General features: G+C 68.5%; 58 protein-coding genes and 2 tRNA genes (1 of these 60 only partly in view). 36 read left to right on the top strand and 24 right to left on the bottom strand.

Annotation, left to right across the window (positions count from 1 at the left end; all coding sequences use genetic code 11):
• The 3 genes from ACI8U3_RS12240 to ACI8U3_RS12230 all read right to left on the bottom strand — a co-directional run.
• Positions 1-1,634, bottom strand: partial view of a caspase family protein gene (locus tag ACI8U3_RS12240; protein WP_415015155.1) — the 5' portion only. It extends 631 nt beyond the left edge of the window; only the first 1,634 of its 2,265 coding nucleotides appear in the window; its start codon is at positions 1,632-1,634; its stop codon lies off the left edge, out of view.
• Between the two features lie 79 nt (positions 1,635-1,713).
• Positions 1,714-2,346: an NrsF family protein gene (locus ACI8U3_RS12235; protein ID WP_415015154.1), complete on the bottom strand. Its 633-nt coding sequence runs from the start codon at positions 2,344-2,346 to the stop codon at positions 1,714-1,716.
• Positions 2,336-2,881 (bottom strand): sigma-70 family RNA polymerase sigma factor, encoded by a 546-nt coding sequence (locus tag ACI8U3_RS12230; protein WP_415015153.1) that lies wholly within the window; start codon positions 2,879-2,881, stop codon positions 2,336-2,338. Before ACI8U3_RS12230 ends, ACI8U3_RS12235 begins: the two co-directional genes overlap by 11 nt.
• 158 nt (positions 2,882-3,039) lie before the next feature.
• On the opposite strand from ACI8U3_RS12230, the gene ACI8U3_RS12225 reads away from it, so the two are divergent.
• From ACI8U3_RS12225 to ACI8U3_RS12190, 8 genes are read left to right on the top strand one after another with little or no spacing between them, the layout of a single operon-like run.
• Positions 3,040-3,336 carry a DUF2282 domain-containing protein gene (locus ACI8U3_RS12225; RefSeq protein ID WP_415015152.1) on the top strand — a complete coding sequence of 99 codons (297 nt, stop codon included), beginning with the start codon at positions 3,040-3,042 and terminating at the stop codon, positions 3,334-3,336.
• Between the two features lie 16 nt (positions 3,337-3,352).
• Positions 3,353-4,195 carry a DUF692 domain-containing protein gene (locus ACI8U3_RS12220; protein WP_415015151.1) on the top strand — a complete coding sequence of 281 codons (843 nt, stop codon included), beginning with the start codon at positions 3,353-3,355 and terminating at the stop codon, positions 4,193-4,195.
• Positions 4,188-4,898: a putative DNA-binding domain-containing protein gene (locus ACI8U3_RS12215; RefSeq protein WP_415015150.1), complete on the top strand. Its 711-nt coding sequence runs from the start codon at positions 4,188-4,190 to the stop codon at positions 4,896-4,898. The genes ACI8U3_RS12220 and ACI8U3_RS12215 overlap by 8 nt, the downstream gene beginning before the upstream one ends.
• On the top strand, positions 4,895-5,362 hold the full coding sequence (locus ACI8U3_RS12210; protein WP_415015149.1) for a DoxX family protein: 468 nt from the start codon (positions 4,895-4,897) through the stop codon (positions 5,360-5,362). The genes ACI8U3_RS12215 and ACI8U3_RS12210 overlap by 4 nt, the downstream gene beginning before the upstream one ends.
• A 60-nt stretch (positions 5,363-5,422) precedes the next feature.
• A complete protein-coding gene (locus tag ACI8U3_RS12205) occupies positions 5,423-6,697 on the top strand; it encodes a NupC/NupG family nucleoside CNT transporter (RefSeq protein WP_415015148.1) in 1,275 nt (424 codons plus the stop codon).
• Between the two features lie 32 nt (positions 6,698-6,729).
• Positions 6,730-7,347: a glutathione S-transferase family protein gene (locus ACI8U3_RS12200; protein ID WP_415015147.1), complete on the top strand. Its 618-nt coding sequence runs from the start codon at positions 6,730-6,732 to the stop codon at positions 7,345-7,347.
• Between the two features lie 53 nt (positions 7,348-7,400).
• On the top strand, positions 7,401-7,691 hold the full coding sequence (locus ACI8U3_RS12195; RefSeq protein ID WP_415015146.1) for a type II toxin-antitoxin system Phd/YefM family antitoxin: 291 nt from the start codon (positions 7,401-7,403) through the stop codon (positions 7,689-7,691).
• Positions 7,688-8,065: a type II toxin-antitoxin system VapC family toxin gene (locus ACI8U3_RS12190; RefSeq protein ID WP_415015145.1), complete on the top strand. Its 378-nt coding sequence runs from the start codon at positions 7,688-7,690 to the stop codon at positions 8,063-8,065. The genes ACI8U3_RS12195 and ACI8U3_RS12190 overlap by 4 nt, the downstream gene beginning before the upstream one ends.
• Before the next feature lie 2 nt (positions 8,066-8,067).
• Here the strand turns inward: ACI8U3_RS12190 and ACI8U3_RS12185 are convergent, their stop codons facing one another.
• A complete protein-coding gene (locus tag ACI8U3_RS12185) occupies positions 8,068-8,502 on the bottom strand; it encodes a PaaI family thioesterase (RefSeq protein WP_415015144.1) in 435 nt (144 codons plus the stop codon).
• Positions 8,503-8,551: 49 nt separating this feature from the next.
• Between ACI8U3_RS12185 and ACI8U3_RS12180 the strand changes: the two genes are divergently transcribed.
• The 4 genes from ACI8U3_RS12180 to ACI8U3_RS12165 all read left to right on the top strand — a co-directional run bounded on the left by ACI8U3_RS12180 (position 8,552) and on the right by ACI8U3_RS12165 (position 11,730).
• Entirely contained in the window at positions 8,552-8,818 is a 267-nt protein-coding gene (locus ACI8U3_RS12180; protein ID WP_021696922.1) for a DUF3253 domain-containing protein, read from the top strand.
• Complete coding sequence (locus ACI8U3_RS12175) at positions 8,802-9,395, top strand: uracil-DNA glycosylase family protein (RefSeq protein WP_415015143.1); 594 nt, start codon at positions 8,802-8,804, stop codon at positions 9,393-9,395. The genes ACI8U3_RS12180 and ACI8U3_RS12175 overlap by 17 nt, the downstream gene beginning before the upstream one ends.
• 194 nt (positions 9,396-9,589) lie before the next feature.
• The gene (locus ACI8U3_RS12170) at positions 9,590-10,546 is read left to right on the top strand and encodes an alpha/beta fold hydrolase (protein WP_415015142.1); all 957 of its coding nucleotides are present in this window, start codon (positions 9,590-9,592) and stop codon (positions 10,544-10,546) included.
• A gap of 92 nt (positions 10,547-10,638) precedes the next feature.
• Positions 10,639-11,730: a Glu/Leu/Phe/Val family dehydrogenase gene (locus tag ACI8U3_RS12165; RefSeq protein ID WP_415015141.1), complete on the top strand. Its 1,092-nt coding sequence runs from the start codon at positions 10,639-10,641 to the stop codon at positions 11,728-11,730.
• Positions 11,731-11,862: 132 nt separating this feature from the next.
• Here the strand turns inward: ACI8U3_RS12165 and ACI8U3_RS12160 are convergent, their stop codons facing one another.
• Positions 11,863-12,621, bottom strand: coding sequence for a tRNA1(Val) (adenine(37)-N6)-methyltransferase (locus tag ACI8U3_RS12160; protein ID WP_415015140.1), 759 nt, complete (start codon positions 12,619-12,621; stop codon positions 11,863-11,865).
• Between the two features lie 172 nt (positions 12,622-12,793).
• Here ACI8U3_RS12160 and ACI8U3_RS12155 point away from each other — a divergent pair, with 172 nt between their 5' ends.
• Positions 12,794-13,762: a polyprenyl synthetase family protein gene (locus tag ACI8U3_RS12155; RefSeq protein WP_415015189.1), complete on the top strand. Its 969-nt coding sequence runs from the start codon at positions 12,794-12,796 to the stop codon at positions 13,760-13,762.
• A gap of 67 nt (positions 13,763-13,829) precedes the next feature.
• Here ACI8U3_RS12155 and gltX read toward each other — a convergent pair whose 3' ends face one another.
• The 4 genes from gltX to ACI8U3_RS12135 all read right to left on the bottom strand — a co-directional run bounded on the left by gltX (position 13,830) and on the right by ACI8U3_RS12135 (position 17,089).
• A complete protein-coding gene (gene gltX, locus ACI8U3_RS12150) occupies positions 13,830-15,164 on the bottom strand; it encodes a glutamate--tRNA ligase (protein ID WP_415015139.1) in 1,335 nt (444 codons plus the stop codon).
• A 53-nt stretch (positions 15,165-15,217) separates the two neighbouring features.
• Positions 15,218-16,069 carry an alpha/beta hydrolase gene (locus ACI8U3_RS12145; protein WP_415015138.1) on the bottom strand — a complete coding sequence of 284 codons (852 nt, stop codon included), beginning with the start codon at positions 16,067-16,069 and terminating at the stop codon, positions 15,218-15,220.
• A 1-nt stretch (position 16,070) separates the two neighbouring features.
• The gene (gene dksA / locus ACI8U3_RS12140; protein ID WP_415015137.1) at positions 16,071-16,505 is read right to left on the bottom strand and encodes an RNA polymerase-binding protein DksA; all 435 of its coding nucleotides are present in this window, start codon (positions 16,503-16,505) and stop codon (positions 16,071-16,073) included.
• A 161-nt stretch (positions 16,506-16,666) separates the two neighbouring features.
• The gene (locus ACI8U3_RS12135; RefSeq protein ID WP_415015136.1) at positions 16,667-17,089 is read right to left on the bottom strand and encodes a flagellar assembly protein FliX; all 423 of its coding nucleotides are present in this window, start codon (positions 17,087-17,089) and stop codon (positions 16,667-16,669) included.
• Between the two features lie 192 nt (positions 17,090-17,281).
• Between ACI8U3_RS12135 and ACI8U3_RS12130 the strand changes: the two genes are divergently transcribed.
• The 4 genes from ACI8U3_RS12130 to ACI8U3_RS12115 all read left to right on the top strand — a co-directional run bounded on the left by ACI8U3_RS12130 (position 17,282) and on the right by ACI8U3_RS12115 (position 20,811).
• Positions 17,282-18,391: a flagellar basal body P-ring protein FlgI gene (locus ACI8U3_RS12130; RefSeq protein ID WP_415015135.1), complete on the top strand. Its 1,110-nt coding sequence runs from the start codon at positions 17,282-17,284 to the stop codon at positions 18,389-18,391.
• On the top strand, positions 18,391-18,726 hold the full coding sequence (locus tag ACI8U3_RS12125) for a rod-binding protein (protein WP_415015134.1): 336 nt from the start codon (positions 18,391-18,393) through the stop codon (positions 18,724-18,726). Before ACI8U3_RS12130 ends, ACI8U3_RS12125 begins: the two co-directional genes overlap by 1 nt.
• Positions 18,723-19,148 (top strand): flagellar basal-body protein FlbY, encoded by a 426-nt coding sequence (locus ACI8U3_RS12120; protein ID WP_415015133.1) that lies wholly within the window; start codon positions 18,723-18,725, stop codon positions 19,146-19,148. Before ACI8U3_RS12125 ends, ACI8U3_RS12120 begins: the two co-directional genes overlap by 4 nt.
• 64 nt (positions 19,149-19,212) lie before the next feature.
• On the top strand, positions 19,213-20,811 hold the full coding sequence (locus ACI8U3_RS12115) for an EAL domain-containing protein (protein ID WP_415015132.1): 1,599 nt from the start codon (positions 19,213-19,215) through the stop codon (positions 20,809-20,811).
• On the opposite strand, the gene ACI8U3_RS12110 is transcribed toward ACI8U3_RS12115, so the two are convergent.
• Genes ACI8U3_RS12110 through ACI8U3_RS12100 form a run of 3 tightly spaced genes read right to left on the bottom strand, consistent with a single transcriptional unit; the run spans position 20,808 to position 22,958 of the window.
• A complete protein-coding gene (locus ACI8U3_RS12110; RefSeq protein ID WP_415015131.1) occupies positions 20,808-21,218 on the bottom strand; it encodes a hypothetical protein in 411 nt (136 codons plus the stop codon). The two genes, ACI8U3_RS12115 and ACI8U3_RS12110, sit on opposite strands and share 4 nt — an antisense overlap.
• A 38-nt stretch (positions 21,219-21,256) precedes the next feature.
• Complete coding sequence (locus ACI8U3_RS12105) at positions 21,257-22,861, bottom strand: ABC-F family ATP-binding cassette domain-containing protein (protein WP_415015130.1); 1,605 nt, start codon at positions 22,859-22,861, stop codon at positions 21,257-21,259.
• Complete coding sequence (locus ACI8U3_RS12100) at positions 22,827-22,958, bottom strand: hypothetical protein (RefSeq protein WP_415015129.1); 132 nt, start codon at positions 22,956-22,958, stop codon at positions 22,827-22,829. The genes ACI8U3_RS12105 and ACI8U3_RS12100 overlap by 35 nt, the downstream gene beginning before the upstream one ends.
• Before the next feature lie 46 nt (positions 22,959-23,004).
• Between ACI8U3_RS12100 and chrA the strand changes: the two genes are divergently transcribed.
• From chrA to ACI8U3_RS12065, 7 genes are all read left to right on the top strand, one after another.
• On the top strand, positions 23,005-24,312 hold the full coding sequence (chrA, locus tag ACI8U3_RS12095) for a chromate efflux transporter (RefSeq protein WP_415015128.1): 1,308 nt from the start codon (positions 23,005-23,007) through the stop codon (positions 24,310-24,312).
• 27 nt (positions 24,313-24,339) lie between these two features.
• Positions 24,340-24,828, top strand: a complete 489-nt coding sequence (locus tag ACI8U3_RS12090) for a group III truncated hemoglobin (RefSeq protein WP_415015127.1) — start codon at positions 24,340-24,342, stop codon at positions 24,826-24,828.
• 139 nt (positions 24,829-24,967) lie between these two features.
• Positions 24,968-25,999, top strand: coding sequence for a peptidoglycan DD-metalloendopeptidase family protein (locus tag ACI8U3_RS12085; RefSeq protein ID WP_415015126.1), 1,032 nt, complete (start codon positions 24,968-24,970; stop codon positions 25,997-25,999).
• A 298-nt stretch (positions 26,000-26,297) separates the two neighbouring features.
• Positions 26,298-26,645 carry a preprotein translocase subunit YajC gene (gene yajC / locus ACI8U3_RS12080; protein ID WP_415015125.1) on the top strand — a complete coding sequence of 116 codons (348 nt, stop codon included), beginning with the start codon at positions 26,298-26,300 and terminating at the stop codon, positions 26,643-26,645.
• A gap of 27 nt (positions 26,646-26,672) precedes the next feature.
• Positions 26,673-28,259, top strand: a complete 1,587-nt coding sequence (secD, locus tag ACI8U3_RS12075) for a protein translocase subunit SecD (RefSeq protein WP_415015124.1) — start codon at positions 26,673-26,675, stop codon at positions 28,257-28,259.
• Between the two features lie 8 nt (positions 28,260-28,267).
• Positions 28,268-29,245 (top strand): protein translocase subunit SecF, encoded by a 978-nt coding sequence (gene secF, locus ACI8U3_RS12070; protein ID WP_415015123.1) that lies wholly within the window; start codon positions 28,268-28,270, stop codon positions 29,243-29,245.
• Between the two features lie 7 nt (positions 29,246-29,252).
• Positions 29,253-29,888 (top strand): squalene/phytoene synthase family protein, encoded by a 636-nt coding sequence (locus tag ACI8U3_RS12065; RefSeq protein WP_415015122.1) that lies wholly within the window; start codon positions 29,253-29,255, stop codon positions 29,886-29,888.
• Here the strand turns inward: ACI8U3_RS12065 and ACI8U3_RS12060 are convergent.
• From ACI8U3_RS12060 to trmFO, 4 genes are all read right to left on the bottom strand, one after another.
• Positions 29,885-30,736, bottom strand: a complete 852-nt coding sequence (locus ACI8U3_RS12060; protein WP_415015121.1) for a hypothetical protein — start codon at positions 30,734-30,736, stop codon at positions 29,885-29,887. The genes ACI8U3_RS12065 and ACI8U3_RS12060 overlap by 4 nt on opposite strands.
• Before the next feature lie 76 nt (positions 30,737-30,812).
• Complete coding sequence (locus ACI8U3_RS12055) at positions 30,813-31,703, bottom strand: oxygenase MpaB family protein (protein WP_415015120.1); 891 nt, start codon at positions 31,701-31,703, stop codon at positions 30,813-30,815.
• A 16-nt stretch (positions 31,704-31,719) separates the two neighbouring features.
• A complete protein-coding gene (locus ACI8U3_RS12050) occupies positions 31,720-31,929 on the bottom strand; it encodes a hypothetical protein (protein WP_415015119.1) in 210 nt (69 codons plus the stop codon).
• On the bottom strand, positions 31,929-33,317 hold the full coding sequence (trmFO, locus tag ACI8U3_RS12045; RefSeq protein ID WP_415015118.1) for a methylenetetrahydrofolate--tRNA-(uracil(54)-C(5))-methyltransferase (FADH(2)-oxidizing) TrmFO: 1,389 nt from the start codon (positions 33,315-33,317) through the stop codon (positions 31,929-31,931). The genes ACI8U3_RS12050 and trmFO overlap by 1 nt, the downstream gene beginning before the upstream one ends.
• A 64-nt stretch (positions 33,318-33,381) precedes the next feature.
• Here trmFO and ACI8U3_RS12040 point away from each other — a divergent pair, with 64 nt between their 5' ends.
• From ACI8U3_RS12040 to ACI8U3_RS12030, 3 genes are all read left to right on the top strand, one after another.
• A complete protein-coding gene (locus ACI8U3_RS12040) occupies positions 33,382-34,284 on the top strand; it encodes a hypothetical protein (protein ID WP_415015117.1) in 903 nt (300 codons plus the stop codon).
• A 123-nt stretch (positions 34,285-34,407) separates the two neighbouring features.
• The gene (locus ACI8U3_RS12035) at positions 34,408-35,262 is read left to right on the top strand and encodes a hypothetical protein (RefSeq protein ID WP_415015116.1); all 855 of its coding nucleotides are present in this window, start codon (positions 34,408-34,410) and stop codon (positions 35,260-35,262) included.
• 164 nt (positions 35,263-35,426) lie between these two features.
• Complete coding sequence (locus ACI8U3_RS12030) at positions 35,427-36,155, top strand: hypothetical protein (RefSeq protein ID WP_415015115.1); 729 nt, start codon at positions 35,427-35,429, stop codon at positions 36,153-36,155.
• 26 nt (positions 36,156-36,181) lie between these two features.
• On the opposite strand, the gene uvrA is transcribed toward ACI8U3_RS12030, so the two are convergent.
• A complete protein-coding gene (gene uvrA, locus ACI8U3_RS12025) occupies positions 36,182-39,124 on the bottom strand; it encodes an excinuclease ABC subunit UvrA (RefSeq protein ID WP_415015114.1) in 2,943 nt (980 codons plus the stop codon).
• Positions 39,125-39,265: 141 nt separating this feature from the next.
• Between uvrA and ACI8U3_RS12020 the strand changes: the two genes are divergently transcribed.
• Both ACI8U3_RS12020 and ACI8U3_RS12015 read left to right on the top strand, forming a co-directional pair.
• Positions 39,266-39,508 (top strand): hypothetical protein, encoded by a 243-nt coding sequence (locus ACI8U3_RS12020; RefSeq protein WP_415015113.1) that lies wholly within the window; start codon positions 39,266-39,268, stop codon positions 39,506-39,508.
• On the top strand, positions 39,505-39,783 hold the full coding sequence (locus tag ACI8U3_RS12015; protein WP_415015112.1) for a type II toxin-antitoxin system RelE/ParE family toxin: 279 nt from the start codon (positions 39,505-39,507) through the stop codon (positions 39,781-39,783). The genes ACI8U3_RS12020 and ACI8U3_RS12015 overlap by 4 nt, the downstream gene beginning before the upstream one ends.
• Positions 39,784-39,791: 8 nt before the next feature.
• On the opposite strand, the gene ACI8U3_RS12010 is transcribed toward ACI8U3_RS12015, so the two are convergent.
• The 5 genes from ACI8U3_RS12010 to ACI8U3_RS11990 all read right to left on the bottom strand — a co-directional run bounded on the left by ACI8U3_RS12010 (position 39,792) and on the right by ACI8U3_RS11990 (position 44,127).
• Positions 39,792-40,430 (bottom strand): protein-L-isoaspartate(D-aspartate) O-methyltransferase, encoded by a 639-nt coding sequence (locus tag ACI8U3_RS12010; RefSeq protein WP_415015111.1) that lies wholly within the window; start codon positions 40,428-40,430, stop codon positions 39,792-39,794.
• Entirely contained in the window at positions 40,427-41,227 is an 801-nt protein-coding gene (surE, locus tag ACI8U3_RS12005) for a 5'/3'-nucleotidase SurE (RefSeq protein WP_415015110.1), read from the bottom strand. Before surE ends, ACI8U3_RS12010 begins: the two co-directional genes overlap by 4 nt.
• A gap of 213 nt (positions 41,228-41,440) precedes the next feature.
• Positions 41,441-42,934, bottom strand: a complete 1,494-nt coding sequence (serS, locus tag ACI8U3_RS12000; RefSeq protein WP_415015109.1) for a serine--tRNA ligase — start codon at positions 42,932-42,934, stop codon at positions 41,441-41,443.
• A gap of 155 nt (positions 42,935-43,089) precedes the next feature.
• Complete coding sequence (locus ACI8U3_RS11995) at positions 43,090-43,392, bottom strand: CC_3452 family protein (protein ID WP_415015108.1); 303 nt, start codon at positions 43,390-43,392, stop codon at positions 43,090-43,092.
• Between the two features lie 129 nt (positions 43,393-43,521).
• Positions 43,522-44,127 carry a TIGR00730 family Rossman fold protein gene (locus ACI8U3_RS11990; protein WP_415015107.1) on the bottom strand — a complete coding sequence of 202 codons (606 nt, stop codon included), beginning with the start codon at positions 44,125-44,127 and terminating at the stop codon, positions 43,522-43,524.
• Positions 44,128-44,211: 84 nt separating this feature from the next.
• Between ACI8U3_RS11990 and ACI8U3_RS11985 the strand changes: the two genes are divergently transcribed.
• The 3 genes from ACI8U3_RS11985 to ACI8U3_RS11975 all read left to right on the top strand — a co-directional run bounded on the left by ACI8U3_RS11985 (position 44,212) and on the right by ACI8U3_RS11975 (position 46,330).
• Positions 44,212-44,985, top strand: coding sequence for a hypothetical protein (locus tag ACI8U3_RS11985; protein WP_415015106.1), 774 nt, complete (start codon positions 44,212-44,214; stop codon positions 44,983-44,985).
• 72 nt (positions 44,986-45,057) lie between these two features.
• Positions 45,058-45,132, top strand: a tRNA-Asn gene (locus tag ACI8U3_RS11980).
• Positions 45,133-45,535: 403 nt separating this feature from the next.
• Positions 45,536-46,330 carry a TrmH family RNA methyltransferase gene (locus ACI8U3_RS11975; RefSeq protein WP_415015105.1) on the top strand — a complete coding sequence of 265 codons (795 nt, stop codon included), beginning with the start codon at positions 45,536-45,538 and terminating at the stop codon, positions 46,328-46,330.
• Positions 46,331-46,364: 34 nt separating this feature from the next.
• Here ACI8U3_RS11975 and ACI8U3_RS11970 read toward each other — a convergent pair whose 3' ends face one another.
• Both ACI8U3_RS11970 and ACI8U3_RS11965 read right to left on the bottom strand, forming a co-directional pair.
• Entirely contained in the window at positions 46,365-47,621 is a 1,257-nt protein-coding gene (locus ACI8U3_RS11970) for a hypothetical protein (protein WP_415015104.1), read from the bottom strand.
• A gap of 118 nt (positions 47,622-47,739) precedes the next feature.
• A tRNA-Cys gene (locus tag ACI8U3_RS11965) sits at positions 47,740-47,813 on the bottom strand.
• Between the two features lie 188 nt (positions 47,814-48,001).
• Between ACI8U3_RS11965 and ACI8U3_RS11960 the strand changes: the two genes are divergently transcribed.
• The 4 genes from ACI8U3_RS11960 (at position 48,002) to ACI8U3_RS11945 (ending at position 53,910) form a co-directional block, all read left to right on the top strand.
• Complete coding sequence (locus ACI8U3_RS11960) at positions 48,002-48,631, top strand: protein-L-isoaspartate O-methyltransferase family protein (protein ID WP_415015103.1); 630 nt, start codon at positions 48,002-48,004, stop codon at positions 48,629-48,631.
• Positions 48,632-48,756: 125 nt separating this feature from the next.
• Positions 48,757-50,334, top strand: coding sequence for a TolC family outer membrane protein (locus tag ACI8U3_RS11955; protein WP_415015102.1), 1,578 nt, complete (start codon positions 48,757-48,759; stop codon positions 50,332-50,334).
• 145 nt (positions 50,335-50,479) lie between these two features.
• Positions 50,480-51,106 carry a DUF2497 domain-containing protein gene (locus ACI8U3_RS11950; protein ID WP_415015101.1) on the top strand — a complete coding sequence of 209 codons (627 nt, stop codon included), beginning with the start codon at positions 50,480-50,482 and terminating at the stop codon, positions 51,104-51,106.
• A gap of 80 nt (positions 51,107-51,186) precedes the next feature.
• Entirely contained in the window at positions 51,187-53,910 is a 2,724-nt protein-coding gene (locus ACI8U3_RS11945) for a valine--tRNA ligase (RefSeq protein ID WP_415015100.1), read from the top strand.
• The last annotated feature ends 36 nt before the right edge of the window (positions 53,911-53,946 follow it).

Raw genomic sequence — 53,946 nt, 5'->3', positions numbered from 1 at the left:
AGCTCCTCCTCCAGCTTGACCGCGTCCTCGTCGGTGAAGGGCAGGTCGTTGTGGTCGCCCGGATAGTCGGACACGCCCACCATGACGGCGAACACCCGCTGGCCGGACTCCACCACGCGCTGGCGCTCGGACTCCTGACCCTGGGCCACCGACAGGGTGTAGCGGCCCGTCTCGCCGGGCGCGAAGCTGGTGACCTGAACGGTGTATTCGCCGTCCTCGGCCAGCACCTCGTTCAGGCGGGCGTTGGTGCCGTCTGGCCCGTCGTCGTTGTCCATCTGGTCGCCGGTGGGCGGGCTGAGCATCAGATAGGTGTCGAACTCGTCCGACACGGCGTCGATGGCCACCCGCTGTCCGCGTTCGCCGATGAAGCTGTAGCTGTCGGTGTACTCGCCGGAGTTCAGCTGGGAGTCGCCCGGGGCCAGGGCGGCGGTGATGGTGTCGCCGATGGACAGGCGGCCGCCGGACGGGGCGGCCTGTTCGCTGCGGACGTCCGTGTCCGCCACGTCCGCGCCCGCCGGCGCCACGCTGAGGCGATAGTCGCCGGATTCGCCCGGCGCATAGCTGGTGGCGGTGATCTCATAGACCCCGTCCGCCGGCAGGGTCGTGACGATGCGGCTGTCCAGCCCGCCGGCCGGATCGTCGTCGTTGAAGGTTGAGAAATCCCCCGGCCCCGTGACCATCAGGAAGGGGTCGAACTGTTCGGAGATCAGGGCGATCTGGACGCGCTCGCCGGCCCGGCCGTTCAGGGTGAAGGTGTTCACATATTCGCCGCTGCGCAGCTGGGCGTCGCCGTCCTGCAGACGTCCGCGCACGTGGGCGCCGACCTCGATCGTGCCGGTGACCTGGCCCGGCGCCGGTTCGGGCCGGGACGCCGCCTCGCCCGCCCGTGTCACGCTGAGGCTGTAGCGTCCGCTTTCGCCGGGCGCGTAGCTGGTGGCCGTGATTTCCACCTCTCCGTCCTCGGGGAAGACGAAGTCCAGCCGGCTGTCCAGGCTGCCGCGCTGCATGGAATCGTCATCGTTGTCCTCGGACAGGCCCAGGCCGCGCACCATCAGATACGGATCGAAATCGCTGGACGACAGCCGCACCGCGACCCGCTCGCCGCGCCGTCCGCGCAGGGTCCAGCCGTCGCGGAACTCGCCGGAATCCAGCCGGTCGTCGCCGGACGTCAGGCTGCCGCTGAGCGTCTGACCCGGTTCGATACGCCCGCCGCCCGGATTGCCGCCCGCCGGCGACTGCGCGCCGTCGATTACGGAAATCTGATAGGCGCCGGTCTCGCCGGGCGCATAGCTGGTTGCCACGATGCGGTAACGGCCCGACACGGGCAGGCGCACGTCCAGCCGGGCGTTCAGGTCTTCGGCGTCCGCGTCGTCGTTCTGGTCGCTGAAGCCCCCGGGGCCGTCGATCATCAGGTAGGGGTCCACCGCGCCCGAGTTCATCAGAATGGTCAGGCGGTCGCCGCCGCGCCCCTCAAGTTCATAGACATCCATGAACTCGCCGCTGTTCAGCCGCGCATCGCCCGCCGACAGTTGGCCGTTCAGGGTCACGCCCGGCCGCAGCATCTGCTGGGCCTGGGCCGCGGCCGGAAACGTCAGGCCCAGCGCCAGCGCCGCGATGAGTGTGGTGGTCTTCATGTCATGCCCCGATCTGAACAGCCGCGCACAGCCTAGCTTGCCGCGGGGCGGCGGCAAAGCTGTCGGAATCCGACGGCGCTCACCAGCGCAGGGCGTGCCGTCCCAGCAGCGCGCCGATCCCGCCGCACAGCAGCACGCCCAGCGCATACCAGGTGGCCACGAAGGCGGCGGTCGCCTCGGGGCAATGCAGACCATAGGCGGTGGCGCCCAGGGCCCCCGTCAGCACGCCCATGGCGGCCCCGGCCCGCGCCGGACGGGTGGGGGCCAGCCCCCGCGCCGACAGCCAGATGAAGGGGGCGGCGAAGACGGACACCCTCAGGATGTTGACGGAGCAGTACCGCCAGGTGTCCCCCAGCCAGACCTCCATCCGGGCCTCCGGCGTAGACAGCAGGATTTCCACGGCGCCCGCCAGGACGGCTGCGCCGACGATCGCGGCCAGCGCCAGGGCCGGCGCCTGCGCCGAGGCGCCCGGGCGCCCCAGCCGCACCACCAGCCATCCGCCGGCCACGGCCAGAGCGGCCGTGTACGCGGCCTTGGCCCAGAACGCGGGGCCCTGGACGGCGGCGCCGAGATCCGGGCGCATGCCGAGCAGGAACAGCACCGCCAGTACGGCGGCCGCAGCGGCGACCATCAGGGCGGCCAGGTTGAGCCGCGCGGGCCGCACCGGCTCGGCGCCGGCGCCCAGGGCGTCGATCAGGTCGTCAGTCTTCATGGGGGGTCACGCTGGCGGTCAGGGTCCTCATGGCCCGGTGGACGCTGACCTTGGCCGCGCCCTCGGTGAAGCCGTTCCTGCGCGCGGCCTCGGCCACGCTGAAGCCGGCCAGGCGCACGTCCTCGATCAACCGGCGCTGGCGCGCGGGCAGGATGGACAGGACCCGCGACAGGTCGCGCCGCGCCACGCCTTCCTCGGCGGTTTCAGATGCCCAAAGCACGTCCTGATGGTCCTCCAGCGGCACGGTGACGCGCCGCCCCTGGCGACGCAGATGATCGATCAGCTTGTAGCGCGCGATGGCGTAGCACCACGCCCCCACGCTCTGGTCCGGCTGAAACGTGGCGCGCTTGGCGTGGATGGCGATCAGGGTTTCCTGAACCAGATCCTCGGCGTCGGCCTCGCAGTCGAACAATCGTCGCCGGAAGAAGGCCCGCAGGGGGGCCCGCAGGTCCATCAACAGGCTGCGCCAGGCCGTGGCGTCACCCGCCAGACCCGCCTGCATCAACCGCCTCAGATGGACTTCACGTTCGGCCACGATTGGTCCTGAGTTCGTCCGACGAGACCAAAGGTTACACCGCAGCCGAAAAAAAGCAGGCCGACATTTTTTTCACGCCGGCCGTAACCTCCGGCGGTCGGGGATCGAACCCGGTGATGTCGGACCGCCCCGGTTCCGATCGCACCAAGGAGACCCCCATGAACCGTACCCTTATCCTTACCGGCGCCGCCGCCCTGATGACCGTCGGCGCCGGCGTCGCCGCCGCCCAATCCGGCGGGCAGACCGCCGAAGGCGCCCAGCGCGGCGAGATGGAACGCTGCTACGGCGTTTCGCGCGCCGGCCAGAACGACTGCGCCGCCGGACCGGGCACCAGCTGCTCCGGCACCTCGACCCGCGACTGGCAGGGCAACGCCTGGAAGTATGTGGCCAAGGGCACCTGCACCTCCATCGAGACGCCGCGCGGCAACGGCTCACTGACGCCGATCAACCGCTGATTCCGCGAGACCGCCCATGCACCCCACCGCCGGACTGGGCCTGAAGCCCCAGCACTACAGCGAGGCTCTGGCCTGTCCGGCGCCCGGTCTGTGGTTCGAGGTTCATCCCGAGAACTACATGGTCCAGGGCGGGCCGCGGCTGGGCTGGCTGGCGGCGATCCGCGAGCGGCATCCCCTGTCCCTGCACGGGGTGGGGATGTCGCTGGCCGGCGCCGAACCACCCGACGCCGTCCACCTCAAGGCGCTCAGGGCGCTGATCGACCGGTTCGAGCCGTTCGTGGTGTCCGAACACCTGGCCTGGTCCCGTCACGCGGGCGCCTACCATCCCGATCTTCTGCCTTTCCCACGGACCCGGGCGCTGCTGGATCGCATCTGCGACCATGTGGACGCGGCGCAGGACGTGCTGGGCCGCCGGCTGCTGATCGAGAACCCGTCGCTTTATCTGACGCTGACGGGCCACGAGATGGACGAGGTCGAGTTCCTTGCGGCGCTGGCCAGGCGCACCGGCTGCGGCCTGCTGCTGGACGTGAACAATGTCCATGTGAGCGCCCACAATCTGGGCTTCGACCCCGTGGCGTATCTGGATGCCGTCCCCGCCGGGCTTATCGGAGAGGTTCATCTGGCGGGGTGCGCCCCTGATCCGCAGTGGGGAGAGGCGCTGCTGATCGACAGCCACGCCGCGCCTGTGTCCGAGGATGTCTGGGCCCTTTACGCGCGGCTGATTGCGCGCGTCGGGGCGAAGCCGACCCTCATCGAACGGGACGCCGACCTGCCGCCCTTCGATCATCTGCTGGCCGAGCGGGACCGCGCGCATGGGCTGTTGAGCGCCGCGCGGGAGCGGAGCGTGATCCATGTCTGACTTCCATGACGCCTTTCACCGGGCCCTGGACGGCCCGCCGGACGGATTGTCGCCCTGGCTGACGCTGGACGCGCGCGGTCTGGCTGGGCTGTCGGTCTATCGCAACACCGCCACGCGGGGCCGGATCGAGGCGCTGGCTGCCAACTATCCCACTGTGGTTCAGGTCGTCGGTGAGGAATGGTTCACCGGGGCGGCCCGGGCCTTCGGGCGCCAGCACCCCGAAGCCGACGCCGTGCTGGCGGCCTGCGGCGAGGCCTTTCCGTCCTTCCTGACCACGTTCCCGCCCGCGCAGTCGCTGCCCTATCTGGCCCCGATGGCGCGGCTGGATCGCGCATGGACCGAGGCCCATCTGGCGCCGGACGACGGGCCGGGCCCGCTTCATCCCTCGGCGCGCCTGTTTCGCTTTGGCTGGAGCGTTCCGGCCCTATGGCTGGCGCACCGCTATCCCGATCAGTCCGGCGCCGCCATGCGCTGGGCGCCGGAGACGCAGGCCATCCTGATCCACAGGCCGCAAGACGGGGTCCGCGCCCGTCTGCTGACCGAGGCCGAGTGGACCGTGCTCGACTCTATCCGCCGTGGACTGACCCGCGGCGCCGTCATGGCCCGCGTGCTGATCGAGCATCCGCATCGGGACTACGCCGATCTCATGGCCGAGCTGACGGCCTGGGGCGTCCTTTATTCTCAACCGGAGCAGACCCCATGACCGCCGCCGCGCGCACACTGAACTTTTCCTTTTCCGCTCTGCACGCCCGTCTCGAAACGCTGGCGCCGCACAGCCTTCTGGCCCTCGTCATGCGCCTTGGCGTCGCGGCGGTCTTCTTCATTTCTGGCCGAACGAAGGTGGAAGGGGTCATCACCTTGACCGACACCACCTTCTTCCTGTTCGCCGAGGAATACCGGGTTCCGCTGTTGTCCCCGGAAACCGCGGCCTATCTGGCCACCTGGGCCGAGCACCTGTTTCCGTTGCTGCTGGTGCTGGGACTGTTCACGCGGTTTTCCGCCCTGGCCCTGTTCGGCATGACCCTGGTGATCCAGTTGTTCGTCATCCCCGCCGGGTGGCCTGCCCATCTGATGTGGGCAGGTCCCATGCTTTACCTGATCTCGCGAGGTCCCGGCGCCTGGAGTCTGGACCGGCTGACAGGTCTGGAACGTCCCTCCGGCGCATGATCCGCTTGCACCCCGCGCGTCGGCCGCTACAGGGAGGGACGCGCGCGGGGAGCCTTGCCGATGTTCAGCCTTCTGAATCTCCAGAGCCTGCTGGGTCTGGCCGTCATCATCGGCCTCTGCTGGGCGTTGTCGGAGAACCGGCGGGCCTTTCCGTGGAAGCTGGCGCTGGGCGCCGTGGCGGTTCAGACGGCCATCATCCTGATCGTGTTCGGGGTGCCGGGGGCCGAAGTGGGGCTGGCGGTGATTTCCGGCGCGGTGGAGGGGCTGGCGGCCGCCACCCGGCGCGGGGCCCAGTTCATCTTCGGCTATCTGGCGGGCGGGGATCAGCCCTATTCGGTGGAGAACCAGGGCGCCCTGTTCGTGTTCGCCTTTCAGGTGCTGCCGCTGATCCTGGTGATCTCGGCCCTGTCGGCCCTGCTGTGGCACTGGAAGATCCTGAAGTGGATCACCCGGGGCTTCGGCCTGCTGTTCCAGAAGTCCATGGGGCTGGGCGGCGCCTCGGCCCTGGCGGTGGCGTCCAACATCTTCCTGGGCATGATCGAGAGCCCCATCGTCATCCGCGCCTATCTGGACAAGCTGACCCGGTCGGAGATCTTCCTGCTGATGACGGTGGGTTTCTCCACCGTGGCCGGCTCGACCATGGTGGCCTACGCCACCATTCTGGCGCCGGTGCTGCCCAATGCGGCCGGCCACGTTCTGGTGGCGTCCATCGTCTCCGCCCCGGCGGGCGTGCTGCTGGCCCGCATACTGGTGCCGGAAAAGCCGGGGGAGGGCGGCGCCTACGCCGAATACGACTCGGCCCTGAAATACGACAGCGCCATCGACGCCATCTCAAAGGGCACCGCCGATGGGCTGATGGTGGTGCTGAACATCTCGGCCATCCTGATCGTGTTCGTGGCGCTGATGACCCTGATCAACATGATGATCGGCGGTTTCTGGCTGTTGGGCGAGCCGGTGACGGTGGAGCGCCTGCTGGGCTTCGTCTTCGCGCCGCTGGCGTGGGCCACGGGGGTGCAGTGGAACGAAGCGGGGACCGCCGGCTGGCTCTTGGGGGTCAAGCTGACCCTGACCGAGTTCGTGGCCTTCATCGAGCTGGGCGCCATCCCCGACGGCGAGATCAGCGAGCGCACCCGCCGACTGATGACCTATGCCCTGTGCGGCTTCGCCAACATCGGCTCGGTGGGCATCTCGGTCACCGGCCTGTCCATCCTGATCCCGGAGCGGCGCGAGATGGTGCTGGGCCTGGTCTGGAAGGCGCTGATGGCCGGATTCCTGGCGACCCTGGTCACCACCTCGGTGGTCGGCGCCTTGCCGGACAGCATCTTCACCGGTTAGGTTTCGAAAGGAAACGAACCGGAGGGCGACCCATGAAGCTCTATGACACCCAACGCGCGCCCAACCCGCGCCGCGTCCGCTGGCTGATGGCGGAAAAGGGCATTGAGGACATCGAGATCGTCCAGGTGGACCTGCTTTCCGGTCAGCACCGCACGCCCGAGTATCGCGCCAAGGTGGGCGCGCCGCACGTGCCGGCGCTGGAGCTGGACGACGGGACCTGCATCTCGGAATCCATCGCCATCTGCCGCTATCTGGAGGCGCTGCATCCCGAGCCGAACCTGTTCGGGCGGGACCCGCGGGAGCAGGCGGAGATCGAGATGTGGACCCGCCGGGTGGAGATGTATCTGTCCACGCCCATGATGCTGACGGTGCGCTTCACCCATCCGGCGCTGGCCGCGCTGGAAGAGCCCAAGCCCGAGGTGGCCGCCTACAACCGCGACGGCGCCGAGCGCTATATGAGGACGCTGGACCACCGTCTGGCTGACCGGGAGTTCATCGCCGCGGACCGCTTCACCATCGCCGACATTGTGGCGGCGACGGGTGTGGATTTCGGAAGGTTGATCAAGTACCGCCCGCCGGAAGAATACGGGCACTTCAACCGCTGGCTGGAGGCCTGCCGCGCTCGCCCGGCGGCGAAGGCGGGGCTGTGAGCGTCATGCAACCAAAGCTTACAATGTTGGCCTAGCCAGGTTAGCTTATCTGGATGGCCGTCACCGCGAACATCCACGACGCAAAGACCAATCTGTCGAAGCTGATCGAGCGCGCCGTCGCCGGCGAGGAGGTCATCATCGCCAAGGCGGGTAAACCGGTGGTGCGACTGCAACCTGTCGAGATCGCCAAGCCGAAGGGCAGGCGGGGAATCCTCGGGTCGCGAAGGGGGCAGATCAAATACGCACCCGACTGGGACAGCCCGGAGACGAACGCCGAGATCGAGCGGCTGTTTTATGGCGATGAGGCGGATGAGCCGCCTTTGCGCGGCTTCGCGGAAGAGTGAAGCTTCTGCTCGACACCAATGTCATCCTGTGGATGCTGGATGATCCGGAAAGGCTGTCGTCACTCGCGCGGGATGCGATTGATGACGCCTCCAACACCCTCATGGTCAGCACCGTCTCAATCCTTGAGGTGGCCATCAAACTGTCCACCGGAAAGCTGCAGATCGCCTACGACCTGCTGGAAGCCGTGGTGGAAGAGGGTTGCGAGATTCTCGAGGTGAAGGCGGAGCATGCCTGGACGGTCAGGAGTTTGCCACTGATCCACCGCGATCCTTTCGACCGGCTGCTGGTCGCCCAGGCGATCTGCGAAAAGGTCGTCATGGTCACGAGCGACCGGACCCTGCCTCGCTACGGCGCGCCCATCCTGCGCGCCTGACCTCAGGCCCTCGGCGTGAACTTCTTGATGACGCCGGAGAAGGTCATGAGGGTGCGGCCGCCCGTCTGGATCTGGCCGCGCACGAAGATCAGCGAGCCGCCCGCGCGCACCACCTCGCCGGTGGCCTCCACCAGTTCGCCCACATGGGCGCCGTCGATGAAGGTGGAGTCCAGCTGCACCGTCACCCCCGACTTGCCCTCCATCTCCTGATAGGCGGTCTGGAACAGGGCGATGTCGGCGAAGGTCATGAGGCACCCGCCGTGCATGCGCCCGCCCGCGTTCATGTGCTTGGGCTCGGCCCGGAAGGCGCAGCGCATCTGGCCGTCGGGGTCCGGCTTGAAATAGAACGGGCCCACCACCTGGTCGAAGGTGCCGTGCAGGTCATAGGTCTGCCAGCCGGCGAATTCGCCCTCGCTCACCGTGATCTTCTCGACCATCCTCAATCTCCGACTCGAAATATCTTTTGCAGCGCAGCATATAGGCCCGATGACCGATCCAATCGAGAGCGCCATCTTCGATCACCTGAACCGGCTGGCGCCCGGAAAGTCCATCGAGCCGTCCGACGTGGCCAAGGAACTGCAGCCCGAACAGTGGCAGCGCATGCTGCCCAAGGTGCGCGGCGTGGCCGTGGGCCTGGCCCGCGAAGGCCGGCTGATCATCACCAAGAAGGGCAAGCCGGTCGATCCGAACGCCTTCAAGGGCGTTATCCGGCTGAAGCTGCCGGACGCCCCTGGAGATGATGACCCCGCCTGACCTGAACGCTGTCCTCGCCGAGATCCGCGCCTGCCGCGCCTGCGCCGGCGAGCTGGCGCACGAGCCCCGACCGGTGGTCATGGTGGCGCCGGAGACGCGCCTGCTGATCTGCGGCCAGGCGCCGGGGCGGCGGGTGCATGAGAGCGGCGCGCCCTTCACCGACGCCTCCGGCGACCGGCTGCGTGACTGGATGGGCGTGGATTCGGAGACCTTCTACGGCGATCCGCGTATCGGCGTGGCGGCCCAGGCTTTCTGCTATCCCGGCACGGCGGTCGGGGGCGGGGACCACCCGCCGCCCAAACGCTGCGCCCAGCTGTGGCGACCCCGTCTGCTGGACGCCCTGCCAAATGTGGAACTGACCCTGCTGGTGGGCGGCCACGCCCAGGCGTGGGCGCTGGCCGAACGAATGAAGCCGACCATGACGGAGACGGTGGCGGCGTGGCGGGAGTATCTGCCCGACGTCCTGCCCCTGCCGCACCCGTCCTGGCGCAACACCGCCTGGCTGCGGCGCAATCCGTGGTTCGAGGCCGAGGTGGTCCCGTATCTGCGCGGGCGGGTGCGGAGTATGCTGGCATGATGAAAATCCTGAATGTGCAGCCCCTCTCCCATGGGGAGAGAGAGGGGCCCGACGCGAAGCGGCGGGAGGGTGAGGGGGTTCGGTGGAACCGTCCCCGGCGCCGTAACCCCTCATCCCCCGCGCGCAGGATTTTCGCTGCGCTCAAATGCGCGGGTTCCCCCTTCTCCCGATGGGAGAAGGGCGCCGCGTTCGGCTTGCTCCTCCTGCTCGCCGCCTGCGCGCCGACGGTCCAGCAGCCGCTCACCCCTTCCCCGACCTTCACCGGGCCCGCGATCGAGGCCGACGCCTTCGTGGTTCAGGATGGGGCCCGCCTGCCCATGCTGCGCTGGCTGCCGGAGGGCGAGCCGTGGGCGGTGGTGGTGGCCCTGCACGGCATGAACGACCACAAGGCCTCGTTTCATCTCGCCGGCGCCCACTGGGCCGAGCGCGGCGTCGCCACCTACGCCTATGACCAGCGCGGTTTCGGCCGGGCGCCGGGGCGCGGCGTCTGGGCCGGGCAGGACCTGATGACCGAGGATCTGCGCACGGTAGTCGCGCTGGTCCGCGCGCGGCACCCGGACGCGGTCATCGCCGTGGCGGGCGAGAGCATGGGCGGCGCCGTGGCCGTGGCCGCCTTCGCCTCGGACCGTCCCCCCGCCGCCGACCGCGTCGTCCTGCTGGCCCCGGCGGTGTGGGGCTGGTCCAGCCAGCCGCTCAGCTACCGCGCCAGCCTCTGGGCGGCTGCACGCCTGATGGGCTCCACCGCGCTGGAGCCGCCGGACTGGGCGGTGCGGGACATCCGAGCCTCCGACAATCTGGTTGAGCTTCTACGCATGGGCCGCGACCCGGACATGATCTTCGCCACGCGGTTCGACACCTTGTCGGGTCTGGTGGACTTGATGGAGACCGCCAGCCGGGATCTGGGCGCCACCCGCGCGCCCACGGCTCTGTTCTATGGGGCCAACGATCAGATCATCGAGGCCGACCCCATGGCCCTGGCGCTGGAGCGGGCAGGAGACGCGCCGAACCTGCGCACGGCGTTCTACGAGAACGGCTGGCACCTGCTGAACCGGGACCGGCAGGCCCTGGCCGTCTATGGGGATGTGGAAACCTTCCTGCGCGATCCCGCCGCGTCGTTTCCCTCGGGCGCCCCGCCGCTTCCGGCCGAATAACGCCGCCTCGAAACCGTCATGCTTGCCGGGCAAGAGCAGGCGGCGTATTTGGCGCGCACAAAAATCTGCTCAGGGAAGGCTCAGTTCAGGGCATGACGCTTTTCGATTCGCCGTCTTTCGCACAACACGAAGGCGTGCACGCCTTCTTTGACGAGAAAACCGGCCTCAAGGCCATTGTCGCGGTGCACTCCACGGCGCGGGGCCCGGCGGTGGGCGGCTGCCGCATGTGGAACTACGGTTCTGCGGCCGAGGCGCTGGAGGACGTTCTGCGTCTGTCGCGCGGCATGAGCTACAAGAACGCCGTGGCCGATCTGGACATGGGCGGCGGCAAGTCGGTCATCATGGGCGATAGCCGCACCCAGAAGACGCCGGAGCTGTTCCGCGCCTTCGGCCGCGCCCTGAACACCCTGGGCGGTTGCTATTATTCGGCCGAGGACGTGGGCGTTTCGGTGGAAGACATCGCCGAGGCTCGCAAGGAAACCTCTTATGTGGTCGGCCTGTCCGGCGGCAAGGAGGGCTCGGGCGACCCCAGCCCCGTCACCGCCGAGGGCGTCTACCGCTCCACCCTGGTGGCCGCGCGCCGCCTGTGGAAGCAGGACGACCTCACCGGCCTGACCGTAGCGGTGCAGGGCGTGGGCCATGTGGGCGGCTATCTGGCCGACAAGCTGGCCAAGGCCGGCGCGAAGCTGATCGTCACCGACGTCAACACCCAGGCGCTGGAAGAGGTCGCGGCCCGCACGGGCGCCGAGATCGTGGCGCCGGACGCCATCTATGATGTGCAGGCGGACATCTATGCCCCCTGCGCCCTGGGCGCGACCCTGAATGAGAAGACCCTGGACCGCATCACGGCCAAGGCGGTGGTGGGCGCGGCGAACAACCAGCTGGCCACGCCGGAGATCGGCCACGAGCTGTTCCGCCGCGGCGTGCTGTACGCGCCGGATTACGTGGTCAACGGCGGCGGCATCATCAATGTAGCCTCCGAGATGCGCGCCCGCGAGACCGGCGGTTCCTATGACCCCGAGTGGGTCGAGGGCAAGGTGGACCGGCTGATGCAGACGCTGGAAGAGGTGCTTGAGCGCTCCGAGGCGGAGCAGCGACCCACCCACGAAATCGCCGACGCCATCGCCGAAGCCCGCATCAATGCGGCGCGGGACGCGAAAGAGGCGCAGCGCAAGGCGGCGTAGCTCCCGTTCCTTGCTCGTCATTCCCGGCCTTGTGCCGGGAATCCATAAACGCGGACCGTTCAGGTCTGGCTCTGCATGGCCGGAGCGTATGGACCCTCGGGACAAGCCCGAGGGTGACGAGGATTGGGGATGTCATCCCCAATCGAGCGCTGCCTCACCCCGCAGGATCGCTTCCGCCTCGGCTGAGTGCTTCCCGCCTTCGCGGTCGTGCAGGATCAGGGGCGGCAGCAGGCGCAGGGGCGCGCGGCCGGTCTTGACGGCGTGCACCAGCACTCGCTTGGCCGGTTCGTCTGCATAAGGGTGCACGGGGCGCACCGCGAACGAGCCCGCCTTGTCGCCCAGCAGGGCCAGAATGTCCGCCAGCCGGTCGGCGCGGTGGATCATGACGATGCGCCCGCCTTCCTTCACCGCCTTGAGCAGGAAGCCGGTCCAGGCCGTCAGTCCGTCGTCGGCCATCCAGGCGCCGCGCTTGCCGGGGGCAGGGGCGCGCAGGGCGCCGGGGTCGTCGAAGAAGGGCGGATTGCTGACCGCCCAGTCGAAGGGCGCCAGCCCCAGCGCGCGGAACCCGGCGGCCACGTCGCCCTGACGCACGTCGATCCGGTCGGCCCAGCCGTTCAGCGCCGCGTTATCAGCCGCCAGCCCGGCCATGGCCGCGTCCCGCTCCAGCCCCGCCAGCCTCACGCCCGGTCGCCGGGCGGCGATCTGCATCAGCACGGCGCCCGCGCCGCAGCCCGCCTCCATCACCTGCTGGCCGGGCAGGGCGGGGCAGGCGGCGGCCAGCAGGGCGGCGTCCATGCCGGCGCGATAGCCGCGCGCGGGCTGGCGCAGCCGCACGCGCCCGTCCAGCAGGGCGTTTTCGGTGACGTCGATCTGTTCGGGTGTGGCGTTCACGCTTCTTGACCCCGCAATGCGCCCTCACCATTGTGCGCCGCGACGAAAAGGGGCAAGTCGGCGCCTCGATTTTACAGGCCGGAATCGCCCGGCGCGTACGGAAAGAGTCTCTCCCTTGGACGCATCCTCCGCCAAGCCCGCCCCGGCCGCCGACGGGCGCCCGAAAGGCGACGTGGAGGCCCTGATCCGTCTGGCGGAGGCCGACATGGGGCGCGTGGACGCCCTCATCATCGAGCGGATGCAGTCCGACGTGCCGGTCATTCCCCTGCTGGCCGAGCATCTGGTGGCGGCGGGCGGCAAGCGCCTGCGGCCCTTGCTGACCGTGGCGGCGGCGCGGGCGACGGGCGGGCCGGTGGAGGCGGCGGTCAGCCTGGCCGCGGCGGTGGAGTTCATCCACACCGCCACCCTGCTGCACGACGATGTGGTGGACGGGTCCGAGCTGCGGCGGGGCAAGGTGGCGGCCCACCTGATCTGGGGCGCGGCGTCCAGCGTGCTGGTCGGCGACTTCCTGTTCGCCCGCGCCTTCGAGCTGATGGTGGAGACCGACAACATGCGCGCCCTGGGCGTGCTGGCCCGCGCCGCCGGGGTCATCGCCGAGGGTGAGGTGCTGCAGCTGACCCGCGCCCACGACATCACCCTGGACCGGGACACCTATCTCAAGATCATTCAGGCCAAGACCGCCGAACTGTTCGCCGCCGCCGCCGAGTCGGGGGCGCTGGGCGCCGGGGCCGCCGACGCCCAGGTCACGGCCTTGCGTGACTACGGCATGGCCCTGGGCGTGGCGTTCCAGCTGGCCGACGACGCGCTGGACTACGGCGGCGCCTCGGAAACCCTGGGCAAGAACGCCGGCGACGATTTCCGAGAGGCCAAGGTGACGCTGCCCCTGCTGATCGCCATGGAGCGCACCGGCGACGCCGAGGCCGCCTTCTGGACCCGCACGATCGATCGTCAGGACCAGGGCGAAGACGACTTCCGCCGCGCCCGCGAACTGATCGCCTCCACCGGGGCGCTGAGCGCCACCCTGGACGAGGCCGCCGCCTGGGCCGACCGGGCCAAGGCCGCGCTGGACGTGCTGCCGGACGGAGACTGGCGCCGCGCCCTGGCCGCCCTGGCCGATTTCGCGGTCAGCCGCGCAGCCTAGATATCCACCTTCGGTTTGTCCCGAAGAGGCGCGGTTGCGCCCTTGCGGGGAGACGGCCCGATCGGGTTCAGGCGGTTTCGCCCTTCAGCCGCCGCACGATGCGCTCGCGGTCGATCAGCGGCAGCAGTGAGGCCATGTCAGGGCCGTGCTCCATGCCGGTCACGGCCTGACGCAGGGGCATGAAAAGGGCCTTGCCCTTGGCGCCCGTCTTGTCCTTCACCGCGCCGGTCCACGCGCTCCAGCTGTCGGCGCTGATTTCGGCCGGGAGAACCTCCAGCGCGGCCGCCGCGAAGGCCGGGTCGGCGATGATGGGCGTGACCGGGCCGTTCACCAGCCGGGCCAGATCTTTCACATCGGAGAACTTGCCCAGGTTCGGGCGCACCGCGTCCCAGAACCCCTGCCCAAGATCACAGTCCATGGCGACCAGACGCGCACGCGCGTCCTCATAGGCGACGCCGTGCAGGGCCTGGGCGTTCAGGCGGTCCAGATCGGCGGTGTCATAGCGCGCCGGCGAGCGACCCATCTTGGAGAAGGCGAACGACTGGCCCAGCGCCTCGACCGAGTCCGCCACTTCCAGCGGATCAGATGTGCCGATGCGGCCCAGGTGGCTGGTGATGGCGATGGGCTCATAGCCCTGGTCGCGCATGTCGCTGATGGACAGCGAGCCCAGCCGCTTGGACAGGGCCGCGCCGTCCGCGCCCACCAGCAGCGGCATGTGCGCGAAGCCGGGCGCATTCGCGCCCAGCGCCTCGAAGATCTCGATCTGGGCGCCGGTGTTGGTGACGTGGTCCTCGCCCCGGATCACATGGGTGATCTTCATGTCGATGTCGTCCACCACCGACGGCAGGGTGTAGAGAAACAGGCCATCCTCCCGGATCAGCACGGGGTCGGACATGGAGGCGGTGTCCACCTCGGCGTGCCCGCGGGCCAGGTCTTCCCATGACACGCGCTTGCCTTCCAGCTTGAAGCGCCAGTGCGGGCGGCGGCCCTCGGCCTCCAGCTTCGCCTTGTCCGCGTCGGTCAGCTCTAGGGCGGCGCGGTCATAGATGGGCGGCAGGCCGCGCGACAGCTGCACCTTGCGGCGGCGGTCCAGTTCGTCGGACGTCTCGTAGCAGGGATACAGGCGGCCCGAGGCCTTCAGCCGCGCGGCGGCCTCCTCATAGCGGTCGAAGCGCTGGGACTGGTTGTAGCGTTCGTCCCAGGTCAGGCCGAGCCATTGCAGGTCCGTCTCGATTCCGCTCTCGAATTCCTTCGTCGAACGCTCCAGGTCGGTGTCGTCGATGCGCAGCACGAAGGCGCCGCCCTGACCCTTGGCGAACAGCCAGTTCACCAGTGCGGTGCGCACGTTGCCCACGTGCAGACGTCCCGTAGGGGACGGCGCGAAACGAACCTTGACGGACATGGAATTCAGACCTTGCAGAGAAGGCGCACAGGTCGGTCAGCGGGGGGCGGAAGTCAAGGCGCGTCGTCCTGCCCGAACAGCCACAGCATCCCCGCCCGGTAAGCATCCGGCGCGTTGGCGGCGTGGGTGCCGTCTTCGATGCGCACTGAATGCAGGCGCCACGGCCTCTCGGATTGATTCTCCCAGTGCTGCATCCACTGAACGGCCTCGGCTTGAAGATCGGCGCGGTCACGCGTGCCGCTGGTCACCACCACCCCGAGATCGCCGCGCGTCGCCTCGGCGGCGGGTTCCAGAAGGGATTCTATTCCCGGCGTGATCGAGGGATTACTGGCGATGCGGCCCCAGAACAGGTCGGGGTCCGTGACGGCGGAATAGAGCACGAAGGCGCCGCCGCGCGACTGGCCGAACAGGACACGGCGGCCGGGGTCCGATCGATAGTTCGCCTCGATGCGGGGGATCAGTTCGGATTTCAGGAATCGCTGGAACGCCTCGGCGCCCGGCTGTTCGACGCCGTCGCCGGGCGACTGGAAGTCGATGTTGCGCCGGTTCACCGACGGCTCGAACCCGCCATAGGCGATGCCCACCACCAGCGCCTCGGGCAGTTGCTCGTCGTAGTGCAGGAACAGGTGATTGGCGGCCAGGATGGGGAACAGGGAGTCCCCGTCGGTCAGATAGACGGTGGTATAGCGCACCTCCGCCGCCGGCTCGTAGCCCTCCGGATAGCGCACATAGATGTGGTAGGGCCGCCCGGTCGCGTCGGACTCGATGCGGAAATAGTCGCCGCGCAGGGCGGGCAGGTGATCCAGCGGGGTGACGGCGTCATCCGGAGTCTGGGCGCGGACAGAGGCGCCCATCAGCGATAGGATCAGGACGGCCAGGACAGCGATCAGCCCCGGCGCGCGCAAGTCAGTCGTCCCGGTGGACGCGCTCGCGGCGCTCGTGACGCTCTTGGGCCTCGACGCTCAGGGTCGCGGTGGGTCGGGCTTCCAGACGACCCAGGCCGATGGGCTCGCCCGTCTCCTCGCAATAGCCGTACGAGCCGTCCTCGATCCGGCGCAGGGCCTCATCGATCTTGGAGATCAGCTTGCGCTGGCGGTCGCGGGTGCGCAGCTCCAGAGCCCGGTCGGATTCCGAAGACGCCCGGTCCACCAGATCGGGATGGTTCTCGGTCTCGGCCTTGAGGTTCACCACAGTGCCCTTTGACTCGCGAAGGATGTCATCCTTCCAGTCCATCAGCTTCTGCTTGAAATAGGCCAGCTGCCGTTCGTTCATGAACGGTTCGTCGTCGGACGGCCGGTAGGCCGGCTGATCCTTGGTCACCACTGCGGTTGCGGTCATCACAAACTCACGCTCGCTCCGAGCGCCCCCCTGCGAAGCGAGTGGACGTATATGGCCCGCGACGAGTCGCCGCAACGGCGTTCTCGCATCCGTGATGGAAAATTCATCGACCGGGCGAAAATCGCCACGCCTCAAGCGAAATCACTGAATTTTCGACGGGTATTTCAGGTGCCGCGGCGCATGTCCGCCTTGGCCAGCTCCACCGCAGCCCGCAGATCGATCTGATCCAGCACCGCGTTCAGGCCGGGATCGGCGCTGTCGGGACGCTCTTCGCGCACCGCGCGGGCCAGGTTGTTCAGCACTCCCACGCCGTCCTGTCCGGCCAGCATCATCAGTTTCAGCTCATCCAGCCGGTCCAGCAGACCGCCGCCTCGGCGCATGGCCCGGCGGCGGCGTTCCGTGGCGTCCTCAACCCCTTGCAGCGCCATCAGGGCCGAGACTCCGGACACACCGCCGGTCGCCGATGCGGCGGACGCGGCGCCGGCGGCGGACGGACCGCCGGACGGCAGGCTGAAGCCTCCGCCAGAGGTGCGGGACGGGCGGCTGGACGGGGTGGAGGTCGTGCCCGAGGGACCGGTGACCTTCATGAATCGGCGCTCCTGAAACATGGCGCGGGAATATGGGGGCACCATCGGGGGGTTCGCGTCACTGTTTGGTTAACGGCCCGGCAGCATTTGCCCGGCGGGCGGAAGTTCCGGCCTCAAATTCGTTGTTTTCACTGGATTTTCCGGTGGCATGCATCTGGCATCGCGCCGGGCGAACAGTATCGGAATTCACCCATGCGCCTGATCGTCCGCATCGCTATCGCCGCCCTCGCCGCCGTGGCCGTCGGCTGGAGCGCGCCTGTCCTGGCCCAGTCCCGCATCAAGGACATCGCCTCGGTCGAGGGGGTCCGCACCAACCAGCTGGTGGGCTACGGCTTGGTGGTGGGCCTGAACGGCACCGGGGATTCCCTGCGCAACTCGCCCATGACGCGCCAGTCGCTGGAGGCGATGATGGAGCGACTGGGCGTCAACATCCGCGACGCCAACGCCAACACCAAGAACATCGCGGCGGTCATGGTCACCGCCGATCTGCCGTCCTTCGCCACAGCGGGCTCGCGCATCGACATCAACGTCTCGGCCATGGGCGACGCCAAGAGCCTGCTGGGCGGCACCCTGCTGGTCACCAGCCTGCAAGGCGCGGACGGCCAGGTCTATGCGGTGGCCCAGGGCACGGTGCAGACCGGCTCGATCTCGGCGGGCGGCGCCTCGGGCTCGTCGGTCACGCGCGGCGTGCCCACGGCCGGGCGGATCGCGGGCGGCGCCAGCGTCGAACTGGAGACCGGCTTCTCCCTCGCCTCCATGAGCGAGCTGCGGCTGAACCTGCGCAACCCCGACTTCACCACCGCCCAGCGCGTGGCCCAGGCCATCAACCTGGCCTATCCGGGTACAGCGTTCGCCGACAACGGCGCGGTCATCACCCTGCGCCCGCCGCCCCAGCTGGGCGCCGCCGGCTTTATCAGCCGCATCGAGAATCTGCCGGTCAATGTGGACACCCCCGCGCGGGTCATCATCGACGAGGTCAACGGGGTGATCGTCATGGGCGACGCGGTCCGGGTCTCCACCGTAGCCATCGCCCAGGGCAACCTGACCGTCTCCATCCAGGAACGCCCCTTCGCCAGCCAGCCGGAACCCTTCGCCGGGGGCGACACCGTGGTCCTGCCCGACACCGAGGTGACCATCGAGGAGGACCTGGGCACCCAGATGCGCATCGTTGGCGGCGACACCTCCCTGTCCACCCTGGTCAACGGACTGAACGCCCTGGGGGTCAGCCCCCGGGACATGATCTCCATCCTGCAGGCCATCCGCGCGGCGGGCGCCCTGCAGGCCGAAATCGAGGTGATGTGATGACCCCCACGGCTCCTTCCGTCGACATGCTGCGCGGCGCCCCTTCCCTGGCGGCCATCTCCGGCGCCGATCAGGCCCGCATTCGCCAGACGGCCCAGGACTTCGAGGCCGGCTTTCTGGCCCAGATGCTGCGCCCCATGTTCGAGGGCCTGTCCACCGAGGCGCCCTTCGGCGGCGGGCATGCGGAAGAGACCTGGCGCGGCTTCATGATCGACGAAATGGGCAAGCAGATCAGCCGTTCCGGCGGGATCGGACTGGCCGATCAGGTCATGGCCGAGATGATCCGCATGCAGGCCGGACAGTCCACCGCCCCCAGCGAAGGAGACGCCGCATGAGCGCCGCCGAACACGCCCGCCGCCTGACTGACCTCACAAACCGCCTGACCGAGCGTCTGGCTGAGGAGACCCGCTGCTTTGAAGCCCGCCGGCCGCAGGACGTGGCCCCCGGGGTGGCTGAGACCCAGGACATGGCCAACCTCTATCGCCGTGAGACGGCGCGGGTGAAGGCCGACCCCCGGCTGCTGGAGGGCGTGCCCCTCGCCGAGCGCGATGCCCTGATCGCCGCGACCCAGGCCTTCGAAGCTGTGCTGGCCCGACACAACCGCGCGCTGGAAGCCGCCAAGACCATCACCGAGGGGCTTGTCCAGACCATCGCCCGCGAAGTGGCCGCCGCGCGGGCCCAGGGCGCGGGTTACGGCGCCGGCGGGGTCGCGGCGGCGACCGACGGCCGGGCGGTGACCCTGAACCGGACGGCCTGAACGCGTTCATCTGTTAACCGACTGCATTGGCGGGAAATTTACGGCTGTCGGGGATGATGGCGCCATGTCGCTGACCCGCAGCCTCCTTGGCATGGCCTTCGCTTCCGCGGACCTTCTTCTGGAGGTCGACGCGGACGGTCGTATCTTGCTGGCTCTGGGCGCCGCGCCGGACGGGGCTGACCCCGAATCGATCAAGGGCGCTTCGCTGGCGGACATGATGGCGCCGGCTTCTCGCGCCGAGGTGCTGGAGGCGATGGCCCGCCGCAGTCCCGGCCGGGACACGGTCCCGGTCAAGGTTCGCTGGGGCGCCGCCAAGGTTCGCGATGCGGAACTCAAGCTGTTCGGGCTGCCCGAGTTGGCGCCGCGTCTGTCCTGCGCCCTGACCTATCGCGGCAAACCCGCAGCGATGCCCAAGCCCGAGACCGGCGCGCCGCCGCCGCCCCTGGCCGACGGTCAGGGCCTCATGCAACAGGTGCGCGCCGCCATGGAGGGTTTGACCGTCCAGCAACGCAGCGCGCTGTCCTTCACCTTTGTGGACCTCCCCGGGGTCGACGCGCACAAGGCCGGGCCCGAGGGGGAGGCGTTGATGGACGCCCTGTCGCAACTGCTTCAGTCCGCCTCGTGGAACGGCGCCAGCGCCGCCCGTCTCAGCGATGAGCGCTATGCACTGCTGGGTCAGCCGCCACGGATCGACGAGCTGAACGGCGATCTCGAACGGTTGATGGAGCGGCACGGCGCCGATGTCACACCGAAAACCGTGTCCGCGCCGGTGCCGCACACGCCGGACCCCCTGCCGACACTGCGCGCGCTGCGCATGGCGCTGGACGGTTTCCTCAGGAAGGGCGTCGACGGCGAGCCGCAGATGACCTTCGCCACAGCCCTGATGCGGACCATGAAGGACGGCGAGCGCCTGCGGACGATCATAGCGGAGCGCGCCTTCGATCTTCACTATCAGCCGATTGTGGACCTCGGGACAGGCGCCGTGCACCACTTCGAGGCCCTGACCCGTTTCACCGAGGGCGCCAGTCCCGCCGGGGCGATCCGGATGGCCGAGGAACTGGCCATGGTCACGGATCTGGACAAGGCCGTGGCGGACAAGGCGGTGCGCAAGCTGAACAGTCCCGGCTTCGGCCTGATCCGCATCGCCGTGAACGTGTCGGCGGCGTCCCTGGCCTCGGACGATTACGTGGATCGGCTCCTTGCCATGACAGGCGACCGTCCCGACCTGCGCAAGCGTTTGATGGTCGAAGTCACGGAGACCGCGGCGCTAAACGACCTGGCGGCGGCGGATCGGCGGCTGGCGCGGCTGCGCGAAGCCGGAATTCAGGTCTGCATCGACGACTTCGGCGCCGGCAGCGCCTCCTTTGACTATCTGCGGTCCCTGTCTGTGGACATCGTCAAGATTGACGGCGGCTTCGTGACGACCCTGGCGGACGGCGGCAAGGACAACACCGTGGTCCGGCATCTGGTTGAGCTGTGCAACGCGCTGGGCATCGCCACCATCGGCGAAATGGTCGAGACGGAGCCTGTGGCCGAAGCGCTTCGCGAACTGGGGGTCAACTACGCCCAGGGCTACCTTTATGGGCGTCCGGAGAAGGAGCCCCGCATGCGGGTGTCGAAGCCTGCGGCCCGGCGCATCGGCGTCACGGAGGGCTGGGGCTAGTCAGAGCTCCGACGGCGCCGGGGCCGCAGAGGCGTAGCCATCAGGCAGCAGGCGAGCGACGAGACGGCGCCGATCAGCGTGATGCCCGCCACATCCCACGTGTCCGGCTGACTGGTCGGATAGCCGCTGTTCAGGAAAATGAGACTCGCCGCGCTGGCCGCAGCGCCGAGCAAGGGCACGATCGCGATCCAGGGCCGGTCCCCAAGGCGCGGCGACAAGCCTGCCGCCGCCACGCCGGTTGCGAGCGCAGGCAAGAACCCCGCCAGATACCCCAGCAGGGCGGCATAGATCGGCGTGGTCAGATACTCCGCGCGCCACGGCTCGGCCGGGTTCAGAAGAACCTGCACGATCCAGATTATGCCGAAAACGAACCCGCCGATGAGCGGCCCAGCGCCTGCGAAGATCAAGATGACCCCCAGCGCGCGCCCGAAGATTTCACCGTCCCTCATGGATGGGCAAATGACCCCTCGCGCCGCAGGTCGGGCAAGGTCAGGGTCCGGGTTATCCCCATATGATCGAGAAACACCGGATCATGGCTGACCACCACCAGGGCGCCGTCATAGGCGGTCAGCGCCGCCTCCACCGCCGCGACGGAGTCCAGGTCCAGATGATTGGTGGGCTCGTCGAGAATCAGCAGTTGCGGGGGTCGGGCCCCGGTCATGACGCAGGCCAGGGCCGCGCGCAGGCGCTCTCCGCCTGACAACGTCCTGACGACCCGCCGGGCCTCCACATTCCGGAACAGGAACCGGGCCAGAGCGGCGTGGGCGTCATTGGGCGAACTTTCCGGGTTCAGCCGCAGCCATACCTCGATCAGGGTTTCGTCGGGTCTCAGGATGGCCGCGTCCTGATCCAGCAGGGCGGCGCGGACGGGGCGGCGCACGGCGCCCGACGTCGGCTCGAGCACCCCCGCCATCAGCTTCAGAAAGGTCGTCTTGCCCGCGCCGTTGGGGCCTGTGATCGCCATCCGCTCGGGCCCGGTGACACGCAGGGAGACGGGGCCGAGGGCCATGTCTGGAACCCCAAAGGCGAAACGGACATCTTCCATATCCAGCACCGTCTTGCCGGACGCCAGACCGGTGGACGGCATGGGGATAGACAGCCCGCGCGTCAGTTCCACTCGCTCGCGGGCCGCCGCCAGATCGGCTTCCACCCGGGCGGACTCCCGCGTCGCCAGACGGTTGTTGCGGGCGGCGGAGTTCTCGGCGCTCTCGGCGCGCATGCCCAGCAGGATCTTCGGCATGTCGCCCTTCATGGCCTTCCGGCGCCCGGCCCGGTCGCGGCGGGCCTGGGCCTCGGTGCGGCGCCGGGCGTCGGCGGCCGCACGGGCAGCTTCGGTTTCGGCTGTCGCCAGGGTGCGTTCCGCCGCCTCTTGCTCGGCGGCCTTGCGTTCGGCGTATAGCGCCCAGTTTCCGCCGTAGGTCGCCGCGCCCAGGCTGGACAGTTCGACGATGCGGTCCACGCGGCCCAATAAATCGCGGTCATGGCTGACCACCACCGCGCCGCCCTCCCATCGCTCCAGCACCCCGGCGATCAGGGCGCGGCCCTCGGCGTCCAGGTGGTTGGTGGGTTCGTCCAGCAGAATGAGGTCGGGTCGGACCAGCAGCAGGCCCGCCAGCCGCAGGCGGGTCTGCTCGCCGCCGCTGAGGCCGGCGGTCAGACGATGAAGGTGGAGACCCGACAGGCCGACCTGACCCAGCGCATCGCTCAGCCGCTCTTCCAGCGTCCAGTCCGCCTCGCCCACGTCCGTGACCGAGCCTTCGCCCGCCAGCACCCGCCGAAGCACAGCAAGCGGCCCAGCGACGCCCAGGGTGTCGGCGATCGTCTCGCCCGGCTCCGGGTCATGCCTCTGATCCAGCGCGCCGATTGTCCCGGCGCGCGTCACCGCGCCTTCGGCGGGCAGCTGCGCCCCGGCGATCAGGCGCAGCAGGGTGGACTTGCCCACGCCGTTCTTGCCCACCAGACCGGTGCGCTCACGGCCGAAGGCCAGACTCAGATTGTCGAAAAGGGTGGTTCCGTCAGGCGTTCGGGCGGCGACGCTGTCGAGCGTCACGTACGCGGACGGGGATAGGTTTGGGGCGAAGCGCGACATAGCCGATGACCAGCGAGAGGGCGGAAAGGGCGAAACCGATTTCCAGCGCGCTGATCATGGTTGTGTCTCCTTCTGAGGACCGAAGCCTGCAATATAGGAACGAAATGTCCGGTTCGCCAAGTCAGGTTCCGCTTCATGACCTCGTCAGGGCGTTCGGCCGTGTCGGGTTGATCAGCTTCGGCGGGCCTGCGGGCCAGATCGCCCTGATGCACCGGGTGGTGGTGGATGAGCGCAAGTGGCTGGACGAGGGCCAGTATCTGCGGGCGCTGAATTTCTGCACCCTTCTGCCAGGGCCCGAGGCCCAGCAACTGGCGACCTATGTGGGCTGGCGCCTGCATGGCGTGGCCGGAGGGCTGATCGCGGGCGGGCTGTTCGTGCTGCCGGGCGCGGCGGTCATTCTGGGCCTGTCGATCCTGTACGCCTATGCGGCTGATCTGACCTGGGTTCAGGGCGCGTTCTTCGGCGTGAAGGCGGCGGTGCTGGCCATCATCGCCCAGGCCCTGCTGCGGCTGGCGGGGCGGGCGCTGGACACAGGGCTCAAGCGCGGGCTGGCGCTGGCGGCGTTCGGGCTGCTGTTCCTGTTCAACGCGCCCTTTCCCGCGGTGATCCTCGGCGCGGCGCTGATCGGGGCCCTGTTCGCGGCGGCTCCCGTAGCGGCGCCCACGCCAGACGCCGAAACCCGGCCGCGAAAGCGCGACATGGCCTGGCGCACGGCTCGTTCTGTCGCCGTCTGGGGCGCGATCTGGGCCGCGCCGGCTCTGGCCATCCTGCTGCTGCTGGGCCCCGACCACGTGCTGATGGACATCGCCGCCTTCTTCTCGAAGCTGGCGGTGGTCACCTTCGGCGGCGCCTATGCGGTGCTGGCCTATATGGCGCAGGAGGCGGTGCAGACTCACGGCTGGCTGGACGCGGGCCAGATGGCCGACGGCCTCGGCCTGGCCGAGACCACGCCCGGCCCTCTGATTCTCGTCACCCAGTTCGTCGGCTTCCTCGCGGCCTTCCGCTTTCCCGAGCCGTTCACGCCGCTGCTGGCGGGGATCATCGGCGCCGGGCTGGGCACCTGGATGACCTTTGCGCCGTGCTTCCTCTGGATCTTCGCCCTGGCGCCGTGGATCGAGCGGCTGGAGCATGCGCGGCGGCTGCAGGCCGCGCTGTCCGGCGTGACGGCCGCCGTGGTCGGAGTGATCGCCAACCTGGGCCTATGGTTCGCCCTGCACGTGCTGTTCGACCAGACCCGGCGGGTTCAGACCGGGTCGCTCGACATGATCCTGCCGTTGCTGTCGGGCTTCCAGCCCGTGGCCCTGATCCTCGCCGCTGTCGCAGCCATCGCCCTGATCCGTTTCAAGCTGGGGATCATGGCCGTGCTGACCGGCGCGGTCGCGGCGGGCGTGGCGCTGCAAGCGGTCGCATAGGGCGGGCCTCGACCCTATCTTTCCTGAATGACTCGCCCCGCCCAGACCGAAGCCGAACACCGCGCCCGGCGCGAGGCCGCCACCGCGCGGCTGCGGGCCGAGACGGGCATCGACGAGGCCATGATCGACGCGCTTGTCGAGGGGTTCTACGCCCGGGTGCGCGACGACGCCCTGATCGGGCCGATCTTTGCGGCGCGCGTCGAGGACTGGGGGGCGCACCTGCATCAGATGAAGCTGTTCTGGTCGTCGGTGGCGCTGTCCACGGGCGTCTATCAGGGGCGGCCCATGCCGAAGCACCTGCCCCTGCCCATCGACGCGCGGCACTTTGACCGGTGGTTGGAGCTGTTCCGCGACACCGCACGCGAGCTGTGCCCCCCGGTCGCCGCCGCGCACGTCATCGCGCGGGCCGAGAGAATCGCGGCGAGCCTGGAGCTGGGCGTGGCGTCGAGCAACGGTGTCATCCTGGGGCCCGGCGAACGCTATGTTGCGCCGGCGAGACCATGGTCGCCGGCGTAATCGACGATTGGGCCGAGATCGCCATGAGCACTTGGCGCCGTTAACCCTTTCGCCGCAAAATAGCACCTTTCCGGCTGTTGGATGCCCGCGACGCGGGGCCGCGAGAACGGAACGATTCGAAATGATGATGAGGGCGGGGATGACCGGCTGGACCAGTCTGGCGCGCAGGGCGCTGATGATCGCGGGGGCGGCGGCGACGCTGGCGGCCTGTGCGTCATATCCGTCGGAGCCGCGCTATCCGACCCGACCCACGACCGGCGCGCCCGCGCAGCAATCGCCCTGGGGCGAGCCCCAGCCGCAAATTCCGGCGCCGCAGTCCGAGCCGGAAGCGGACGCCGATGCGTATGAGCCGACGCCGGCGCCCTATGAGCCCATCGAGGCCCAGCCCCTGCCGCCGACCGGCCAGCCGCAACCGCAGCCCGATTACCTGCCGGACCAGCGCCCCGGCGATACGCCTGTCGCGCCTGCCCAGCCTGGTCCCGTCAGCCCCGGCGCCACCTATGTGATCCAGCCCGGAGACACCATTTCCGGCGTGGCGCGCCGCTTCCAGACGCCGGTCCAGCTGCTGATCGATCTGAACGGCCTGGCGCCGCGAGCGGACATCTCGGCTGGACGCGGGCTGATCCTGCCGGACAGCGCGGTGGACACCGGCCCGGACCCTTACGCCACCGGCCCGTCGCCGCGCGGGGTGCTGGTGCCCGACACCGGCGCCGCCCCGCCGCCGCCGCCGCCGCCCTCCGGCAATCCGGCGGCTCCCCCGCCGGTGGAGACCTCCACCGGACAAGGCATGTTCGTCTGGCCCGTGCGCGGCGAGATCGTCCGACCCTTCGGCCAGGTGGGGGTCAGCGAACGGAACAACGGCATCCACATCGGCGCCGTGGCCGGGGCGCCGGTGGCTGCGGCCTCTGCCGGGCGCGTGGGCTATGTGGGCTCGGACCAGCCGGGCCTCGGTCTGGCGGTCATCATCATCCACCGGGACGGCTGGCGCACGGTTTACGCCCATCTGGGCTCGGCCACGGTCGCGTTCGGCGACGAGGTGCGTCAGGGCCAGGAGATCGGTACAGTGGGCCTGACCGCCGGTGACGGCCGACCCTCCATCGCCTTTGAAATCCGCCACATGCGCGGCGGCCAGCCGGTGGCCGTGGACCCGGTGACACTGTTGCCACGCTGAAACTTTCCCTCCCCGTTCGGGGAGGGGGCTGAGCCGTAAGGCGAAGCGGGTGGGGGCGGCTCGGCAAGGCCGCGCTCAAACAGTGAGGCGCCGCGCGCCGAACGGCAGCGCATCCAAGGAATGCTCGTATCGCCGAGCCCTCCCCACCCGGCCAACGCTGCGCGCCGACCGCCCTACCCGAACGGGGAGGGAGACGCTGCCCATCTGTCGCGTTGCAAAGGTCGTCCGGCGCCCCTAGGTTCCGCCCCTATTTCTGACGGGGCGTCGCGGACGCCCGCGCACGACCTTTGGAGACACCATGTTCGCCACCCCCGCCTACGCCTCGACCGCCGGCGCCGCCGCCGCTGGAGGCGGTCTGACCGCGACGCTGATCCAGTTCCTGCCGTTCGTGCTGATCTTCGTGCTGTTCTGGTTCCTGCTGATCCGTCCGCAGCAGAAGCGCATGAAGGCGCACCAGGCCATGGTGGCGGGCGTGAAGCGCGGCGACACGGTGGTGCTGTCCAACGGCATGATCGGCAAGGTCACCCGCGTCGAGGACCAGGAAGCCATGGTCGAGATTTCGCAGGGCGTGAACGTGCGGGTGGTCAAGACCATGATCGCCGAGGTGCGCAACCGCACCGAAATCGCCGCTAACGACAAGAAGTAAGACCAGGCCGGTCCGGGGTTTCGTTCGATGATTCAGCTTTCTCGCTGGAAGGTCTATGTGGTGGCGGCGGCGGTGTTGCTGTCGGCCCTGTTCGCCTTCCCGAACCTTCTGACCCCGGCCCAGCGCGAGGCGCTGCCCGGCTTCGTGCCCTCGGGCATCCTGAACCTGGGTCTGGACCTGCAGGGCGGATCCTATCTGATGCTGGAGGTGGACGTTGACGAGGTCCGCACCGCCCGCGTCAACGGCCTTGTGGAGGACATGCGCGTCATCCTGAATGAGCAGCGCATCGCCTTCTCGAATCTGGAGCGTCAGGACGGCGGCTTCCTGATCACCATCACCGACCCGGCCCGGTTCGACGCGGCCCTGTCGGCCTTGCAAGACCTGGCCCGCCCCACTTCCACCGGCGTGGCCGACGTCGCCGTTACGCGCCAGACCAACAACCGCATCCGCGTCGCCTTCACCGATCAGGCGCTCAGCGCCATGGGCGCCACCGCGGTGGATCAGTCCATCGAGGTGGTGCGCCGCCGCATCGACAGCCTGGGCACCCGCGAGCCCTCCATCACCCGCCAGGGCACGGACCGTATCGTGGTCCAGGCCCCGGGCGAGAGCGATCCCGAGGCGCTGGAGCGCGTCATCGGCCAGACCGCCCAGCTGACCTTCCAGATGGTGGACCACGAAAACTCGGTTCAGGAGGCCATCGCGGGCCGCGTGCCGCCGGACGCCGTTCTGATGCAGGACGAGTTCGGCCAGCCGCTACTGATCAAGCGCCGTGTGCTGGTGTCCGGTGAGAACCTGACCCGCGCCAGCGTGGGTTCGGATCAGTCGGGCCGTCCGGCCATCGACTTCCGCTTCGACGGTCAGGGCGCGCGCCGTTTCGGCGAGGCCACCGCCAACAATGTGGGCCGCCGCTTCGCCATCATCCTGGACGGCCAGGTCATCTCGGCGCCCAACATCATCAGCCCCATCACCACCGGATCCGGACAGATCACCGGCCAGTTCACCATCACCGAGGCGTCCGAGCTTGTGAATCTGCTGAACGGCGGCGCCCTGCCGGCGCCCCTGACGGTCGAGGAGCGCCGCACGGTGGGCGCCGGCCTGGGCGCCGACGCGGTCGAGGCGGGCATGAAGGCCACCATCATCGGCTTCCTGCTGGTGGTCGGCTTCATGGTCATCGCCTATGGCCTCGTGTTCGGCGGCATCAGCGTTCTGGCCATGCTGATCAACGGCATGCTGATCATCGCGGCCATGTCCCTGACCGGCGCCACCCTGACCCTGCCGGGCATCGCGGGTCTGATCCTGACCCTGGCCATGGCCGTGGACGCCAACGTCCTGATCTATGAGCGCATGCGTGAAGAGGCGAGGGCGGGGCGGTCCGCCATCGCCGCTGCTGACAGCGGCTTCAGCCGCGCCATGTCCACCATTCTGGACGCCAACATCACGACCCTGGGCGCGGCCCTGATCATGTTCCAGTTCGGGGCCGGGCCGGTGCGGGGCTTCGCCTGGACGCTGTCGATCGGCGTGTTCACCTCGGTCTTCACCGCCGTTCTGGTGACCCAGATCGGCGTGGCCATCTGGCTGCGGATGACCCGCGCCAAGAAACTTCCCATCGCGTGAGCGGACCCATGAAATTCTGGCCCTTCATCAAGCTGCTCCCCGACAAGACGAACCTGAAGTTCGTCAAATACGCGCCGATCATGGGCGGGCTGTCGGTGATCGCGGTGATCGCGTCCATCTTCTTCACCCTGTGGCCCCTGACCCCGCCCTGCGGCGGTCTGAACTGCGGCGTGGATTTCTCGGGCGGTCTGGTGGTCGAGATCACCGCCGCGCCGGAGGCTGCGGATATCACCGGTATCCGCGATGGTCTGAACGCCATGGAACTGCGCGATGTTCAGGTTCAGGCCTTCGGCTCCCCCAGTGACGCCCTGATCCGCTTCCAGACGCCGGAGGGCGACCCCGGCACGGTGCTGCGCGAGGTTCAGGCCACGCTGACCGACGTCCAGCCCTCCATCGAAGTCACCCGCACCGAGGCCGTCAGCGGCCAGGTGTCTCAGGAACTGCTGACCAACGGGGTCATGGCCCTGGGCGTGGCTATGCTGATGATGCTGGCCTACATCTGGTTCCGCTTCCAGTGGACCTTCGGCGTCGGCGCCCTGATTGGCCTGCTGCACGACGTGATCCTGACCTTCGGCCTGTTCGCCATCACCGGCATGGAGTTCACCCTGGTCAGCGTGGCCGCCATCCTGACCATCATCGGCTATTCCATGAACGACACCGTGGTGGTGTGCGACCGCCTGCGGGAGAACCTGCGCAAGTACAAGCGCATGCCGCTGGGCGAGGTGATCGACCTGTCGCTGAACGAGACCCTGTCGCGAACCATCATGACCGGCCTGACCACCATCCTGGGTCTGCTGGCCATCGCCCTGCTGGGCGGGGCGGTGCTGGCGGACTTCGCTTGGGCCATGATCTTCGGCGTCATCATCGGCACCTATTCGTCCATCTACATCGCCGCGCCGCTGATCCTGCTGTGGGGCGCCAAGCGCGGGACTGAGGACGAGGACGACGCCACGCCGATCAAGCTGGGCATGGCCTCCAAGCCCTGACGTCCCCATGATCGACCGCCGCGACCAGCTGGACGCCCAGGTGCGCGCGGCGGACCCGGACCGCTGGCTGTCCAGCCGCTTCGTGGCGGACCCGGAGCTGCGCGCGGACCTGATCGCGCTCTATGCCTTCGAGGCGGAGCTGATGGGGATACCGTCCAAGGTGACCCAGCCGCTGCTGGCCGAGATGCGCTTCACCTGGTGGGCCGACCAGATGGACGGCGTCTTCGCCGGCGAGCCGCGCAAGGGTCATCCGGTGCTGGAGGCGCTCGCCGCCGCCGCCGTCCGCCACGGCCTGGACCGCGCGCCGTTCGACGGCCTGATCAGGGCCCACATCGGCCGCGTCCACGACGAGCCCCACGATCTGGACGCCTTTTATGTGGGCCCCATGCAGAGCGCGGCGCGCATCCTCGCCGGCCCCGGCCATGAGGCGGCCGTGGCGCCCGCAGCCCGCCTGCGGGCCCTGTCCCAGACCGGCCGGGCGGACGAAGCCCGCGCACTGTGTCCCGAGGCCAACGCCGCCCTGAAAGCCCTGCCGCCCAAGGCCTTCCCCGCCGTCGCCCACGCCGCCCTCATTGACCACGCGGCGCCGGAGCCGCTGAAGCGACTGCGCCTGACCTGGGCCGTGCTCAGGGGAAGAGTCTAGTCCGCCATGGGCAGGCGGGCCACGTGGGGCTCGCCGTTCACCAGCCATACGATGATGGTCGGGTGGCCTTCGGTCACCACCTCCACGCCGCGCTGGACGAACCGATAGCCGGCCTCGCACGGCGTAACGTCCACGCCCTGATCCATGGCGCAGGCGGTCAGATAGCGGTCCCGCTCCAGCGGCCGGATGCGGCGCTCCACCAGCGGCCCGGTGGGCGGCTGTTCGGCGGTGATCACATTGATGGGGCGGGTGGGGTCCTTGGCCAGGATGAACTCCACATCGTGGCGCATGCTGTGGGGCCGCATGTGGATGCGGATGATGTCCGGCTGTCCGTCGTAGTCCACGTCCCATTGCAGTTGATCGGCCGGCTCGGTCAGGCCGTCACCCGTGGCCGCGTCGGCGGTGGCGTCGGCCAAGGTGGAGACCACCGGCTTGTCGTACAGATAGGGGGAGCCCATGCAGACGGCGTCCCACACCATGTGCTCGGCCGAGTGGGGGACGGGATGGCTGTCCTCGTTCGGCTCGGCCTGACCCAGCAAGCGCCCCCCGGCGTCGTAGGCGCGCACCGTCTGCGTGACCGCGCCGCCCGCGCAGTCAAAGGCGCTGTCGATGACGGTCCAGGCCTGACTACCCACCACCGCCCCGTGGTTGACCCACACATGGCGGGCGGTGCGGGTGTCCCAGCTGCGGGGCGTCCCCTGGGGCAGCATGTCCGCCTCCAGCAGGAACAGGGACGTTCCGTCCGGTTGTTCCGCCGTCGGGTTGAAGTCGATCAGCTGACGCCACGGGCCGTCGTCGGCCTCCGGCGCGGGCGACAGAAGGGCGAGGGCGGCGAGCCAGGCGATCATGGGACGACCCCGAAAACCGAAGATTTCTCACCCTATTGCGGGTCGCGCCGCCTGCAAAGCGTCCCGCGCGCCGCCGTCAGGAACCGGCGGGACGCTCGAACGTGGTGACGTCGCGCCCGTGAGTCCGCCGGTTGGGCGAGCCGTCGAAGGCCCAGCGGATGAAGCGGGCGGTGGTCAGGGCGCCGGCGCGCACCACCGGTCGCGGCAGGGGCGGGCGCTGGCCGTGCATGGTCTGGGCCCAAGGCGGCAGCAGATCGAACCCCGCCTGCATGATGACCCCGGCGGCGGCGTCCACAGCCGGTGCGCCGATGCGCTGGCGCATCACCATGTCCGCCACCTCGCGGGTGCGGGCGTCGGCGCGCAGGGCGGGCCGGAAGGACTGGATCACGGCCTCGGCCTCGGCCCGTGTCCGGGGCAGGGGATCGGCGCCCAGCGCCTGACCCACGCGGGCCATCTCGTCGAAATAGGCGTCCTGATCCGCGCGCGGCATGGCGGGCTCGGCGTAGCGGATCCAGGCGTCCAGAAAGCTGATGGTCTCGGTCACATGCACCCAGGCCAGCAGCGCCGGGTCGCTGACGCGATAGGCCGTCCCGTCCGGCAGCACGCCGCCCAGCTTCCTGTGGATGCGGTTGACCTTGTCGATGGCGGCCTGCCCCGCCTCGGCGTGGTCATAGGTGGTGACGGCGATGAATTTGGCCGTGCGCCGGAGGCGGCCGTGCATGTCGGCGCGAAAGTCGGAGTGATCCCACACCCCCGCCAGCACCGCCGGATGCAGCATCTGAAGCAGCAGGCCGGACACCCCGCCGATCATCATGGTGACCACGTCGCCGTTCACGCGCCACGCCACGGAGTCCGGCGGGAACAACGCATCGGCCCGCCGCAGGACCGGCCGCTCGCCCTTTTCGGCGTCATTGAAGACGTCACTGATCCGGCGGCGGATGGCGGCGCGGACGGGGTCCAGGATCATGATCTGTTCCGGACGTTCACGCCCGGCCCGCAGGCGGTTGAAGGGCGAGGATCTTGCGGTCGAGTCGGGTCACCTCCGCCTCCAGCCGCGCCTTCTCGGAGGCCATGTCGACCGGTGCGCCGTCGTCGTATGTGATCTGCGCGCCCTTCGCGATCAGGTCGAGGCGGTGGATCAGGGTGACGCGGCGCTCGATCAGGCGCCCGAGGTCGCTTTCAGGCGCCGCCATCAGGCCGCATCCCGCCACGCCTTCATCGCCTCCAGCGCCCGCACGCTCATCAACCGTTTCTTGGCCCGACCGCGATCCTTGGGCGGAATCTTCCTGCCCTCGGCGTCCACGCGCGGCGCCTCCAGTGGCGGCAGCAGGCCATAGTTGATGTTCATGGGCTGGAACTTGGAGCCTTCCATGTGCCCGCCGGTGATGTGCTCCACCAGGGCGCCCATGGCGGTCTCGGGCGGGGGCGGGGCCAGGTCGCGGCCCAGCGCCTGGGCGGCGGCGAGGCGGCCGGTCAGCAGGCCCATGGCGGCGGACTCCACATAGCCCTCCACCCCCGTCACCTGACCGGCGAAACGCAGGCGTGGCATGGCCTTCAGGCGCAGCTGGCGATCCAGCAGCTTCGGGCTGTTCAGGAAGGTGTTGCGGTGCAGCCCGCCCAGCCGTGCGAACTGGGCGTTCTGCAGGCCGGGGATCATGCGGAAGATGTCGGTCTGGGCGCCGTATTTCAGCTTGGTCTGGAAGCCCACCATGTTGAACAGAGTGCCCAGCGCATTGTCCTGGCGCAGCTGGACGATGGCGTGGGCCTTGACCATGGGATCGCGCGGATTGGTCAGCCCCACCGGCTTCATGGGGCCGTGACGCAGGGTCTCGCGGCCCCGCTCGGCCATAACCTCGATGGGCAGGCAGCCGTCGAAATAGGGGACGTTCTCCCATTCCTTGAACTCGGTCTTGGGGCCTTCGATCAGGGCGTCGATGAAGGCGTCGTACTGGGCCTTGTCCATGGGGCAGTTCACATAGGCCGCCGCGTCGCCGCCCGGCCCCGCCTTGTCATAACGCGACTGGCGCCAGGCGATGTCGAAATCGATGCTCTCTGCATGGACGATGGGCGCGATGGCGTCGAAGAAGCTGAGGGATTCCTCGCCCGTGGTCGTCAGGATCGCATCGGCCAGGGCGGGCGAGGTCAGCGGCCCGGTCGCCACGATCACGTTGTCCCAGTCCTCCGGCGGCAGGCCCGCGATTTCTTCACGCACGATGGTGATCAGCGGATGGGCGGACAGCTTCGCCGTCACCGCGTCCGAGAAGCCGTCCCGGTCCACCGCCAGCGCTCCGCCCGCCGGCACCTGATTGGCGTCGCCGCAGGCCATGATGACCGAGTCCAGCGCCCGCATCTCGGCGTGCAGCAGGCCCACGGCGTTGTATTCCCAGTCGTCGGACCGGAATGAGTTGGAACAGACCAGTTCGGCGAGCCCGTCGGTGTGGTGCGCGTCGGTCTTCACGCCGGGCACGCCGCGCATTTCATGCAGGATGACAGGGACGCCTGCATTGGCGATCTGCCAGGCTGCTTCAGACCCGGCCAAGCCGCCGCCGATGACGTGTACAGGGGAGGGGGATGTGCTCATGTCGGGGGTTCTAGCCTTCTCGCGCTTTAGGCTCTAGCGTTGTGACGGGGAAACGGGGGGCGACATGAAGACCTTTTCAATGGGCGAGGCTCTGGGGTCCGGCTTCGTGATGATCGCGAAGCGGCCGCTGGCGGTGCTGTTGTGGGGCGTGCTGCTGTATCTGCCGGGAATCGCCGGCATCCTGGCTCTGGCGCCGTTCATGGGCGGATCGTGGATGGAGCCGGGCGCAGCGCCGGATGTGTCGGATGCCGAGGCGATCGACGCCTTCCTGCAGATGCAGGGCTGGTCGATGTTGTCCAACGCGCTGAGCCTCATCGTTCAGGCTCTGATCGGGGTGGCGGTGATCCGGCTGATCCTCTGGCCGCGCACCAGCGGATGGGCGGGCCTGCGCCTCGGATCGGCCGAGTTCTGTTACATCGTGGTGCAGATCGCTATCTGGATCGGCCTGGGCATGCTGATGCTTCTGGTGCTGCTGCTCGGGGCCCTTGTGGGCGTCGCCTTCAGGGGCGCAGCGCCGGAGATTCAGCCGCTGATCTGGACCGTTCTGGGCGTGGTGGGCTTCGGGCTGTTCCTGTGGGCCTGGGCGCGGACCGGTCTGATCTCGGTCGCCAGCGTCGATAAGAAAAGTCTGGCCTTCGAGGAGGGCTGGCGCATGGCGCGCGGCAGTTCGTTCAAGCTGGCGGTCATGGGCGTGATCAGCGCGATCCTTTGCTTCATCGTATTCGTACCGGTGATCGCCCTGGCCGCCCTGTCCGTCGGTCTGGCGGGCATCGACTGGGCTGCGTTCGCCGACGCCGAGACCTGGAGCCTGACGTGGGATGCGCGGCTGATGATCGGATTCGGCCTGGCGCTGCTGTTCATTTTCGCCGGGACGGGCGCGGCCACGGCGGTGGCCTACGCCCCCTGGGCCAGCGCCTATCGCCAGCTGCGGACGTTAGAGAACGAGACTCATCCGGAATCGTCATGACGCCGTCAGGCGTTTCGGGGTAGAGTTCGAGTCTGTTTGGGGCTTCACGGGAGGGCTAAGACCATGGCGTTTTCAGCGACTGAGTGCGCATTCGAGGGGTTCCGCGTCGCGCGGCGCACCCCCATGACCATACTGATCTGGGCGGCGGCCTATATCCTGTTCACCGCCTTGACGTTCGCGCTGGTCGGCGGGTCGTTCATCGCCCTGATGGCGGCGGCGACGGACCTTCAGGGCGTCACCAATCCGAGCCCGGCCGATCTGGAGCCCATGTTCGCCGCCTATGCGGGCATGGCGTGGATCCTGCCGCTGTCGCTGGTGTTCAGCGCGGTGTTGTACACCGCAGCCTTGCGGGTTGTGTTGCACCCCGCAGAGAAGGGCTTCGGTTATATGCGTCTGGGCATGGACGAGGTCCGGGTCTTCGTGGTGACCCTGGTGCTGTCGGTGCTGGCCGGGATCGCCGGCGTCGTGGTCTTCGGCATCGCGGGCGTACTGGCGGGACTTGGCGCCGCTGCGGCCGGTGACGCGGGCGGGCTGATCGCCTTCGTGCTGATCCTCGCGGCTGTGGTGGTCTTCATCTGGCTGGCGGTGCGCTTCAGCCTGGCCCTGCCGATCACGGTGGCCGAGAAGAAGTTCGCCATCTTCGATTCCTGGGGCGTCACCAAGGGCCGCGTGTGGGGCCTGATCGGCATGACCCTGATCGTCATCGTCATGGCCATCGTCGTTTCGATCCTGGCCTCGATCATCATCCTGCCGCTGATGTTCTTCACCGGAAACATCAGTGAGCTGGCGGCCATGGAAGGCGCCGACATCGGCCAGATCATGAGCGCCATGGGGCCGGCTATCGCCATCTATGTGATCAGCAACAGCATCATCTCGGCGCTCAGCCTGGCAATCTTCATGGCCCCCTACGCCGCCGCCTATCGCGACATTCGCGGCGGCGCCGAGCCGGTGGCCGTTGAGCCGACGCCGTCGCTGTAGGTCTTAAACCGATCCGGCCATTGCAGGCGGGCCGTCGTTCCGGAAGGAGCGGCGGCCCGTTTCAATTCTGGCGACGCGGGTCATCGAACGTGAAATTGCATCTTCGCGCCCACGCCGGTATGCACAAGCTTCAGGGAAGGGCTTGTGCGTTAGGGAGATAGGGCATGAAGGGCACTGTACTCGGGTTTTCAGCCGAGAGCGGCGAGGGCGTCATCAACGGAGAGGATAGCCGCCGATACAAATTCACCAGGGCGGACTGGAAGGGCGAGACCGTCCCTCGCGTGGGCGCAGCTGTTGACTTTGAGTCGAGCGAGGAGGGCAAGGCAGCCGACATCTATCCGGCGCTCAGCGCCTTTTCCGGCATCGACACCTCAGGCGTCCAGAGCGCCATCGGCAAGGTGAAGTCGGACCAGAAGACCATGCGCATGGTCGGCCTGATCGCGGCCGGGATCGTGGCGCTGCTGCTGCTGTTCTTCGTGATCGTGCCGGTGGTTCAGGGCGCGATTGCGGGGCTCGGCTCGCTCGGCGGCGGCGGCCAGACCCTGCGCGACGGCCAGACGGTCGAGGCGGTGCTTGAGGAGAACGACTCCCAGTCCGAAAGCCGCCGCTATGACCGCTATACTTTCAGAGGCCGCGCCGGTGAGACGGTGATGATCCAGATGACCTCGGCCGATTTCGACACGGTGCTTCTGGTGGGAACCGACGTGGATGAGTCGCCTTCGAATCCTCTCGGCGTCATGGTTCTGGACCAGGATGACGACGGCGGGCTGGGCAGCAATTCGCGCCTCATGTTCACGCCGCCGTCCAACGGACAGTACGTGGTGCTGGCCAGCAGCTACGGCCGCTGGGACGAAGGTCCGTACAGCTTGACCCTCACCGAGATGAACAACTGACCTGCACCTTCAGGTCATGAACCGGATCAGGCCCGCGCCTTGGCGCGGGCCTTTTTCTTTGCCGGGGCGACGGCTTCGACCGCCGCCTTGACCCGGGCCAGCCGCCGCGTCTCGTGGCGGTCGAGCATTTCCTTGAGGTACTTGCCGGTCCAGCTCCTGGGATCGGCCGCGACCTGTTCGGGGGTGCCCTTGGCCACGATCTCGCCGCCGCCGTCGCCGCCCTCGGGCCCGAAGTCCAGCAGCCAGTCAGCCACCTTGATGACGTCGAGATTGTGCTCGATCACCACGATGGTGTTGCCGTGCTCCACCAGCTCCTGCAGCACCTCCAGCAGCTTGCGTGTGTCCTCGAAATGCAGGCCGGTGGTGGGTTCGTCCAGGATGTACAGGGTCTTGCCGGTGGCCCGCTTCGACAGCTCCTTGGACAGCTTGACCCGCTGGGCCTCGCCGCCTGAAAGCGTGGTGGCGGGCTGGCCCACCTTGACGTAGCCCAGGCCGACCCGCTCCAGCGTCTGCATCCGGTCGCGGATGGGCGGCACGGCCTTGAAGAAGTTCGCCGCCTCTTCCACCGTCATGTCCAGCACGTCCGAGATGGACTTGCCTTTGAACACGATCTCCAGGGTTTCGCGATTGTAGCGTTTGCCCTTGCAGACGTCGCAGGTGACGTAGACGTCCGGCAGGAAGTGCATCTCGATCTTGATCAGGCCGTCGCCCTGACACGCCTCGCAACGCCCGCCCTTCACATTGAAGCTGAACCGGCCGGGGCCATAGCCGCGCGCCTTGGACTCCGGCAGGCCCGCGTACCAGTCGCGGATGGGCCCGAAGGCGCCGGTGTAGGTGGCCGGATTCGAGCGCGGCGTGCGCCCGATGGGGCTCTGGTCGATGTCGATGACCTTGTCGAAATGCTCCAGCCCCTCGATGCGGTCGAAATGGGCGGGGGCGTCACTGGCGTTGTGCAGCCGCCGGGCTGCGGCCTTGTAAAGCGTCTCGATGGTGAAGGTGGACTTGCCGCCGCCGGACACCCCGGTGATGCAGGTGAACACGCCGACGGGAATCTCGCCGGTGACGTTCTTCAGATTGTTGCCGGTGGCGCCGCTGATCTTCAGCATCTTCTTGCGGTTGATCGGGCGGCGGCCCTCGGGCGGCAGCTCGATCTCGCGTTCGCCGGTCAGATATTTGGCGGTCAGGCTCCGGCCGTTGGCCATGATCTCGGCCGGGGTGCCCTCGGCGCAGACCTCTCCGCCGTGCACCCCCGCCGCCGGGCCCATGTCGATCACATGGTCGGCGGTCATGATGGCCTCTTCATCGTGCTCGACCACAAGCACGGAGTTGCCCAGATCGCGCAGGCCGCGCAGGCTTTCCAGCAGCCGTGTGTTGTCCCGCTGGTGCAGACCGATGGACGGCTCGTCCAGCACGTACAGGACCCCGGTCAGGCCCGAGCCGATCTGTGACGCCAGACGGATGCGCTGGCTTTCGCCGCCGGACAGGGTGGCCGAGGCGCGCGACAGGTTCAGATAATCCAGCCCCACATTGTTCAGGAAGCCGAGGCGGTCGTTGATCTCTTTCAAAATCCGCCGGGCGATCTCCATCTGCTTGTCGGTCAGGCTGTCGTCCAGCGTCGTGAACCACAGGTGCGCCTTGGAGATGGACAGGGCCGAGATGTCGGCGATGTCCTCGCCGCCCACCTTCACCGCCAGCGCTTCGGGCTTCAGGCGCTTGCCGCCGCACGCCTCGCACGGCGTCTCGGATTGGTAGCGGCCCAGCTCCTCGCGCACCCAGGCCGAGTCCGTCTCGCGCCAGCGCCGTTCGAGGTTCGGCACCACGCCCTCAAACGCCTTGGCAACCTCGTATTTGCGGGCGTTGTCGTCATAGGTGAACTTCACCTTCTCCTTCGTGCCTTTCAGGATCACGTCCTGGGCCTGCTGCGGCAGGTCGCGCCAAGCCACATCCATGGAAAAGCCGAAGTGCCGCGACAGCGACTGCAGCGTCTGGGTGTACAGCGGCGACTGTCCTCGGGACCACGGCGCCACCGCGCCCTTGTGCAAGGTCTTGTCGCGATCGGGCACCACCAGATCGGCGTCGAACGCCAGCTTGACCCCCAGCCCGTCACAGGCGGGACAGGCGCCGAAGGGGTTGTTGAACGAGAACAGCCTGGGTTCGATCTCGCTGATGGTGAAACCGGACACCGGACAGGCGAAACGCTCCGAGAAGATGATCCGGCGCGGCTCCGTCTCGCCATCCTTCACATCCGCCCATTCCGCCGTGGCCAGGCCGTCGGCAAGATTCAGCGCGGTCTGGATGCTGTCGGCGTAGCGGCTTTCCAGCCCGTTTTTGGTGACCAGCCGGTCCACCACGATGTCGATGTCGTGCTTGAACTTCTTGTCCAGCGTCGGCGCGTCCTCGATGGCGTGGAAGACGCCGTCGATCTTGACCCGCTGGTAGCCCTGGCGCTGCCACTCGGCCAGCTCCTTGCGGTACTCGCCCTTGCGGCCGCGCACCACGGGGGCCAGCAGATACAGCCGCTCGCCCTCGGGCAGGGCGGTCAGCTTGTCCACCATCTGGCTGACGGTCTGGCTTTCGATAGGCAGGCCGGTGGCCGGCGAATAGGGCACGCCCACCCGCGCCCACAGCAGGCGCATGTAGTCATGGATCTCCGTCACCGTGCCGACGGTGGAGCGGGGGTTCTTGGAGGTGGTCTTTTGTTCGATGGAGATGGCCGGGCTCAGGCCCTCGATCAGGTCCACGTCCGGCTTGCCCATCAGCTCCAGGAACTGGCGCGCATAGGCCGACAGGCTCTCCACATAGCGCCGCTGACCTTCCGCATAGATGGTGTCGAACGCCAGCGACGACTTGCCCGAGCCGGACAGGCCCGTCAGCACCACCAGCTGGCCGCGCGGAATGTCCACGTCCACGCCCTTGAGATTGTGCTCGCGGGCGCCGCGAACGCGGATGAAATCGTGCTTGTCGGTCATGCGAGGGAATAAGCCGTCAGATGCGGGGAAGGTTCAGGCGAAAGAGATACGCAGCCGCCCTATATGGGGATCAATCTGCGTGATTCAGCAAGAACAATATGGGAACATTGCGGCGTTTCCAGCCGTGGAGTATCGTATGCCATGGCCGATGGTTTCGACATCCACCTGAACGAGGATCAGGCCCGGCGCCTGAAGGCGGCGGCCGAGGCGTCCGGCGTCGATCCGGAGACCTATCTCCTTCAGGCGCTGGAACAGGCGATGCAGGATGACTGGACCGAGGATGAGCGTCGATTTGCGGAATACGAGCGAACCGGTGAGTCCATCTCCGTCGAAGAGTTCATGGGCGGTCTGCGCGAAGCGGTCCGCGCCAGGTTCAAGGCTTGAGCCATCGCGTCGAGTTTTCACCCTCGGCCAGGGCCGACCAGCGTCGGCTGATCGCCTTTCTCGATAGTGAGAGTCCCAAAGCCGCCGTCAGGGCCGTGGAGGTTCTATCCGCTGCTTTCGATCTGCTGGCGGCCTTCCCGCGAAGTGGCGCGCCGACGAGCAAAGGTCGAGTGTACGTCGTTCGTTTCGGCCAGGCGGGTTACGCCATCCGCTACAGGATTTACGGTGATGTGGTTCTGGTCTCCCGCATCTTCCACACGCGCGAGCACCGGTAGGAGCGCGCCTAGCCTTCCTTCGCCACGCCCTCCACCAGCGGTACGAAGCGCACCTCCAGCAGGCTTTCGCGGCTGAAGGCGCCGTCCTCGTCGGCGGTGTATCGGTTCAGCATCTGCACCGAGCCGCGCCCCACCGGAGCCACCAGCACCCCGCCGGGCTTCAGCTGACGCAGCAGATCCTTGGGTTCGTGGGGCGAGGCCGCCGTCACCATGATGCGGTCGAACGGCGCCTGTTCCGGCCAGCCCTCGCCGCCGTCGCCGTGTCGGGTGAAGACATTGTCGACGCCCAGCGCCTTCAGCTTGCCCTCCGCCTCCTTCAGCAGGCTCTTGTACCGCTCCACCGAATAGACGAACCGGGCCAGCCGGCTCAGCACCGCGCACTGGTATCCGCTGCCCGTGCCGATCTCCAGCACCCGGTGGCGGGGGCCGACGTTCAGGGCCTGGGTCATCAGGCCCACCACATAGGGCTGGCTGATGGTCTGGGCGCAGTCGATGGGCAGGGCCTGATCCTCCCACGCCTGATCCAGAAAGCGCTCATGCACGAACACCGCGCGGTCCACCGATTCCATGGCCGCCAGCACGCGGGGGTCCGTGACCCCCTGCTGGCGCAGGCTCAGGATCAGCCGTCCGGCGCGGTCGTCCCTCATTCCGCCGCCTTCTCCACCGTCTTCGGCGGGGCGCCGCCCAAGATGCCTTTCAGGTCGTGCACGCTTTCGCGGTGGGTCAGGTCGATGTGCAGGGGCGTGACCGAGATGCGGCCCTCGTCCATGGCGCGCAGGTCGGTGCCCTCGGCGTGCTCCTGCTTGGTCCCCCGGAAGCTCATCCAGTAGTAGTCGCGCCCGCGCAGGTCGGTGCGCCGCACCGCGTGCATCTCGCCGATGTCGCGGAACCCCTGGCGCGTCACCTCCACCTGCTTGACCAACTCGGGCGGCAGGGCCGGGAAGTTCAGGTTCATCACCACCCCCTCGCGCCATTCCTGATCCAGCAGCCGGTTGATGATGGCCGGGGCGAAGGCCTCGGCGGTCTCCCAGTGGGCCGTCACCTCGTCGTGGAAGCGTTCAAGGCTCTGGCTGAGCGCGATGGATCGGATGCCAAAGGCCATGCCCTGCAACGCCCCCGCCACCGTGCCGGAGTACGAACAGTCCTCGCCCACATTGTGCCCGCGATTGACGCCGGACAGCACCAGATCGGGCCGGTGGTCCGCCATCAGGTCGTTGACCGCCAGAACCACGCAGTCCGTCGGCGTGCCCGTCACGGAAAAGCGGCGATCATTGACCCGATTGACCCGCAGCGGCTCGGTCAGAGTGATCCCCCGCCCCTTGCCCGACTGCTCCACCGCCGGCGCGACGGTCCAGACGTCGTCGGACAGTTCGCGGGCGATGCGCTCCAGCGAAGCGAGACCCTCGGCCTCGATGCCGTCGTCGTTGGTGAGGAGGATTCTCATGCCGCGTCCTTCTCCCGCACCACCTGGAACCTTCTCCCATTGGGAGAAGGGGGAACCCGCGCACCGGAGCGCGCAGCGCGGAGGTCCTTGCGCGGGGGATGAGGGGTTAAGCGGCCAGAAGGCTCGCACCGAACCCCCTCACCCTCCACGCGAGGACGGAACCGCTTCGCGTTTCCGTGCGTGGAGCCGTCCCTCTCCCCATAGGAGAGGGGATCAGGCGCCCACATGCGTCATCCCCCCCATGTACGGCCGCAGCACGTCCGGCACGGCGATCCGGCCGTCCTCGTCCTGATAATTCTCCATCACCGCCACCAGCGTCCGGCCCACCGCGAGGCCCGAGCCGTTCAGGGTGTGGACGAACTCGGTCTTCTTCTCGCCGGCCCGCTTGAAGCGCGCGTCCATGCGGCGGGCCTGGAAGTCGCCGCAGTTGGAGCAGGAGCTGATCTCGCGGAACGTGCCCTGGCTGGGCAGCCAGACTTCCAGATCAAAGGTCTTCATGGCCGAAAAGCCCATGTCGCCCTTGCACAGCAGCATGCGGCGATAGGGCAGGCCCAGCGCCTCCAGCACCGCCTCGGCGCAAGCCGTCATGCGCTCGTGCTCGGCGCCCGAGTCCTCGGGCCGGGTGATGGAGACCATCTCCACCTTGCTGAACTGGTGCTGGCGGATCAGCCCGCGCGTATCCCGCCCCGCCGACCCCGCCTCGGCCCGGAAGCACGGCGTCAGGGCCGTGAGGCGCATGGGCGTGGCGAGGTCGTCTTCGGACAGGATTTGCTGACGGACCAGATTTGTCAGGGACACTTCGGCGGTGGGGATCATCCACCAGCGACTGCGAACGTCTTGTGCCTTCATGGCGTTGAGGACCACGCCCCGAAAATGATTTAGGTAGTGGTCGTAGTCAGCGTAGGTGCCATCATCAGCGGCATTGGTTGTTAGGAATTTTTCAACCGCCTCACGGAGGCCTTCCCAATCGGGGGCATCTTCAGCGTAAAGGCCGCTGTGAAGCCAGCTTTCCAAGCTTACAGGTGCCATCGCGAACGACGCGAACAGGTCGTCCTTGAACTTCGGCAACTGCCCCGTCCCGAACATCGCCTCGTCGCGCACAAGATAGGGCGGGTTCACTTCCTGATACCCGTGCTTGTCCGTCTGCATGTCCAGCATGAACTGGCCGATGGCGCGCTCCAGCCGGGCCAGACCGCCCTTGATGACCGCAAACCGGGCGCCCGACATCTTGGCCGCCGCCTCGAAATCCAGCATCCCCAGCGCCTCGCCCAGATCAGCGTGGTCCTTGGCGGGACCGGTCCGGCGCGGTTCGCCCCAGGTCTTCTGTTCGACGTTCCCCGCCTCGTCCTCGCCGTCGGGCACGTCGGCGGCGGCCAGATTCTTCAGACCCGCCAGCAGGTCGCGCAGCTCGGCGCCGACCTTCGCCTCGCGCTCGCCCGCCCCGGCGATGACGCCCTTGAAGGTCTCCACCTCGGCCTTCAGGCGATCGGCCTCGGCCTTGTCGCCCTTGCCCATGGCCGCGCCGATGGCTTTCGAGGCTGCATTGCGCCCCGCCAGCGCTTCCTGCCCCTCGGTCTGGGCGGCGCGCAGGTCGCGGTCCAGCTCCAGAATCCGCGCCACCACTGAGGACGCGTCATCCACCCCCCGCGCGGACCAGCCCGCCACATAGGCGTCGGGGTTCTCACGGATGGCTCGAATGTCGTGCATGGCGCTCAGTCTGGCGGAAATCGAGGGGAAGGGCCGCATCCCTAGCGCCGGGCGCGGATTCCTTCAAACCCTCACCCGCTTCAGGACGTGCGCGAGTGTGTGGAGGTCCGCCCGTCCCCCGGCCGCCATGGGCCGCGGGGCGGGCGGAAGCAGGCTCAGCCCGCCGAGGCGTTGCAGGCGGCGATTTCCTGCTCGTTCAGGGCCTGGCCCTTCCACGAAAAGGCGGTGACGGCGCCCAGACGCGCCACCACGCGGCGGCAGGCGCGATCGGCGGGCTGGCTGTTACCGCCGCGCGCCTCGCAGGCGCCGGTTTCGTCGCAGGTCCAGCTGGCGCCGTCGATGATGACGCGGCCCGACGGGGCGGTGGAGGCGTCGGCCAGGGTCAGGCTGGTGGCGGCGGTCTGGGCCATGGCCGGAACGGCGAGGGCCAGGGCGGCGACGGCGATGAGAGCACGCATGGGGAGGTCTCCGATGATATCGGGGCGCGCGTCGCGCCCCACGGCGCCATGTGTCAGTCTTCAAACGAAACTGTCAAGGCGAGTTGTCAATCGCAACCTGCGTCGGCCACGATAATGATCGTTGATAAGTTATCGACGATCATGGCGCAATCGAGGCGCCTCATGTGCGCGCTTCAGCGCCGCCATCACGTCGTCCACGGTGTCGCAGACCTCCCAGGCGTCCATGAAGGACGCCGGCGTCATGCCTTCATCCACCGTGTGGCGCATCAGGGCGAACAGACTGTCCCAGAACCCGCCCTGGTTCAGGAAGATCACCGGCTTGTCGTGCAGGTCCAGCCGCTTCCACGACAGGATCTCCACCACTTCCTCCAGGGTCCCCACGCCGCCCGGCGCCACAACGAAGGCGTCGGACTCGTCGTACATCAGCTGTTTGCGCTGGTGCATGGAGGGGGTCATCAGGGTCTCGACCTCCTCGAACAGCCGCTCGCGGCTGCGCAGGAACAGCGGCATGATGCCCAGCACGTCGCCGCCGGCCTCGTGCGCCGCTCGCGCCGCCGCGCCCATCAGGCCGACCCCGCCGCCGCCATAGACCAGCCGCATGCCTTCGGCGGCCAGGGCCTTGCCCAGCTCCTGCGCCCAGACGATGTATTCAGGGTCGGCCCGATCCGACGAACCGCAGAACAGACAGACGGAACGAACGGGCTTCAGGTCGTGGGGCAGGGGGCCTTGGGGCATGATCAATCTGGCGAAAAAGGGGGTGGGACGGGACAGGACGGACCCGTCACGCTATCACCAAGCCATACAGGCGGGGATGAACGGATGAAACGGCTGATTGCGACTTTGGGCGCCGCGCTGCTGATCACGGCGTGCACCCCCGATGATCCGCAGGCCCCCGCCGCCAGCGCCGCCGCCGCGACCTCGGCGTGGATGGCCCCGCCCCTGTTCGACGCCGCAGAGTTCGCCGACGGGGCGGTGATCGTTTCCGGTCGTGCCGAGCCGGGCCAGCGGATCGTCCTGACCGACCGGACGGGGCTGGCGGCCGCGGCGTCGGCGGATGATCAGGGCGCCTTCGCCATTCGTCTGGTCTTAGGGGCGAACCTGACGCTGTGGCGCATCGATGTGGCCCGCGGCGCCCAGGAGGCGCGCACCGGCCAATGGCTGGCGGTTTCGGCCGGCCAGGCGTCGGCGGTCATCCTGCGCGCAGGCGCCGCCGCCCGTCCCGTGGGCCCCGCCGGGCTTCTGGCGACGGCGGACTATGATGGCGGCGGCCTGCTTGTCGGCGGACGAGTCATGCCGGGTCAGCCCGTTCAGGTCGATCTGAACGGCGGGCCGCCCCAGACGGTGCAAGGGGACGAGCAGGGCTGGATTCAGGCGCGCTTCGCCGCCGTGTCGCCCGGCCCCCACCGTTTGCGCGCCCGGGGCCCCACAGGGGAGCAGGAGATTTCGCTGACCCTGGCCGCCCCGTCCGGCGACGCACGTGCGCGGCGTGAGGGCGGGGCCCTGCGCATCGACTGGCCCACGCCCGGCGGGGCCGGTCAGGCCACCTGGGTGTTTGATCCGCCCGCCGGTTCCGACACCCCTTCGGCGCCCTGACATTTTCCGCCGTCACGCGGCTTGCATCGTCCGTGAACACGCTGCTATAGCCGCGCCTCCCGAGCGAACTGTTCCGCGGTAGCTCAGTGGTAGAGCAGCCGACTGTTAATCGGCTGGTCGTAGGTTCGAATCCTACCCGCGGAGCCATCGCCCCTCGCCGGGCCCTCACGACAGTTCACGGCCTGTTCACGCACTTGCGTTCGGCGCGCCTCTTTTTCGCGCCTGGAGCGAAGCCATGTTGGGTCCGAGGCGGCATGCGGCCGCCAGTGTCATGAACGAGCATTTCGATGGGCGGACGTGTTCTGCTTTTCATCCACCGTCACTTCTTCACCACCCTCTGGGTCGTGGCGGCGGCGACGCTCGTGCTGGCGGTCCTTCGCTAGCCTCGGCCCCGGTCGGCGTCGGTGCTAGACGGCGTCGGCCGGGCCCCCTCCGCGCAAGAAAAAAGCCCGGCGATGAAGCCGGGCTGAAAGCAGTTCGGTGATGGTGGGTGTCTCCGAAAGAGAAGACGCTTCCTCCTTCGGGTGATTTGGTTAATGCCGGGTAAACCATGACGCCCATTCCGATTCACGATCCCGCCGACCCGCGCGTGGCGGGCTATCGCCACATAAAAGAACGCGACCTGACCGGCCGCCGGGGCCTGTTCGTGGCCGAGGGGGCGGTGGTGCTGAACGTGCTGGCCTCGCCCCAATCCCGCTGTCGCGCCGTCTCGGCCCTGATCGCCGAGCAGCGCGTCGAGACCCTGCGGCCGGTGCTCGAACGCTTGAACGCGCCGGTCTATGCGGCCGGGCAGGCGGTCATAGACGCCGTCGCCGGATTCCCCATTCACCGGGGCATTCTGGCCCTGGGCGAAAAGCCCGCCGAACCGGAGCTTGCCGACCTGCTGAACGCCGCGCCCGAGGACGCCCTGGTGGTGGCGGTGTGCGGTGTGGGCAATCACGACAACATGGGCGGGATCTTCCGCAACGCGGCGGCCTTCGGCGCCCACGGCGTGCTGCTGGACGCCCATTGCTGTGACCCGCTGTATCGAAAGGCCATCCGTGTCTCGGTGGGCGCGGCTCTTCGCACGCCCTTCGTTGCGGGCGTCGAGCCGCTGGCCATGATCGACGCGCTGGAGACGGCCGGCTTCTCCCTGCTGGCGCTGAGCCCGTTGGGCGGCGAGCGCCTGTCGGATGTGCGCCCGGGCGGCCGGGCGGCGCTGATCCTCGGCGCCGAGGGGCCGGGCCTTTCGCCCGCCGTCATGGCCCGCTGCAGCACCGTGGCCATCCCCATGGCGGGCGGCTTCGATTCCCTGAATGTGGCCGCCACCAGCGCGGTGGCCCTGCACCAGATGCGGTTTGGATGAGGCGACGTCCCGAGGTGGTGGGCCCCGTCAGCCTTCAGGACACGGGCGTCGCTGCGGAATCGAGACTCATGGTCCCGGTCGGGGGCGTCGGCCTTGGCTCCAGCCGCACAGTCGTGGTGCGCGTGGCGGGGTCGTAGGAAAAGCGGAGATGATCGGCGCGAGACGCCGAGAGTAGGTCGCCGGCTATGCCGTACAGAAAGGCCAGCCGTTGCTCCTGACCTCTCAGAACCTCCAGCTGCGCCCTCAGCGCGCGAACCTCGGTCGCGACATTGGCCGGGGTGGAACTGCTCAGGGACCGCGCCGCCACGGCGCTGGACAAGACGGCGGGCGCGCCGGGCGACGCCGGCGGCTGAGGCAGCGGCATGGTCGCCAGATCAAGGTTCAACCCCGAAAAGGTGATCTGGGTCCGTATGCTGTTGATGGCGTTGCGGCTGTCCTCGCCGGTCAGCAGGCCGTCGATGGCGCGAAAGGGGCTGGCGGCGATTGCGCTCAGAGTTTCGCCCGCCGTGTAGCGGAGCTCCCGGTCCTTTGCGAGCAGGGCGTGATCCAGCCGCAGGACGTCCGCCGCATAATCCCGAGCAAGCTGGTCCCGCAGCGTGCCCATATGGTCGACGAGGTAGGTCAGCGCCCCGGCCCGCTGTTCCAGCCGCTGACAGTCGGCGAGGATCCGGTCGGCTTCGGCGAGGATAACGTCGCCGGGGTCATCGGCTCTTTGTTCATTCCGCGCGGGCCAGGCGTGAATCCGCCCCACGGTTTGGCCCAGGGTCGTGCAATTGAACGCGACTTCGGAATTCTCCATCAGTTCCAGCGCGCGAAACAGGCGATCATAGCGCCGGCTGATCAGCTGCAGGGCCAGGGCGCCGCCGTGATACAGTTCGCGCGTCGGCTCGTAGGCGTTGAATTCGTCCACAACAACGGGAACGAAGGCGGCGATGGCCCAGGCCTCGCGGGTGGAGGCGGTGAGGCCGCCCTCAAGGGCGCCCGCCGCCCCGAAGGCGGTCAGGCCCGCGCTCGTATCCATGAAGATCTGCTGACGCCGGGCCCGCTGGCTGTAATGGCGCTGCAATTCATCAGCCTGAACGCGCACGGCGACGTAGTGCGAGTCGGCGGCGCACGACGCGCCCACATCTTGTACATCCGTCGGCCGGGCCAGCTGGCGCAGGCATTCCACCGTATCCACACGCATCGGCGCCGAGAGATCACCCTCGTTGAAGGCGGTGACCGCAGGGCCGATGTGGGCGCATCCGCCCAGCAGGGCGGCGGCCAGGCTCAAGACGCAGATCGCTCTCATCGGCCCACTCCCGTAACGATGTTACGCTACGCCTGGTGCAGGAGCGTGGTCAACGCCTAGTTGCGGCACGCCTCGCCGTCGGCGTGGCTGCGAGAGTCAAAGAGAAGAAGGATGTGTTTGGAGGCCTGAGCCGGAATCGAACCGGCGTACACGGATTTGCAGTCCGCTGCGTAACCACTCCGCCATCAGGCCGCCGGGGCCCCGTCAAAGGGGCCGTCGCTTGAGCGAGGGCGTTCGCTATCAGATCGTCCGCACCGCCGCAACGCGCGTTTTCGGCGTTCACCATGAGCAGGGCCGGGCGGCCTTGCCGGGCCGGGGCGGGCGGACCTATAAGGCGCGCAGGTTTTCCGGCCTTCGGGCCGTTCAGGATTCGAGCTGCCATGGACTTCGTCGCCGCCCGCAAGATGATGGTGGATTCCCAGGTCCGCGTGAACGACGTGACCGACCGCACGCTTCAGGCCGCGCTGCTGGCCGTGCCGCGCGAGCGCTTCTGTGCGCCGGACCGGGCGTTCTCGGCCTATGCGGAAGCGGAATGCGAGATCGCGAACGGCCGTGTGCTGATGCTGCCGCGCGAGGTCGCCAAGCTGCTCAGCGCGGTCGAGGCCCGGCCGGGCGAGACGGCCCTGGCCATCGCCGCGCCCTACGCCGGCGCCGTGCTGGCCCGGCTTGGCGCGACGGTGACGGCCCAGGAAGCGGATCAGGCGGTGCTGGACGTGGTCGCCCCCGCCCTGTCGGACGCGGGTGTCGAGACCGTCGTCGCGCCGTTCGACCAGCCGCAGGGCGAGGGCTACGACATCATCATCAGCGAAGGCGCCGTGGCCACGCGGCCCCAGGCCTGGCTGGACGCCCTGGCCGTCGGCGGGCGTCTGGCGGTGGTGGAGCGCAAGGGCGCGGCTGGTCGCGGCGTGCTGTATGTGCGTGGCCGTGACGGTTTCTCACGACGCGAGCTGTTCGACGGGTCGCCGCCGATGCTGGACGGCATAACGCCCGAGCCGGCTTTCAACTTCTGAATCGACCGTGCGACGGACTGAAACCCGTTCCGCGTGAAAAAAACTTAACTGGCGTGAACGGCGGGCATTCCGCAAACCAGCCTGACAGGGTGGAACACGCGCCCGAGAGCTATTGAGGACTGGTCATGGTGAGACGTACCCGCGCGCTGGCTTCCGCCGCCGCTCTGGCCCTGATGACGGCGCTGGCCGGGCCGGTTTCTGCGGACTCGCTGCAGGACGCCATCGCCCTGGCCTACCAGACCAATCCGACCCTGCTGGCGCAGCGGGCCCAGCAGCGGGCGCTGGACGAAACCTATGTCCAGGCGCGCTCGGGCCTGCGTCCCAGCATCGACGCCTCGGTGGGCGCCGCCTACACGCGCAACTACGGCGAGACGTCGGGCGGCGCGATCCCTGACATTCCCGTCCCCATCGACACGGACGGCGACGGCATCCCGGACGCCACGGCCACCATTCCCGGCGCGGCCTTCTCCAGCGGCGGCGCCGCGCGCGAGACCGACTCGGGCAGCGTCAGCGTGGGCCTGTCCCAGGTGCTCTATTCCGGTGGCCGCCTGGCCCACGGAATCAATGCCGCCGAGGCGGCGGTGATGGCCGGGCGCGAGGACCTGCGCGCCGTCGAGCAATCGGTGCTGCAGGGCGTGATCCAGGCCTATGTGGACGTGCAGCGGGACATGGAGGTTCTGCGCATCCGTCAGGACAATCTGGGCGTCCTGCGCCGCCAGCTTGAAGAAGCCAGCGCCCGTTTCGAAGTGGGCGAGATCACCCGCACCGACGTGGCCCAGGCCGAGGCGCGCCTGGCGCAGTCGGAGTCCGATCTGGCCGCCGCCCAGGCCCAGCTGTCGGTCAGCCGCGCCGCCTATGCGGCCGTGATCGGCCAGGCGCCCACCGACCTTGAAGCGCCGCCGCCCCTGCCGGGCGTGCCGGCCGATTTCGACGTCGCTCTGGATACGGGACTGGTTGAGAACCCCACCCTGATCGCGTCCGAGTACCGTCTGCGCGGCGCTGAGGCCCGTGTGGCCGCCGCCCGCAGCGAATATCTGCCGTCCGTCGGCCTGAACGCCAGCTATGGCGGGTCCAGCGCCCTGGACGAGTTCGACCCCTTCGAGCGCACCAGCCTGAACGTCACCGCCAATCTGACCGTGCCGCTGTTCACCGGCGGGCTGAACCGCTCGCGGGTGGCCCAGGCGCTGGAAGAAGCAAACGTGGCTCAGATCGGCGTGGAGGGCGAGCGCCGCGAGGTGCTGCGCTCCGTCAGCGCCGCCTATGCGCAAATGGTGTCGGCTCAGTCCTCCCTTCAGGCCGGAGAGGAAGCCGTCCGCGCAGCCCGCATCGCCGCCGAGGGCGTACGGCAGGAGGCCCAGGTGGGCCTGCGCACTACCCTGGACGTGTTGAATCAGGAGCTGGAGCTGCGCTCGGCCGAAGTGAATCTGGTCACCGCGCGGCGCAACGAATATGTGGCCCAGGCCGCGCTTCTGGCCGCCATGGGCCGGCTGGAGGGTGCGAACCTGGTGCCGTCGCTGGATCCCTACGATGCTTCGGCGAACTTCCAGCGGGTGCGCAATCGCGGCGGCCTGCCGTGGGACGGCGCAATCGAGGCCATCGACCGCATCGCCGCGCCCTCGATCATGCCGGCCAATGATCAGGTGGACGCTCCGATTGACCAGCAGCTGAAGTCCGAAATCGTCCGCACGGCGCCGTCTGAATAGGCGGGGCAATTCACCCGACCGGCGAAAACGAGCGTTGATTCCGGAACGGCTAAGTGCGACGACAAGGGCAAGGGGGCAGGCGCGCTGAACAGCGCGCGCTCCTTTGACGCTTGAAGATTGTGACCGTCCGCTTCGGGGATTCGCCATGACCGATCAGTCCGCCCAGGAACCGACCATGGAGGAGATTCTCGCCTCCATCCGGCGGATCATCTCCGAGGACGACGTCCCGGCCGACGGGGCCGCCGCCGAGGCTGCGCCGTCCGAGCCGGAACCCGAGCCCATGCCTGTTCAGGCCGAGGAAGCCCCCGCGCCGGAACCCGAGCCGGAGCCCCAGCCCGAACCGCAGGCTGACGCCCCCGAACCGGCTGCTCAGGCCGAGGAGGAGGAAGAGGTGCTGGAGCTGACTGAGCCCTATCAGGCCCCCGCCGCCGAGGAGAGCATCGGCGACATCGAGGTCTCCGCTCCGGCCCCCGCGCCCGAGCCCGAACCTTTCCCCGAGCCGGAACCCGCTCCCGCGCCGCAGCCGGCGCCCGTGGCCGCACAGCCGGCCGATCCGCTGGTCAGCGCGGCCGCCGCCGGCGCGGCCGCCTCGGCCTTCGCGGGCCTGACCGCCGCCGCGCGCACCCCGGCCGACGCCCGCTCGCTGGAGGACATCGTGCGCGAACTGCTGCGCCCGATGCTGAAGGACTGGCTGGATGCGAACCTGCCCGGCATCGTCGAGCGCGAGGTACGCGCCGAGGTGGAGCGCATCTCACGCCAGGGCGGCCGCTAGCCCTTCGGCTTTCATCAGACTATCTACGGAAGGCGGCTCCGACGGGGCCGCCTTTTTCTTTCCGACGAAACGATCACGCGATGCTTGAGAAGACCTTCGACCCCAAGGCCGCCGAACCGCGCCACTACGCCCAGTGGGAAGCCAGCGGTCTATTTGCGCCGCGCGACCGCGCCGCCACCGACGGCGCGGCGGACGCCTATTCGATCGTCATTCCGCCGCCCAACGTGACCGGCTCGCTGCACATCGGCCATGCGCTGAACAACACGCTTCAGGACATTCTGGCCCGCTATCACCGGATGCGGGGCAAGGCGGTGCTGTGGCTGCCGGGCACCGACCACGCGGGCATCGCCACCCAGATGGTGGTGGAGCGCAAGCTGGCCGCCGAAGGTAATGTGGGCCGCCGCGACATGGGCCGCGAGGCTTTCATCGAAAAGGTCTGGGAATGGAAGGCCGAGAGCGGCGGCAACATCGTGCGCCAACTGCGCCGCCTGGGCGCCTCGTGCGACTGGAGCCGCGAGCGGTTCACCCTGGACGAGGGCCTGAACGCGGCGGTGCGCAAGGTGTTCGTGCAACTGCACAAGGACGGCCTGATCTACCGCGACAAGCGGCTGGTGAACTGGGACCCCCATTTCCAGACCGCCATCTCTGACCTGGAGGTCGAGCAGAAGGAGATGGAGGGCGCCTATTGGCACTTCGCCTATCCGCTGGCCGACGGCGTCACCTATGAGCATCCGGTCGCCTTCGACGAGGACGGCAAGGCGACGGAATGGGAGACGCGCGGCTACATCGTGGTCGCCACCACGCGGCCGGAGACCATGCTGGGCGACACCGGCGTGGCGGTGCACCCGGACGATGAGCGGTATGCCGGGCTGGTGGGCAAGTCGGTGATCCTGCCGATCACCGGCCGGCGCATCCCTATCGTCGCCGACGACTACGCCGACCCGACCAAGGGCTCCGGCGCGGTGAAGATCACCCCGGCCCATGACTTCAACGATTTCGGCGTGGGCAAGCGGGCCGGTCTGGCCGCCCTCAACATCATGGACTCGCAGGCGCGCATCACCGCCGCCGACACGCCGGACGTGCCCGCCGAGTACGAGGGCATGGACCGCTTCGAGGCCCGCAAGGCCATCGTCGCCCGCGCCGAGGAAGATGGCTGGCTGAAGGCGGTCGAGAAGACGAAGCACGTGGTCCCGCACGGCGACCGCTCGGGCGTGGTGATCGAGCCGTGGCTGACGGACCAGTGGTACGTTGACGCCAAGACCCTGGCTCAGCCGGCCATCAAGGCGGTGGAGCAAGGCGACACGACGTTCGAGCCCGCCAGCTATTCCAAGATCTATTTCGAGTGGCTGCGCAACATCGAGCCCTGGTGCATCTCGCGCCAGCTGTGGTGGGGTCACCAGATCCCGGCCTGGTACGGCCCGGACGGCGAAATCTTCGTGGCCGAGACCGAGGACGACGCCCGCGCCGCCGCGCGCGAACACTACGGCGCCGAGACCGCCCTGACCCGCGACGAGGATGTGCTGGACACCTGGTTCTCGTCGGCCCTGTGGCCGTTCTCGACCATGGGCTGGCCGGAGAAGACCGAGGACCTGGAGCGGTTCTATCCCACCTCCGATCTGGTCACGGCGGCGGACATCATCTTCTTCTGGGTCGCCCGGATGATGATGATGGGCCTGCATTTCATGGACGAGGTTCCGTTCCGGCGCGTCATCATCAACGGCCTGGTCCGGGACGAGAAGGGTCAGAAGATGGCCAAGTCCAAGGGCAACGTCATCGATCCCCTGACCATCATCGACCGGCTGGGCGCCGACCCGCTGCGTTTCACCATGGCGATCCTGTCGGGGACCCGCGACATCAAGCTGTCGGAACAGCGGATCGAGGGCTATCGCAACTTCGGGACCAAGCTGTGGAACGCCGCCCGCTTCGCCCAGATGAACGAGGCGGCGCGGGTCGAGGGCTTCGATCCGGCGACGGTGGAGCAGACCATCAACCGCTGGATCCGAGGCGAGCTGGTCAAGGCCGAGCGGCAGGTGGCGGACGCCATCGAGGGCGGCCGGTTCGATGACGCGGCGGGCGCCCTGTACCGCTTCATCTGGAACGTGTTCTGCGACTGGTATCTGGAGCTGGCCAAGCCGGTGTTCGGCGGCGCCGACGAGGCCGCCAAGGCCGAGACCCGGGCCATGACCGCCTGGACCCTGGACCAGACCATCAAGCTGCTGCACCCGGTCATGCCCTTCATCACCGAGGAGCTGTGGGAACAGCTGGGAGGCGAGGGTCTGGTCATGGGCGCCGAATGGCCCGCCTTCCCCGACGCTTTCGTGGACGCGGACGCCGAGACCGAGATCGGCTGGCTGGTGGATCTGGTCACCGAGGTGCGGGCCCTGCGCGGCGAGATGAACGTGCCGCCCTCGGCCAAGCCGCCCCTGACCATCGTGGCGCCCGACGGCCAGACCGCCGCCCGCGTGGAGCGTCATCGCGATCTGCTGCTCACCCTGGCCCGCGTCTCGGCGGTTCAGACGGCGGACGCGGCGCCGGCGGGCGCCGTCACCTTCGTGTCGGGGTCCACCACCGCCGCCCTGGCGCTGGCCGACCTGATCGATCTGGCCGCCGAGCGCGCGCGGCTGGAAAAGGCGGTGGCCGACTTCGAGTCCGACATCGGCCATGTGAACAAGAAGCTGGGCAACCCGAACTTCGTCGCCCGCGCCGCCCCCGAGGTAGTGGACGAGCAGCGCGAGAAACTGGCCGCCGCCGAGGCGGGCAAGGCGAAGATGCTGGCGGCGCTGAAGCGGCTGGAGTCGTTATGATCCTCCCCCCCTGGGGGAGGGGGGCCGCGCAGCGGG

It is taken from the genome of Brevundimonas sp. (genome assembly GCF_047617075.1).
Classification (GTDB): Bacteria; Pseudomonadota; Alphaproteobacteria; order Caulobacterales; family Caulobacteraceae; genus Brevundimonas.
This window is presented reverse-complemented; position numbering and strand designations above follow the sequence as displayed.

Excerpts from the sequence above, each read along its gene's own strand:
- ACI8U3_RS12195 (WP_415015146.1), top strand. The coding sequence starts at position 7,401 with ATGGCCGTCACCGCGAACATCCACGACGCAAAGACCAATCTGTCGAAG.
- ACI8U3_RS12035 (WP_415015116.1), top strand. The coding sequence starts at position 34,408 with ATGACCATACTGATCTGGGCGGCGGCCTATATCCTGTTCACCGCCTTG.
- uvrA (WP_415015114.1), bottom strand. The coding sequence starts at position 39,124 with ATGACCGACAAGCACGATTTCATCCGCGTTCGCGGCGCCCGCGAGCAC.
- ACI8U3_RS12090 (WP_415015127.1), top strand. The coding sequence starts at position 24,340 with ATGACTCGCCCCGCCCAGACCGAAGCCGAACACCGCGCCCGGCGCGAG.
- ACI8U3_RS12100 (WP_415015129.1), bottom strand. The coding sequence starts at position 22,958 with ATGATCAGCGCGCTGGAAATCGGTTTCGCCCTTTCCGCCCTCTCGCTG.
- ACI8U3_RS12010 (WP_415015111.1), bottom strand. The coding sequence starts at position 40,430 with ATGAGGGACGACCGCGCCGGACGGCTGATCCTGAGCCTGCGCCAGCAG.
- ACI8U3_RS11975 (WP_415015105.1), top strand. The coding sequence starts at position 45,536 with ATGACGCCCATTCCGATTCACGATCCCGCCGACCCGCGCGTGGCGGGC.
- ACI8U3_RS12125 (WP_415015134.1), top strand. The coding sequence starts at position 18,391 with ATGACCCCCACGGCTCCTTCCGTCGACATGCTGCGCGGCGCCCCTTCC.
- ACI8U3_RS12055 (WP_415015120.1), bottom strand. The coding sequence starts at position 31,703 with ATGATCCTGGACCCCGTCCGCGCCGCCATCCGCCGCCGGATCAGTGAC.
- ACI8U3_RS12020 (WP_415015113.1), top strand. The coding sequence starts at position 39,266 with ATGGCCGATGGTTTCGACATCCACCTGAACGAGGATCAGGCCCGGCGC.
- ACI8U3_RS12220 (WP_415015151.1), top strand. The coding sequence starts at position 3,353 with ATGCACCCCACCGCCGGACTGGGCCTGAAGCCCCAGCACTACAGCGAG.
- ACI8U3_RS12135 (WP_415015136.1), bottom strand. The coding sequence starts at position 17,089 with ATGAAGGTCACCGGTCCCTCGGGCACGACCTCCACCCCGTCCAGCCGC.
- serS (WP_415015109.1), bottom strand. The coding sequence starts at position 42,934 with ATGCACGACATTCGAGCCATCCGTGAGAACCCCGACGCCTATGTGGCG.
- ACI8U3_RS12130 (WP_415015135.1), top strand. The coding sequence starts at position 17,282 with ATGCGCCTGATCGTCCGCATCGCTATCGCCGCCCTCGCCGCCGTGGCC.
- ACI8U3_RS12165 (WP_415015141.1), top strand. The coding sequence starts at position 10,639 with ATGACGCTTTTCGATTCGCCGTCTTTCGCACAACACGAAGGCGTGCAC.
- ACI8U3_RS11950 (WP_415015101.1), top strand. The coding sequence starts at position 50,480 with ATGACCGATCAGTCCGCCCAGGAACCGACCATGGAGGAGATTCTCGCC.
- ACI8U3_RS12030 (WP_415015115.1), top strand. The coding sequence starts at position 35,427 with ATGAAGGGCACTGTACTCGGGTTTTCAGCCGAGAGCGGCGAGGGCGTC.
- ACI8U3_RS12180 (WP_021696922.1), top strand. The coding sequence starts at position 8,552 with ATGACCGATCCAATCGAGAGCGCCATCTTCGATCACCTGAACCGGCTG.
- ACI8U3_RS11955 (WP_415015102.1), top strand. The coding sequence starts at position 48,757 with ATGGTGAGACGTACCCGCGCGCTGGCTTCCGCCGCCGCTCTGGCCCTG.
- chrA (WP_415015128.1), top strand. The coding sequence starts at position 23,005 with ATGTCCGGTTCGCCAAGTCAGGTTCCGCTTCATGACCTCGTCAGGGCG.
- secF (WP_415015123.1), top strand. The coding sequence starts at position 28,268 with ATGAAATTCTGGCCCTTCATCAAGCTGCTCCCCGACAAGACGAACCTG.
- ACI8U3_RS12215 (WP_415015150.1), top strand. The coding sequence starts at position 4,188 with ATGTCTGACTTCCATGACGCCTTTCACCGGGCCCTGGACGGCCCGCCG.
- gltX (WP_415015139.1), bottom strand. The coding sequence starts at position 15,164 with ATGTCCGTCAAGGTTCGTTTCGCGCCGTCCCCTACGGGACGTCTGCAC.
- ACI8U3_RS12040 (WP_415015117.1), top strand. The coding sequence starts at position 33,382 with ATGAAGACCTTTTCAATGGGCGAGGCTCTGGGGTCCGGCTTCGTGATG.
- ACI8U3_RS11995 (WP_415015108.1), bottom strand. The coding sequence starts at position 43,392 with ATGCGTGCTCTCATCGCCGTCGCCGCCCTGGCCCTCGCCGTTCCGGCC.
- ACI8U3_RS12185 (WP_415015144.1), bottom strand. The coding sequence starts at position 8,502 with ATGGTCGAGAAGATCACGGTGAGCGAGGGCGAATTCGCCGGCTGGCAG.
- ACI8U3_RS12235 (WP_415015154.1), bottom strand. The coding sequence starts at position 2,346 with ATGAAGACTGACGACCTGATCGACGCCCTGGGCGCCGGCGCCGAGCCG.
- ACI8U3_RS12065 (WP_415015122.1), top strand. The coding sequence starts at position 29,253 with ATGATCGACCGCCGCGACCAGCTGGACGCCCAGGTGCGCGCGGCGGAC.
- ACI8U3_RS11960 (WP_415015103.1), top strand. The coding sequence starts at position 48,002 with ATGGACTTCGTCGCCGCCCGCAAGATGATGGTGGATTCCCAGGTCCGC.
- trmFO (WP_415015118.1), bottom strand. The coding sequence starts at position 33,317 with ATGAGCACATCCCCCTCCCCTGTACACGTCATCGGCGGCGGCTTGGCC.
- ACI8U3_RS12115 (WP_415015132.1), top strand. The coding sequence starts at position 19,213 with ATGTCGCTGACCCGCAGCCTCCTTGGCATGGCCTTCGCTTCCGCGGAC.
- ACI8U3_RS11970 (WP_415015104.1), bottom strand. The coding sequence starts at position 47,621 with ATGAGAGCGATCTGCGTCTTGAGCCTGGCCGCCGCCCTGCTGGGCGGA.
- surE (WP_415015110.1), bottom strand. The coding sequence starts at position 41,227 with ATGAGAATCCTCCTCACCAACGACGACGGCATCGAGGCCGAGGGTCTC.
- ACI8U3_RS11945 (WP_415015100.1), top strand. The coding sequence starts at position 51,187 with ATGCTTGAGAAGACCTTCGACCCCAAGGCCGCCGAACCGCGCCACTAC.
- ACI8U3_RS12200 (WP_415015147.1), top strand. The coding sequence starts at position 6,730 with ATGAAGCTCTATGACACCCAACGCGCGCCCAACCCGCGCCGCGTCCGC.
- ACI8U3_RS12060 (WP_415015121.1), bottom strand. The coding sequence starts at position 30,736 with ATGATCGCCTGGCTCGCCGCCCTCGCCCTTCTGTCGCCCGCGCCGGAG.
- ACI8U3_RS12210 (WP_415015149.1), top strand. The coding sequence starts at position 4,895 with ATGACCGCCGCCGCGCGCACACTGAACTTTTCCTTTTCCGCTCTGCAC.
- ACI8U3_RS12050 (WP_415015119.1), bottom strand. The coding sequence starts at position 31,929 with ATGGCGGCGCCTGAAAGCGACCTCGGGCGCCTGATCGAGCGCCGCGTC.
- ACI8U3_RS12085 (WP_415015126.1), top strand. The coding sequence starts at position 24,968 with ATGACCGGCTGGACCAGTCTGGCGCGCAGGGCGCTGATGATCGCGGGG.
- ACI8U3_RS12175 (WP_415015143.1), top strand. The coding sequence starts at position 8,802 with ATGATGACCCCGCCTGACCTGAACGCTGTCCTCGCCGAGATCCGCGCC.
- ACI8U3_RS12205 (WP_415015148.1), top strand. The coding sequence starts at position 5,423 with ATGTTCAGCCTTCTGAATCTCCAGAGCCTGCTGGGTCTGGCCGTCATC.
- ACI8U3_RS12225 (WP_415015152.1), top strand. The coding sequence starts at position 3,040 with ATGAACCGTACCCTTATCCTTACCGGCGCCGCCGCCCTGATGACCGTC.
- ACI8U3_RS11985 (WP_415015106.1), top strand. The coding sequence starts at position 44,212 with ATGAAACGGCTGATTGCGACTTTGGGCGCCGCGCTGCTGATCACGGCG.
- yajC (WP_415015125.1), top strand. The coding sequence starts at position 26,298 with ATGTTCGCCACCCCCGCCTACGCCTCGACCGCCGGCGCCGCCGCCGCT.
- ACI8U3_RS11990 (WP_415015107.1), bottom strand. The coding sequence starts at position 44,127 with ATGCCCCAAGGCCCCCTGCCCCACGACCTGAAGCCCGTTCGTTCCGTC.
- secD (WP_415015124.1), top strand. The coding sequence starts at position 26,673 with ATGATTCAGCTTTCTCGCTGGAAGGTCTATGTGGTGGCGGCGGCGGTG.
- ACI8U3_RS12120 (WP_415015133.1), top strand. The coding sequence starts at position 18,723 with ATGAGCGCCGCCGAACACGCCCGCCGCCTGACTGACCTCACAAACCGC.